The organism is Acinetobacter sp. YH12251 (assembly GCF_013417465.1).
GTDB lineage: Bacteria > Pseudomonadota > Gammaproteobacteria > Pseudomonadales > Moraxellaceae > Acinetobacter > Acinetobacter amyesii.
This window is the reverse complement of record NZ_VPDZ01000011.1, coordinates 115343-169994: the sequence shown is the minus strand read 5'-3', so window position 1 is coordinate 169994 and position 54652 is coordinate 115343. Positions and strand designations below refer to the sequence as shown.

Here is a 54652-nt window from a genome sequence, read left to right as displayed (position 1 = left end):
TATAATCAGCGAAGAATTCAAAAAGGCTTGGATTTTAAGACACCAAATCAAATGGCAGAAGACTTTTATCGGTTAGCTGCCTAGAATCTCCCAAGTGAAAGTCTCCTGCTAATTCAGCACACATCATTAGTATCTAAGGATTTTTTATATTTAATAATTGATTTCTCATCAATTTTTTCACTATGTTTTGAAATAAATCTAAGAAAATTTCTTAATTCCAGAAAGACAGCTCTGCTAGACTGTTGTCCCTTTAAATATATTTTTAAAGCCGTAGCTATTGCATGAATATTCTCTAAATTAGTTAAATCACTAATATCATAGGTCTTTTCTTCAACAGTAATTTCTAATTTAGGAAATTCTATAATAGATTCTTTTATCAATGGTTTTAGTACAATAAGTTCACGCTTTAGCTTAGTCATTCATATCTTCCAAATGAATACTGGCAGTATATATATCTAATGTTGAAGAATGACTATGCCTTGTAAGCGTCTTCGTAACTTCACGAGGGTCACGAATATGCTTGAGCTGGGAAATTTTTTTAAGCTTATCTGTAGCAAATCTATGTCTTAACCCATGTACCCATACGTATTGGTCTTGTGTTAGGTTGCCATTTTCCAAAGCTTGCAGCCATCTAGATCTAAGTTGATTAGAGAATGTTCGACGATGAAGTGCTTGACCTGTTGTAGAGGAAATAAATACCTGTTGTGGTGGAATATATGCCTTACGCTGTAGTCGTGCTTCATTCTTAAATTTTTTTATTAACTGATTCCGTTCAGATTCAATATAGTCCAACGTTTTTTTTAATAAAATTCCACTCACCGGAATCCGTGCTTTCTTTTTTCCCTTTGTTACACTCAATTCAATAAAGGAATTATTTTTCTCTATAATATTTTGTTCTAGAGTCTCCCTTGACGGTATCTGATCAACGCTTAACGCACATATTTCATGTGCCCGCAATCCACACCTACGTCCCCACTCAACCATCAAATTAAAGCGAATTTCTAAATCTTCAGACTTAAAGTATTCTTCACTTAATACCGTTTCAATCCATTCATCTCTTGGCGCAATTTTAGGTGATGCCCCTTGTTTGTTATAGTATTTAACCAAATTATGGGTGACACCATTTTTGGTCTGAAAAACTTTTATTTTAAATTTAGAAGTTACTCCTATTAGATTTTTACAATAATTATTATTTTCACACCAAAACAAGAAATCAATTACGCTAGATAATAATTGTGATACGTAACCTTCAGAGCCGGGATTCCGATTCGATATTTGATTTGCGTAAGCCTCTAACCAGTACTCATCTATATGATCAAACGAACACTCTTTATTTTCAAGTTCTAACTGAGAAATGAAGTCACATACATGCTTGGTATAGGTATGCAAAGTACCTTCGCTCCATAAAACTCTTTGAGATAGAAAATATTTAAGTGTGAGGCGATTTATAATGTGTTCATTATTTAAAATTAGGGGAAATTTTTTATGAGATTTTCCAGCAAAGATTACTTCATCAGCGTAATCAACATATGCCATATATCCACCTTAACTGTTTGAATGAACCATGTTTTCTTAACATAGCACTGAAACGAACATAAATGAATATACAGCATTCTTAGAGTAAAGTATTAGAGTAAACTATTAGTGAGCAATAATGACCTTATTTACACCACGCATCAGACGTATTCTTCCTATTTGTTTCTATTATTTACTTTATAAGAGTTATGGTTAAATGGCTACCTCTTTCCCTAACAAGTGCGTTAAATGTTGTCGCGCAGATTCATCCATCTGCTGCTTATCCACTTTTACATAAGCCACTTGCTGGTCAGACATCACCACAACTTCTTCAATACCACGAATTGCTAAAAGCTGAGAAGTCCATTCATCCGTTTCTTTATCTTCAGGCAAACTGAAAACCATAGACGATAAATAACGCGGCTGAGCCAACCCAAAACTAATGATCAACCATAAAATGGCTAGCCCTGTCAGGATGCCCCATCCCATTGCCGTATCATTTAGCAACAGAAGTTGCCCGCCAATCATACCACCAAAAAATGCCCCCAGAAACTGACTGCTGGCGTTCACCCCCATGGCAGTCGCTTTGGATTGAATTGGAGCCGCTTTCGATAACCATGACGGTAATAATGCCTCCATCACATTAAATGCAATAAAGAATAAACCTAAGCCTGTCAGCAAAATATATTTTGATTCGAAACCAAAAATTAAGATGCCCAATCCTAAAATAATGCCACCAATGGCGGTCAAGAAAATGCCGCGCATTTTGCGATATTTTTCCGCCAAAATAATACTTGGAAATGCAAAAAACAGGCTCACGACCAAAAGCGGCAAATACACCAGACCATGTGAATGTAATGGAATATTGGCAAAGTCAATCAACTGAGACGGCACATAGATAAACATCGCTGTGAGCAGTAAATGCAATGAAAAGACTGAAACATGTAAACGATTTAGATCAGGCATTTTCAGTACTTGCTTTAACTGCGTCAGATAACCTTGTTGAAAATTTTTATGATGACGCGTTACTTTCGGTACCAATAGCAACATCGCAATCGCGGCAAGTCCCATGATGGTGGTCACCCAAAATAAACCCGAGATGCCGACTAAACCTGTGAGCCAAGGCCCAAGGCTGAACGCGACCACAAAGGACAAACCGATACTCATCCCCATCATGGCCATGGCTTTAGTACGCTGTTCTTCACGTGTGACATCGGCTAACAAAGCCATCACTACGGCAGATACAGCACCACCACCGGCAATCGCACGCCCGATAATCACGCCATAGATACTATCGGACATTGCAGCAATTGCACCACCTAAAGCAAACAACAGCAGCCCAATTACCACCAACGGTTTACGACTATAACGGTCTGCAATTAGACTAAACGGGATCTGTAAAATCGCTTGGGTTAAACCATAAACACCCACCGCTAAACCAATAAGTGCTGGTGTTGCCCCTGCATATTGCTGACCTGCCACAGAGAAAACAGGAATAATCATGAACAGCCCCAGCATACGTAAGGCGAAAATACTACTCAAAGCAAAAGTTGAGCGTCGTTCAAGAGCATTCATCATAGCTGGTTAAAAATTCATTAATCTTGGAATGGGATTATAGGACATTCAGCTTAAAGCGAAGCAGGATTTTTATTGATTTTAAATATCCTGATGATTGGACAAATAAAAAGCGCAGCTGACGCTGCGCTTTTTGGGAGATTTTAGGCAAATTTAAATTAGCCTAAATTTTCTTGACGCTTTTTATATTGAATTGAGGCAATCACAGCCCAAACAATAAATGCCACACCAATTAGACCCGTTACCACTTCAGGAACATGCAGACCAGTGCCACTTGCCAACATAATGAAGGCCAAAGCACCAATCGCATAATGCGCACCATGTTCAAGGAAGATATAAGCATCTAAGGTGCCTTTATCTACTAAGTAAATGGTCATCGAACGCACGAACATAGCACCAATAGCAAGACCGAGCATAATGATTACGACATCAGAGGTAATCGCAAATGCACCAATCACACCATCAAAACTGAATGAGGCATCAAGTACTTCAAGGTAAAGGAAACCACCAAAACCTGCTTTGATCACGCCCGTCGGTACGCCATTTGCGTCATGTCCAACCGCATTACCGTTTTCATCAACTTCTGGTTCACCACCCAATAAATGACTCAGTACTTGGACACCGATATACACCACGATCCCCCAGATACCCGCCATCACTACCGCTAGACGAGAGGCTTCGGCCACGTTTGCTGCCATTACCAATAACGCAATTAGGGCAATAAACACGGACATCGCAGGAACGTTTGCAAGATTGGCCAAACGGCGCTCTAGCCAACGGAACCAATGGGTATCTTTCCCTTCATCTAAGAAGAAGTTCAGGAACACCAACAATAAGAAAGCACCACCAAAGGCCGCAATTTCTGCATGATGTGCCATCAATTTTGCAGAGTATTCAATTGGATTATTCAATGCCAATTGCACCACTTCCATAGCGCCCATGTCAGCCGTTACAGCAACAATGACGATTGGGAAAATCAAACGCATACCGAATACAGCAATCACGATCCCGACAGTTAAGAAAATCATTTTCCAGAAATGATCCCAACCACGGAGTACCGATGCATTCACTACAGCGTTATCAAATGACAATGATACTTCCATCACTGCCAAAATTGCAGTAATGGTCAGTGCTGTCAGCATGGCTTGCACGCCTGCATTTGGGCCATGATTCAGCCCCCAATATGCAGAAATAGCAAGACACACGATCGTAAAGACGATTGAGAAACCAAAATGTTTCATCATGATAGATCGACCTATTCATTCAATAAGATTTCAAAATGAGGGAATACCCAGTTTGAAGCTAAGTTTATGGCGCAATTATGCCGCTTTTCAGGATTGAAACCAAAAATTATTCGTTACATTTTGAATAAACACTCTAAGATGGAGGCTCTCAATTACATCGCATCATGGTGTAGACCCGTCTTTCATTTTTAACGACAGGAATGTTCAATGCGTTTTTCTGAAGAAGTTTGGCAACGTAATACCGCGTTATATCAGCAGATTCTCCATCTACCGTTTAATCAGGAATTGGCTCAGGGCAGTTTAAGCCGCGACGCCTTTTGCCACTATGTCATTCAGGATGCCCATTATTTATTGGCCTATGGTCGTGCACTTGCAGTGTGTGCAGCCAAGGCGTTTGATGCCGACGATGTGATTCAGTTTTCTGAAGCAGCAAAAATTGCCATCGTGGTGGAACGTAGTCTGCACAACGACTTTATGCAAGGTTTCAACATCAGCAAAGAACAGTTTGAAAATACTCCACTGACCCTTGCCTGCCATCATTACACTTCGTTTCTAACAGCGACAGCATGGTCAGAAAGTTACCCTGTAGTCCTTGCCTCACTCCTGCCTTGCTTTTGGATCTATGCTGAAGTCGGCAAAGCCATTGTCAGCCAATCTGTGCCTAATAACCCTTACCAAGCATGGATCGACACCTACTCAGGTGAAGACTTCAATATTGCTGTGCAAAACGTGATTCAAACTATTGATCGAGTGGCAGCCCGCTGTGATGCAGATACACGTGAAAAAATGCATGCGGCTTATACGAACGGCGCAAAATTAGAATGGATGTTCTGGGACAGTGCGTATCAACAGCGCACATGGCCCGTTGAATAAACCTGTGATTTAAGCTGTATAAAAATTTAAGGATCTAAAATTGCTTTTAGATCCTTTTTTAATATGGTTAGATTCGGTTTTTAGAATGACCTTGCACGATCATTTTAGGCATTAGCGTTTAAAACGATACCATCCGAGAAAAATCCCCATCGCGATAATCACCAAAAAAATCGCAAAACGTGCTTCACGCAATTCACTGCGCGCTGCTTTGCGTTCCTGCATTTCTTCTGAATGAAATTGTGATTTGATCATCGGATCAAGTTGAGCAATGGCCAATAAATCTTTGGGCTTTTCACCTTTGCCTAAAATCAAATACAGCCCTTTCACCTGCATTTCATTGAGTTTACCCAGTTCAATATTCAGTTGGGTGGCTTGTGCATTATAGTCAGGCACCCAATCTTCTACGCGGGCATATACATGGGCACGACTGGTATCAAAGAGTGATGCATCCAGCACTTTCTTGCCAGTTTGATCTTCCAGTTGTTCACTCAAATCGGAGAATTGGGACAGTACATAGTCTTTTTTCTGTGCCAACTGTACGCCGTCAAAAGCATACTCTTGTATTTTTTGTGCAGGATTATTTTTCAACAATAAACCTTGCGGAACGACTTTAAAGTCCAGAACAGTATTGTCAGGGACTTGGTTGGTTTGCAGTACCATATAGACCACAGACCATAGCTGTTCATTTTGCCCGACCGCAGGCACGCTCACGCTATAACGCTGCTCGGCTGCAGGGTCAATAAACTGTTCAAACGCGAGGATTTGACTGTCTTCAGCCCACAGGATTTGGCTTGAAAACATGAGGCTGATGATCACCCAAAATTGTTTTAACATTATTTGCTCTTATCATGATTATTTGCTGTTCTGTCAGAATTATAATTAATTATTCAAATACTTACATTTAAAATCACACATTTAACGATTGGAAATTCATCATAATTTTAGCCAAATCTATAGTTTTATAAATGATCTAGAACCCATAAAAAATTGATCTAAATCAGCATCGATATAGGCTTTTGATGCTTACTGAAAACTCTGCCATGCATAAATCAAAACAGCCGCAGCAAGCACCCAACTCAACGTTGCTACACTCAAACATGCCGTTAAACTCACACGTGTTGCGAGCAGGTACACCATCAATAAATAAATGAAATACGGGATGAGAGACCAGAGTCCAAACAGTGCAGTTTTTTGTAATGCGGCTGCACCCTGATCATTTGCCACGATCACATGGGCAATCAACGCAAAAGTCGGAAACAATGGAACCAAACCTGCAATATAAAACGCCTTACTTTTAGACAGTAAAGCAATTAATACCACAACAAAGGTACCCATTAAGCTTTTGAGAAATAAGGACAACATGGCATTCTATAGTTTCGAGAAAACTGCATTTTACGCCTTCTCTGCGATAGTCCTGAGATTTTCCAATGGATTGTTATGCGCATGACACAGGAGATTTAAACGATGAACTCAAAACAGTCACAGCGCTTTTATCTTTATGCACCTTTACACCACAGGCTAGATGTAAAGCGCGCCTTTTGTTGCTCAGCCATGTGCTTAAACTGTGCTTGAACTTTTAAATCTTCAGCACTCATCAAATGTTGATTGTTTTCAACAATTGCCAAAACCAAATCAAACTGTTGAGGAATTTTTTCGCAAGCCAGCTGCTTTTTTTCAGCTTCAATTTTGGCTTGACCTAATTTCGCAATATACAGATCAATTTTTTCACTTTCGGTATTCAGCGCCAAAGTTGCTTGTTCTAAGCTGTCATATTTTTGCGCTTTCGGTGTGTGGTTCGGGGTACATGCACTCAAAAACACACTACACATCAATAAACCCATCACACCTAATGTTGGATTGAGATGAAGTTGCCATTTCATGTTAAAAGTCCTAGATTGCTGATTTGCCGATGTTTCAGGGCATCGGCACAGACAGCTATATTTTGATTCGGCCATTTTTCTCACAAAGTCACGCATAAATCTAGGTTTAAATTACACTTGAACATTTTTCATGCGCTATCATATATAGGTTTTTCGATGAATATTTTAGGACCCCTTGCATGAGCCAAAGCCATATCCGTATTCGAGGCGCACGTACCCATAACTTAAAAAATGTGTCACTCGATATTCCACGCGACAAGTTTGTGGTCATTACGGGTCTTTCTGGTTCAGGGAAGTCCTCTTTGGCTTTTGATACCTTGTATGCTGAAGGTCAACGTCGCTATGTTGAGTCCTTATCTGCCTATGCACGCCAATTCCTTTCGCAAATGGAAAAGCCCGAAGTTGACTCGATTGAAGGCTTGAGTCCTGCGATTGCCATCGAACAAAAATCAACGAGCCACAACCCACGCTCAACAGTGGGAACGATCACCGAAATTTACGACTATTTACGTCTACTCTATGCCCGTGTCGGCACGCCGTATTGTCCTGAACATGACCTCCCGATGGTGGCTCAGACTGTGTCTGAAATGGTTGATACCGTCAAAGGTCTAGAAGAAGGCACAGCGCTTATGTTGCTTGCCCCTGTGGTGCGAGAGCGTAAGGGCGAATACACCAACTTATTTGAACAATTACAAGGTCAAGGTTTTGTCCGTGCGCGTGTCGACGGTGAAGTCATTGATATTGATACTCCGCCTGAACTCGACAAAAAGAAAAAGCACACCATCGAAGTCGTTGTTGACCGTTTTAAAGTTCGTGATGATCTTGGTAACCGGATTGCAGAAAGCTTTGAAACTGCACTACGTATGGGTGGCGATATTGCCATTTTGTCGTGGATGAAAGGCGAACAAGAAGATCGCGTATTTTCTGCGAAACACTCTTGCCCTGAATGTGAACGTGCCGTTGGTGAACTTGAACCACGGCTATTTTCCTTCAACAATCCATTCGGTGCATGCCCTGTTTGTGATGGTTTAGGCACACGCAGCCATTTTAGTGCTGACAAATTGATTCCCAATAATGAAGTTTCGATTAGTCAAGGGGCAATCCGTGGTTGGGACCGTCAACGTCCGTATTACTACAGCATGATCCAAAAAGTTGCCGATCATTTTGGTTATTCTCTAGACACACCGTGGAATGAACTCGATGCCGAGACCAAAAAGAAATTCCTTTATGGTACAGGCAAGGAAAAAGTTGACCTCAGCTATATTGATGAACGTGGTCGTTCGCACAAACGTGTGCAAGCCTTTGAAGGGATTCTACCTCACCTAGAGCGTCGCTATCGTGAAACGGAGTCGAACTATGTGCGTGAGGATTTAGCACAGTATTTATCCAATGCCGCATGTGATGCTTGCGGTGGCTCACGTCTCAATGAAATTTCACGTCATGTCCGAGTTAAAGATAAAACCATCGCGCAAATCACCAAGATGTCGATCGGTGATGCTGAAAGCTATTATCAAGACCTCAACTTAAGCGGTGCCAAAGGCGAAATTGCTGACAAGATTTTCAAAGAGATTCGTGAACGTCTGCACTTCCTAGTCTCTGTCGGTTTGAACTATTTAAGTTTATCGCGTTCTGCTGAAACACTGTCGGGTGGTGAAGCACAGCGTATCCGTCTGGCTTCTCAAATTGGTGCGGGCCTGATGGGCGTAATGTACGTGCTGGATGAACCCTCTATTGGTTTGCATCAGCGTGATAATGACCGCCTATTGGAAACCCTAGTACGTTTGCGTGACTTAGGTAATACCGTATTAGTTGTAGAACATGATGAAGATGCGATCCGTGCCGCCGACCATATTATTGATATTGGCCCCGGTGCAGGTGTGCATGGCGGTCATGTGATTGCCGAAGGGACGTATGATGAAATTTTGGCAAATCCAGATTCATTAACTGGTCAATATCTATCAGGAAAGCTCAGTATTGATGTGCCGAAAACACGCACACAACCGCCAAAACCTGAAGAGCAAATTAAGTTAATGGGCGCTGCGGGTCATAACCTGAAAAATGTCGATTTGACTATTCCTTTAGGTGTGATGACCTGTGTGACAGGTGTATCAGGTTCAGGTAAATCGACGCTGATTAACCGGACATTATTGCCGCTTGCAGCGACTCAATTGAATGGTGCAACCACATTAACGGCTGAGAAATTTGATTCGATTGATGGCTTACAATTCCTCGATAAAGTCGTTGATATTGACCAAAGCCCAATCGGTCGTACACCACGTTCAAACCCTGCAACATATACCGGTTTGTTCACACCTATTCGTGAACTGTTTGCGCAAACTCCTGAAGCCAAAGCACGTGGTTATGCGGCAGGTCGTTTCTCATTTAACGTGAAAGGTGGTCGCTGTGAAGCCTGCGAAGGTGACGGGATGATTAAGGTTGCAATGCACTTCTTACCTGATATGTATGTGCCTTGTGATGCCTGCCACGGCAAACGCTATAACCGCGAAACATTAGAAGTTGGCTATAAAGGTCGTAACATTTCAGATGTCTTAGAAATGACGGTTGAAGATGCGATGCATTTCTTTGATGCTATTCCTGTGATTCACCGTCGTTTGGAAACCTTGAACCAAGTTGGCTTGGGTTATATCCGTTTAGGTCAATCTGCAACCACGCTTTCGGGTGGTGAAGCTCAGCGTGTCAAATTGGCTCGTGAGTTGGCGAAGCGCGATACAGGCAAAACCTTGTATGTGCTTGATGAACCAACAACTGGTCTACACTTCCATGATATTGCCAAATTGCTCGACATCCTGCATGAACTACGTAATAAGGGCAATACCATTGTGGTGATTGAGCATAACTTGGATGTGATTAAAACTGCCGATTGGATTGTGGATTTAGGTCCTGAAGGTGGTGCGGGTGGCGGTATGATTATTGCTGAAGGTACACCAGAGCAAGTGGCTAAGAATAAAGTATCGCATACAGCGAAGTTTTTAAAGCCGATGTTGAAATAAGATTCACTTTCCTTTAAGTGCATGATAAAACGGTGATTCATTCACCGTTTTATATTTATATGACTTTATTAGAGATAATTGATACAGCCGTAAAAATTGGTTTGGGAGCACTGATAACTGGCGTAATTACCTACTTAAATCAAAAGGCAAATATTTCAGCATCAGTAGCAAAAGATAACCTTCTATATAATCGTAATTTATTGACCAATATTTCCAAAGATCTCGAGGAAATAAATCATCTCGTTTTAAAAATTTGGGCAATTTTTGAATTTGAAACAAAACAATCTCAACCAGCTCTTAATGAGATTTCAGACAGACTTAAACCTCTAAGACACGCACTTTTTAATGACTTTAATTTACTTAGCAAAAATGAAGGTTTACTTCTTTTACATGGATATATTGAACAACAAGAAAAGCTAAGAATTTATGGCGAATTACTCGGAAAATTTAACGCTTATACACTTTGTAAAAATGGAGCTATCAATGTTGAAACAACTGCTCAATATAGATTTGAAATTTTAGAAGCTAGAAAATCACTTTATACGAGCTTAAACAAGGCCATTTCTAAATAAATTCTTGTTCTTCACAACATTCAATCACATGACGGCGACATGGATGTCGCCTGTTTGACTGGGGCAGCACGGATGTGCCCTTAGTCAAACAAAAGCATTTTGCTTACTTTTGTGCTTTCAAAAGTAGGAATCTCCTACGCAATGGAAACTCAAACCCAATGCAAAGTAAGGACGTTTAGAAAACATATTTTTTGAAAATAACCTGAACTAAATTCATCCACAAAATTTGCACCATCCTTTTATACATTAACTGGAACTGTTCGAACGTACTTTCAGCCAAACAAAAGCATTTTGCTTACTTTTGTTCTTTTAAAGGTAGGTATCTCCTACGCAATGGAAACTCAAATCCAATGCTAAGCGAGGACGTTTAGAAAGCATATTTTATTGAAAATAACCTGAACTAAATCCATCCACAAAATTCGTACCATCATTTTATACATTCAACAGCAACCGTTCGGACTTACCTTCAACCAAACAAAAGCATTTTGCTTATTTTTGTGCTTTCAAAAGTATGAATCTCCTACGTAATGGAACTCACCCCCAATGCAAACTCAAAACTCAAAACTCAAAACTCAAAACTCAAAACTCAAAACTCAAAACTCAAAAAATTAACGTAAATAATGAAATACACCTAACTTATCCAACACATCCAACGTCAACTGCTTACGCTCCGCCACATCATCCCCTGCAGCCATCTGCAAATTCAAACTAAACGCCGTGATCTTGCCATGACCATCATCCACCCAACCGGTATACCAACCGACTTGAGGTTCCACATCCATACCCCAACCACTCTTGGCATATAACTTCGCATCCCCACGGCTTTCAATATAAAGCATGTCTTTGACTTGCTTTTGTACCGCGACATCAAACGGTAATTTCTCTGTCGCAAGCTGATACGCAAATTTGACTTCTTGTTCAGGCGTAATCTTTAACGGCCCAACCAACCAAAAATTATCCACCTGTTTGCCAATATTGGCATTGCCAAAACCGACCCGTTTGACTTCTTGTTGCATTAACGCCAAACCTATTCGCCTTGCCAGTTCCTGATATACAGGAACTGCAGATGCTTGCATGGCTTCACCCAAAGTCAGGTCTTTTTCCCATGAGGGGAAAGCACGTATTTCACCTTTCCATTTAAAAACTTCATTGGCTGTCGCCTTCTGATGCTGCAAACCAATTAAAGCATTTAACATTTTAAAGGTAGATGCAGGAATGTATTCAGTGTGGGCGCGCTGTAAGTCATTGCCATAATGACTTAAACGCTGACCATCAAATGTGACAAATACTGCCTGTGTTTGTGCTTGATTAAATAAAGACGGAATCTCACTCACCCGTGAATTTTCTAAATTGGCTTGAGTGGTTTGTTTTAAGTGTTGAGATGAATCCAACATGCCTTCATTAGCTGTACATGCAGTCAAACTCAAGACCGTCATCAACGATAGATATATTTTTTTCATTGCACTATTTTTATGGTGTTTAAAGTCCATAGTATAAGATGAAGTTCAAACCTGAATTGTTTACTTTTCAACAGTCTTCAATCTGTCGAAAACTCAGCATATCGACTATTTATTTTTAAACAAAACATCCTTATGATGACGCCTATCGTGGACTCAACAACGAATAATTTTTAACTTTTTAAAATATAAAAGCATACTAACAATGAATAAATTTATCTTAAGTTTCAGCCTCTTATTATGTCCAATATATAGCTTTGCCGATGGCTATCTAAACGAATACATGGTGCTGTTTGTCTCACAAGAAGACCCCGATCTTAGCCCATGGAAAGATAAGCCGCAGTGTAAAGCCCTCAGTACCCCGACTTCACACAAAGGGATCTATGAAAATCAATATGTCTATGCCAATGGCAATGCCCTAACCACCATCTTTCTGAGCAACAGCAAAATTAAAAATGGTGAATGTGAACATCTCATTCACTTTCCAGATGGTATTCAAGGCTCAGGCGTATTTGAAAGTTTCTTCCCCAACGGCAAATCCCGTAGCCGCATTGCCTATAAAAATGGGGAGTACGAAGGCAAACTCGAGTTTTGGTTTGCCAATGGGATAAAAGAGCAAGAAAGTAGCATCATCAATGGTGAATCTCAGGGGGATTACAAAATTTGGCATCCGAATGGGCAACTGGCTTTTTCTCAAAATTATAAAAATGGTATCGAGCATGGCCTGCGCCAACGCTGGTACAGTAATGGTAAACCGTGGACCTATGCCAATTTTCAAAACAATAAACTGATTGGCGAGCTGAAAATGTGGTTTGAAAACGGCAAACTAGAACGCCAAGGTTATTATCGTAATGGCGTTCGTCATAACAGTTATAAAATTTGGTATGATGATGGGCAACCTGAAGCGGTGCTTCAGTACGATTTAGGCAAAATTACCCAAGCCCAGTGTTGGAATGAAGATGGTAGTCAAATGAACCAACAAGCCTGCAATAAATTATATAAAGATGAAGATTAATTCATTTGTCTAGCTAACTTTATGAATCTGCCAAGCTACGTTTAGGCTGAAACACGATCACGCCCCGCAGCTTTGGCTTTAAACAATGCTTGGTCTGCGCGCTCTAATAAATCGATCCAGCTTTCGGCGCCAACAGCAACACCAATACTCACTGTCACAATGAGATCGGCTTCGTCCTCTGCCAAATTGAAATTCACATGCTGAATATCGTGCCGTATAGTTTCGGCAATGTGTTGGGCTTTGAGCATATTAATCCCCTCGATCAGGACTAAAAACTCATCTCCTCCATATCGCACCACCAAGTCGGATGAACGAATATGTTTTCGTAATTGATTGGCAACATGTTGAATCACCAAATCGCCGACAATATGCCCATAGCGATCATTCACCTGTTTAAAGTGATCAATATCAATCACGATCAGTGCTGTATGTAAAAAGCCTGAATTTTGGCTGTCGCGAAATTTAATATATTCATCTAAGGCAAAACGATTGGCGACATTGGTGAGTGAGTCAGTATTGGCAATATGTTTAAGCTGAAATTCAAAGGCATCACGCTGTTCCAGCATGTTTTCAATATGCTGAATGGCATCAAATAAACTGAGATAACCTACTTTGGCAGGTTCAATCACGCCTTGATCCATTCGGTGCCGAGCCAGTTTAAATAACTGATTACGAGCACGAATTAAAGGTTCAAACACCCATTTCTTGGCATAGAACATCGTTAATAATGCAGTCAGTAATGACACGAGCGAGACAAAAAGCGTGAAAATCAATTTATTTCGCGCTTCACGTTGTTCATCCGCAGCTACTTTGAGACTGTAATCTAAAATATAACTTTGCAATTCCACCACTGTGACAAATTTATTGACCATTGCATCAGTGAGCTGGGTGCCATCCATGTGATAACGCTGATGTTGAAGACTTTTTTGAGTCAAACCATCAATAATTGGCAAACCTTTATCTAAAAATTCCGTCCTTACCGCATGATGTAACTGTTTAAACTCGGGAGTTTTGTCATGTTCAGACTGCACGACATTGATCAATTCCCATAGATAGCGTGTTTGACGCTGGGTTTGTAAACTCCGCGCTAAATTTTGCTCTGGAATTTCCTGTTGAAATGATACCGCAGCCATAATATTTGATGCGACTCTTCCCGCCTGATCACGTAATTCTGCCAGTAATAAAATCAGCGTGTAATAATTCGATACACGGGTATCTTTACCATGTGAATGATTGACCAATTTCTGCATGGCAATATAGCTTTGATCCCAAGCTTGGAACATCGCCAAAATGGCATAATCCAATTTTTTAGCTTCACGCTGTTGTGTCGGCAGCGCAATATATTGATCGACCGTTTTGCGACCCTGCAACAAATATGGATATAAATTGGACTCTAACTGCTGGGCGATCGGTGCAAAGCCCGTTTCTTTTAAAACTTTCAGTGTATCTTGATATTGCCGATCAACGCCTTGACGATATTCAGCCAACTCAATAATTTTTTGCTCGCGCTGTTCACCTTGACTCGACATTGCACTGTTAGCTGGCGCACGTTCACGGGAAATTTGGTTGGTTAAATCTGCCACCATTTTCAGCATCTGAATTTCTTTCAGCGCTTCGGCACTTTTGAGGTAATGTTGATTGCTGCTCACAATCAATGGAACACTGATAAATACGATAGACAAGACGATTACTAGCATCGCAAGTTGCAAGCGCTTACTAATATGCTCTGTTCGTAATGTTTCCATCTATTTTATGCCCCACACTTGTTGCATACCCCAACCCACTTCTCAACTAAACGCGGGAATATTTAAATTAATGACCAATAATTTATTAATTTGTAAAGTGAACATTTATAGCTCTAAATTCTATATAAATGTGCTTAATCTGTCACATTTTTATCACTTTAGAACGAGATAATTTGCTAAAAAACAGCAGCATATTTCAAAACGAAATATTTTTTATTAACTTGTTTAAATAAATATTTACAATTGCAATAAATTGGTGCAGAATGCACCGTATTAGGGCACACTAGATTTCTTCCTCAGCAGAATATTTTAGTTTCCCGAAAATTTTGGCTAAAAAATCCTGATTTTCCTTGAAAATCAGGATTTTTTTTGTCTACATCATTTTAATTGAAAGATAAATAGAATTATTAACGCACCATAAAAGTGCATTTATTTCTACGAGATATTTGCTCTATATTTTATCTTTAATATAAAGTTGCATTTTTGAATAAAAAAAAGCCCAACCTTGGGGAAAGCTGGGCGAATAAAAAACAATAATGGAGAATCAGGGTCAAAGTCACACTTTTAAACCGTGTGACGACTCGATTGGCAAATTATGAATCAAATAAAACCTGATGTAAAGCCAAGTATTTCACTAGGATATTAAAAATATCACAAAGACACATATTTAAGTGACATATCCCTCAAACTTAAAACAAAAATGTCTATTTAATATACAAATAAGTGGTTTTAGCCCAACAATTCAGCAGTCAAAGTCCCGATTTATTACCTCAAATGCGTGAAAAGCGTTAGAATTTACCCACTACAATAAATGTTATTTTGAATTAAAATAACAATAATAATTGTTATTTTAGATTGAAAAGTTGTGTATTTTTTCAAGTGTATTTTTTTAATTAAGAATTTAATCAAACTTACTTAATTGTTCTCAATGATTTTTTTTCAGTGACTTATTAGTTAGAGTAAAAACTGAATTTCTTATTATGAAATAAAGATCTGAGTCAGAGACTGAATAATAACCTTTAGGATCATTGACTTAATATATTGTTACAATACAATGCTCAATGTTTAATCCATTTGTAACAACTGGTAGAAAATCATGAAAAAACTCGGTTTAGCCACTGCTTTATTATTAGCCATGACCGGTGCTCAAGCTTACCAATTTGAAGTTCAAGGCCAAGCAGAATACATCGACACAACTGCAAATGACAAAGATTTCATTGGTGGTGTTCAAGGTACTTACTACTTCAAAAATGTTGACTCTACAAAAGGTCCTTTAGCAGAAGCTGCATTCTTAAACCAAGCTTCTAACGTATCTGTTGCTTACAACTATGGTGAAGTTGGTTCAAAAGGTACTGACGTAATTGCTCATAACTTCGGTGCTAAAGCTGAAGCTTATGTTCCAACTAAAGTTGTTCCTGTATATGCAAGCGCGTCTTACAGCCACACTATCCTTGACAGCAAAAATGCAAACAACACTGATGACAACGGCGACCGTTATGCATTAGAAGTTGGTGCGCTTCCAACTCAAAACTTCTTAGTTGCTGTTGGTTACACTAGCGTTGCTGACCAAGCTGCTGTTGACGCGTTCAACGTTATGGGTAACGGTGTTGCTAAAGCTGTTGCTGAAGCTGCGACTATCGATCAAGACCAAGACGCTATCACTGCACGTGCTAAATATGTTGGCGCAATCGACGACACTAACATGGCAATTGGTTTCGAATCAGGCATCATCTACGGTGATGACACTGCTTACCAATTCAAAACTGATCTTTTCGTAACTCCTAAATTAAGCGTTGGTGCTTCTTACGCTGAATCTAGCTTTGCTGGTACTCCAGACTCAGCTTGGGGCGCGAACGTAAACTACTTCATCACTCCTGCTGTTGCAGTTGGTGCTAGCTATGTAAATGCTAATGCTGAAGAAGTTGCGCTTGACACTCAAACTGTTGGCGTAAACGCTAAATTCCGTTTCTAATTCATATTAGATATTGAATACCAAAAAGGACGCATTTGCGTCCTTTTTTTATCCTGCCATTATTTGTCTTTGGGCTCATGGCGTTCCGGTAAATGGGCAATATACTGCAAAGCAATTAAGCGTGAAACGATGAGAGCCAAATACATCACTCCACAAAACATTTGAAGCATAGCCAACACCCGTGCTGGCGCACTCACAGGCATGAGATCTGACAAGCCCGTTGCAGACTGCAAACTAAAACTTAAAAATAGTAAATCTAACCACGACTGCATACCCAGCTCTGCAGGATTTACAAAACTATCCGGATAAATCAGCTGACAAATACTATAGAGAAAAGCAAAACCCCATGCGATGAGGGTAAATACTGCCCCTGCTGCAAAAAGTTCATCTTTGGTTAAATAACGATCGGCAAACATATAGCGTAATAAGCCATAGGCTGCACTAAAATATGCGCATGCTTCAAAACCATGCGCAATAATTTGAATATTGGGATGATTTACACCGAGCATAATCAAAGTAGAAAACAATACGGCGCAGCCAACAAAACTCAGTCCTAGAATCGTAAACATTGGAGTTTGGCGAATCACTTTGGCAATGATCAATAGTACCGACACCCCAAGTACCCAAATTAGCGCACGAAAAGACAGACTTTCTCGGGTAATCGCGGTTAAAACCAAGATCAGAAACTGCACCAGTAACAGCCATGCTGAGGGTAAAAGTCTAAAGCTTTTCCAAAAATCTACAAAACCTTGCATTATTTTCAATCTCTATATTTTTTTCATGCGCTGAAATGATCGATCTGAAGCATCATCAACTGATTGATTTTAAATTAGCACGAAGTGAGTTTTTTTTATTGCAAAAATTTGTTGATCTTAATCTAAAAAAGCATCCATATGAGCACTGTTCTAGCTGGGTTTCTTATTACCAAAGAGGTTCAAAAAACCTACTGTAAGTTTCAGTTTTCAGGCACATATTCAAAGGAATCTCCTACGTGGTAGATTTCATTATGAAAAAACATCTCGTATTTGCACCCCTCTGTCTGCTCATGCTCTCTGCCTGTACACAAAACAGTCCGCTCCTCAAAGGCCATGAAAATTATGTGGGGACTTGGCAAAACAACCACAGTGAATTAGTGATCAAATCGTCGGGCGAAGTGACGTATTACCATCAAGAACATACTGAAAAAAGTATTGCCAACCAAACCTTCAGTGGTGCTGAACAGTCGCGAATAAAAGCCCATTTGAGCAGTTTTAGTGATCAGAGCTTTAGCATCGGTCAGGATAATTTCTCTCAACAATTCACCATTCAGCGCTCGCCTTATCAAGATGATCAAGGCCATTGGAAAATGTCGATCAATGGAGAAAATTATACACGCAAATAGGACAGAGATTTGTCCACAAACCACTGTTTCATATCATTCACTCAAATATAAAAAAAGCCCCTTATTAGGGGCTTTTTAGGCGATTCAGATTAGTGATCTGAAGCACCGGAGATACCAATACCAGTTTGTGAACGTACATACTGTGCATCGAATGCTTTACGCTCAGCTTGTGCTTGTGCTGAATTATCAGTCACAGAGAACAACCAGCAGCAGATGAATGCCAATGGCATTGCAAAGATAGCAGGACCATTGAATGGGTTAATTGGTGTTTCAGAGATTGCGAATGTATCTACCCAAACTGCTTTAGACAATACAATTAAAATCACGGCAGTTGCTAGACCAACCACACCACCAATCACCGCACCACGCGTCGTTAAACCTTTCCAGAACATCGACAATACAAGCACTGGGAAGTTTGCACATGCAGCTACAGAGAATGCAAGACCGACCATGAATGCAACGTTTTGTTTCTCGAACAAGATACCTAAAATCATTGCGAAGATCGCAAGACCTAAAGTCGCGATTTTAGACATACGAAGTTCAGATTCAGGTGTAGTTTGACCTTTCTTGAATACGTTTGCATACAAGTCATGTGAAATTGCTGAAGCACCAGACAACGTTAGACCTGCAACTACTGCAAGAATTGTTGCGAATGCTACCGCTGAAATGAAGCCCATGAACAAGTCACCGCCCAATGCATCAGACAAGTGAACCGCTGCCATGTTGTTACCACCAACAAGTTCTAACTTGCCAGTTACAGCCATTTTCGCTACATCAAGAAATTGTGGGTTGTTCGATACATAAAGGATCGCACCAAAACCGATGATGAAAGTTAATAGGTAGAAGTAACCAATAAAACCTGTAGCAACAACTACTGATTTACGTGCTTCTTTTGCATCTTTTACAGTAAAGAAACGCATCAAAATGTGTGGAAGACCTGCTGTACCGAACATCAATGCAAGACCTAGAGAGATCGCATCAATTGGGTTGGCTGCAAGTTTACCCGGCCCCATAATGTTTGCAGCTTCAGTTAAGGATACATCATGTACTTTAGAGAAAACTTGGATCGATTGAGTGAACATTTCAGAGAAGCTGAAGCCCACGCCTTTCATGACCATGAATGCCATGAAGCTTGCGCCAGAAAGTAGCATCACTGCTTTAATGATCTGTACCCAAGTTGTTGCCAACATACCACCGAAGATTACATAAGCCATCATCAGTAGACCAACGATCACAACCGCAATGTTGTAGTTCAAACCGAATAGTAGTTTAATCAACTGACCTGCACCCACCATCTGTGCAATCAGGTAGAACGCTACAACCACAAGCGAGCTTACTGCTGCAAGGGTACGGACAGGTTTCTCAGCCAGACGGAATGACACCACGTCAGATAAGTTGAACTTACCTAAGTTACGCAGACGCTCAGCCACCAAGAACAATACGATTGGCCAACCCACCATAAAGCCCAATGAATACAGCAAGCCGTCAAAGCCTGAACTGAATACCATTGCGGAAATACCGAGGAACGATGCTGCTGACATATAGTCACCGGCAATCGCTAAACCATTTTGGAAACCCGAAATACCACCACCCGCTGTATAGAAGTCAGCTGTGTTGGTGGTTTGTTTCGCTGCCCATTTGGTAATAAACAAAGTCAAGCCAACAAAAATTGCGAACATGATAATCGCATGCCAGTTGGTTGCTTGTTGCTGTGCTTCACCTAAATCTGGCCCAGCCATTGCCATGCTTGACATGAGCAGAGCAGGAGCCGCTAATACTATTGCTTTCAATGAATTCCATTTCATCTTAGTGCGGTCCTTTTTCTTGAGTAATTGCTTCTACTTCACGCATTGCTTCTGCGTTTAATGCATCCAACTTGTTGTTTGCAATATACGAATAAACACCACACAGTAAGAATGACAATACGATAATGCTTAGACCTAATGGCATACCAATCGTGGTCACACCACCACTCACGGATTGCATCAAGAACTCTTTGTTATAGCCCACAAGGAGCATAAAGCCGACATAGACCACCAACATGATGATCGTCAAAGTCCAGCTCAACTTACTTTTACGGCTGACCATTTCCTTAAATTTTGGATTCTGTAGAATTTGTTCTACCTGTCTCTCATCCATAATATTCTCCTTACGCCGAACCTTGGCGCGCAATTTTCTAATTCGAATTATTTCGAAGCTAAACTTACCAATGTTCCTTATCTCTTGTAATTTAGACTTTGGTCGTTAAATTTTGAGCAATAACCTCCCTAAGCCTATGGATGCGTTATCATTAAGCGAGAATTAATATGCTGCAGGCTTTATGAATAGTTGGCTTATCGTCGGGGTATTGGCCCTTTACATCGCATTACTCTTTGTATGTGCATTCTTTGGTGAAAAGCATGCCAGCAGGCTCAGTACTCGCGGCAGAATGCTTCTCTTTAGCCTAACTTTAGGGGTGTATTGTTCATCTTGGACATTTTATGGCGCAACAGGTGCCGCCGTTCGTGAGGGCATTATTTTCCTGCCAATTTATCTGGGACCGCTGCTATTTGTTGCGCTCGGCTATGATATTTGGCGACGTTTAGGGCGTGTCCGTCAGCATCATGCCATTTCATCGATTGCCGACTTTGTAGCAGCACGATATGGTAAAAGTGGCCCCTTAGCATCACTGGTCACGATCCTTGCCGTAATTGCCATTATTCCCTATTTAGCCTTGCAGCTACGTGCGATTGCCTTAAGTGCAACGGTCATTTTAGAACCGACCGCTGGTCTGACAGGTACCACCAATAGTGTGCTGTTTTTGACCGGTGTATTGGCGATTTTGGCCATGATGTTTGGGACACGACAGATTGCCAATACTGAACAGCACGGCGGCTTAATGTTGGCTGTGGCATTTGAGTCTTTCGTCAAGCTGTTTGCACTACTTGCAGTCGCATTTTTCTTTGTTTTTGAATCACCTGAAAACATGGCGCAAATCAGCCATGACATTAGCAGTACATTTAAAGATGTCCAGCTCAAAGGTGTGCCAGAAAGCTTTTGGATTCAAACATTATTGGCTGCTTTAGCGATTATTTGTCTACCACGTCAGTTCCATGTCGCGGTGGTTGAACTACGTGATGAAAAGCATATCCGTGGTGCTCGTCGTTGGTTTGCCATTTATCTGATTTTAACCATTATCGCGATCATCCCGATTGCCAGTTGGGCGCTGCATGCAGCACCTGCCTACTTGGCAATCCCCGATGTTGCTGTGCTCTCACTACCTTTGAGTTATAACCAAGACTGGTTGACCTTACTTGCCTTTCTCGGCGGGTTTTCAGCTTCGACAGGTATGCTGTTGGTGTCTTCAGTGGCCTTGTCGATTATGCTCAGTAATGACTTGATCATGCCTGCACTGTGGCGTACACGCTTATTGTCACGTCATGACAAACGCCTACCACTCGTACTGAAATTCACACGTCGTGTGTGTATTTTAGCGGTCATGTTATTGGGCTTCTTGTTCTTCCATTTCTTCAATGACATTGACCAATTATCAGTATTTGGCCTATTGGCCTTCAGTGCTGTGGCACAGTTTGCACCGGCGCTAATTGGTGGTTTGTATTGGCGTGGCGGAAGTAAGCAAGGTGTATATGCGGGTCTGTTGGTCGGTTTTGGCATGTGGGCTTATACCCTGTTATTACCAACCGTATTGCGTAGCTTACCTGAACAATTTAAAACATTTACCGAAAATCTTTTAAGTCAGGGTCCGCTAGGCTTGAGTTGGTTACGTCCTGAAGCACTGTTAGGGTTTGAATCTTTCGATCCACTTACCCATGGCGTAGTTTGGGCGCTCGGTTTAAATATCACCCTCTATATTTGGATTTCCCGCGTCTTCCGTCCAAGTGTTGCCGAGCAAATTCAGGCCGAAAGTTTCTTTTATTATGAAACCAAGCCGCTCCCTGCTCAAAGTACATCAAACGACATCAGCTATATTCACCACGATGTGGCGCGTCTAAAAGTAGGTGATTTGATTACCTTGGCAAAACGTATTACCGGTGAAGGCCCAACCATGCGTGCCTTCAACCAGTTCTGCGCACAAAACAATGTCGTTTTGAATGAAAATAGCAGCGCCAACGGCATGTGGTGGCGTTTTACCGAACAGTATCTTGCAGGCACCATCGGTGCGGCATCCGCCCGTACCTTACTCACCACAGCCATGGTTAATAATGGTTTAGCACTCGGTCAGGTCGCCAATATTCTTGACCAAGCCTCACAGTGGCAGCGCTTTAACCAAAACCTGATCATGACCATGATCGACCATATGACTCAAGGTGTGTCTGTGGTTGATGAAAATATGTGTTTGGTGGCATGGAACAATCAATACCTCAAACTGTTTGATTATCCAAAAGACATTGTCTATGTCGGTTGCCCAATTTCAGACTTGATTCGTTATAACGCTGAACGCGGCGAATGTGGTCCCGGTTCAGTCGAGGAACATGTGCGTAAACGCATGCATTGGATGCAAGTCGGCAGCGCACACGAATTTGAACGGATTCGTAAAGATGGCCGTGTAATTCAGATGCGTGGTAATCCGATCGAAGGCGGCGGTTTCGTGACGACCTTTGCCGATATTACCGCTTTCCGTGAAAATGAAGCCTTGCTTGAAGGCCGTGTGCAAGATCGTACCCAACAGTTGGCAGACGCCCTGTCTGAACAACAATTGGCACGTGAGCAAGCCGATAAAGCCAATATGTCGAAAAGCCGCTTTATTGCTGCTGCAAGCCATGACTTATTGCAACCGATGCATGCTGCGCGTCTGTTTAGTACCGCCCTCGAGCAAAGCGTACAAAATGATGATGATCGTAAAACGCTTCAGCAACTAGATCGTGCATTGCATGGTGCGGAAAGTATGCTCTCTGCCCTCTTGGACATTGCACGACTCGAAGGTGGAACCATTCAGCCGAAACGTCAGCCTTATCCACTACATGACTTACTCAGTGATCTTGAACTGCAATTTAAATCGATTGCAGCACAGCGTAATATCAAACTGACCGTACACGATGCTCAGTTCTGGATTGACACCGACCCACAGTGGATTCGTCGTATTATCCAAAACTTCGTTAGCAATGCCCTACGCTATACAGCGCGTGGTCGTGTTGTGGTGGGTGTGCTGCGTTCAGCACGTCCGGGGCATATTCGTATTGGCGTTTGGGATACAGGTCCTGGGATCGCGGAAGAACAGCGCATTAAGTTGTTCCAAGAGTTCGAACGCTGTGGACACACCTCTCCATGGGGCGAACAGGGTCTAGGTTTAGGTTTAGCCATCGTACAACGGATGACCAGCCTACTTGACTATCCTGTGCATGTGTTCTCAGAACTTGGTCATGGTTCGTGCTTTATGATTGAAGTGCCGGTGGTCGCTGCGCCAAAAGTGGTCGCTGCACCGACCCAAGCGGTTCCGCTGAAAACCAAAGCCTATAAGATTCTGTGCTTAGACAATGATGACACGATTTTGGAAGGTATGTCGACCTTACTGACCAAATGGGGCTATCAAGTCTTTAAGGCCACTGAACCTGAACAGGCCATGGAGTTGATTCAACAAGAGAATATTCAAGTTTGGTTGGTTGACCAACATTTGAATAACAACAAGATCGGTCTCGATTTTATTTTAGATAACCGTCAGGAAAATGTCCCTGTGGCGCTGATTACCGCAGATTCTGATCCTGAACTACCGCAACGTCTAAAAGAGTTAAACATCGTCTTACTGAAAAAACCGTTGAAACCGGCTTCACTCCGTTCATGGTTATCTGGTTTGAAGATTTCAAATCAGTAGCGCTGTTACAGGACATCGCTCTGTGAAAAGTAGCCCATTTCATTCACATGAAATGGGCTTTTGTTTACCTTACTTTTACTTAAACTTACCTAACTGGCAAAAAAATTTGTCTCAGCGGCAAGATCATTCAAAATAGCCCCGATATTTCGTCTATTTATTAGCCATAAATATCAAATTTTGATTGCCTATGGCAAAAGATATCGAATGCATGAGTGAACACTTGTACACTTAGTTACAATTAAAAATATATTTGATTTAAATCAGATTTTTACAAGCAAAAATAAAAACTAAAACTTTAGTCTTATATTTAGCTGCCGCCGTTCGTTTTAAAAATATTCATAAGAAGTTGATCAGTTTCAAGCCAATTCAAGAAGCGTCATAACTCAACACTTGAGAAGCTGATCTCCCCCGCATATTAGGAGTGATCTTGTGAATATTTCAGAAACAATGCCGCATGGTTTTGATCAAAATCTACAGTTTCATCGTCAGTATGGTGCCAATGCCATTTTGCCAGAGATCGACTGGCGTCAATTATTTAAGTTCAGCAAATTAAGTGATGTGCAAGTCGAAGCGTTGGAAACACTCTATCGCAGTGCCGTTCCTCTTGCGTTACAGGTATTTGACGAACTGAATTTTGATGTCTTTGCACCGAATGCTTACAAACCCCAAGGCCTTGGCTTATTCGATCGACTGGCAGAACAAGAAGATCTACTGCTGCAAAATTTAGAAGCAGAATCCAATAGCTTAGGTTTGGACACCCGTCATCAGATTTGGAGCATGCTACTGCGTGGTGGTGCGGTTTTGGTATTTAAAGCGTGGCTTGGTAAAGTCAAAACCGACCAAAACCAGCTGGATAAAACACAGTTTGATGAATTATCCGATTTACTGTTTATTAAAACAGCACCATTTGAATTGGCTCAACGTTTAAATGTCGATGCCAACTCCAAGCAAGACCATATCTTCCTGATGTATGACAATGATGTCTATCTGGACCGTTTTAACAGTTTAGAAACTGCAGCCCTATTTGTGGATTTGGGCGTTTATGACGCTGCCTTTTTGAGTTTACGTGATGACCGTGTCGCGGATTATCTCAAAGCGCGCGGCTATGTGACCGATGAACAAATTGATGAATTGCAATGTGCGCTCAACCCTTTGTACTGTACCGATCTGACGCCTAAGCAAGACTATATTGCTTAAGTTGAAGTGGTTTGTTTAAGTCATTGTTAAGTTGCATTGCTCTATTGCTTTTAAACCGCATGTAAAGACCTAACAGCATTTACACCGAAATGATTCAGCGCCAGCATTAGCGCTTAAACAGCATAAAAAAAGACCTCCATCGTGGAGGTCTTTTTTTTTGAAAAAATCCTTAAATTTTCTTTTCTTCAATATTCAATGCATTAATTGCCAAAACAGCTTGAGTTCGGTTTTGTACGCCCAACTTACGGAAAATCGCCGTCACATGTGCTTTGATGGTTGCTTCAGACACATCCAACTCATAGGCAATTTGCTTATTCAACAAACCTTCTGCCACCATCATTAACACGCGGAATTGTTGCGGTGTTAAAGACTGAATACGTTCTGCCAATGCCGTTTCATCTGCAGCACGTGGGTCAAAGTTCATATTGGCAGGTAAATTTGGTGGCAACCAAATCTCGCCTTCTAAGACTTGACGAATCGCTTCACCAATGTGACTTGGATGCGCAGATTTTGGAATATAACCCATCGCACCATGTGCAATTGCACGTTGGATAATCGACGCTTCTTCATGCGCAGAGACCACAATGATTGGAATCGATGGATATTGTGCGCGAATATGCACCAAGGCAGAAAAGCCTGAAGCACCCGGCAAGTTTAAATCCAATAACACAAGATCAGGCTCAGGGCCATTTTCAAGACGTTCATAGCATTCATTGACTGCTGCAGTCTCATGAATTTGCGCCTGAGGCAAACTATAACGAACCGCCTGAATTAAAGCATGACGAAACAGCGGGTGATCATCAACGATTAAAATATTCATAAGCAACGTGAGAGATCTTGTGCACAATGACCCTATTCTAACCACACATGCTATGTGAAGGATATGCAAGAACTTATTTTTTTGCATTTAAAATGTAGATTTTCACCTAAAATGCGTCTTTTTTTCGCATTTTCTATAAATCTTTAAATCTAATCATATTTTCATATAAATTTTATCAACACAGTAAAAATGCTTATATCTAAGCATTATATGTTGAAATATCAACAGTTTAAAATTTGAAATTTCACGAATCTTGTGGTTTTTCCAACATATCTAAAAATCAGATAACTTTTCTGATTTTCGTTATTTTACAGTGATCCACCCATCGGGATTAATAAAAGGCATTCCGAGAAACCACACTTTTAGGTTTAAAAAATGTCTCAAGTTAATCTACAAAAACCCCTGAATATTGTTGCTGTATCAGGTGGCCTAAACAATCCATCTAAAACCGAAGCTTTGGTACAAGCTATTGTTGATGAGCTCGGTGATGCGACTCCAATCAATGTGCATTTTATTAAGTTTAGCGAAATTGGCAATTTATTAGGTGGTGCGATTTACCGTAACCAATTGCCACAACGTGTACAAGATGACCTTGCTGCCGTTGAAGCTGCTGATGCACTGATTGTTGGAACGCCAGTTTACCGTGCTTCATTTACAGGTCTGTTTAAACACTTCTTTGACTTTGTCGAACAAACTGCATTGGTCGATGTTCCTGTCTTGCTTGCAGCTTCGGGTGGTTCTGAACGCCATGCCTTAGTGCTTGAACATCAACTGCGTCCATTGTTCAGTTTCTTTCAAGCGCAAACATTACCGATTGGGGTCTATGCAACAGATCGTGATTTCACCCCTGAATACACCATTCATAGTGAATTACTCCGTGACCGCATTACTTTAGCTGTAGCACGTGCGCTGCCGATTTTGGAATGGGCTCCAGCCAAAGGTCAGCGTGCTGAAGTGGTGAAAGCCAAGTCTCAACAAGCCAACCAAAACTTGGGCATTAATAAGCAAATCGAGCAAGAAGAAGTCCTTCCTTCTGCAGCCGTTCCAAGTTTGGATGCTGCTGAAGCTCGACTGCATAGTAAAAAGCCAAAAACGCAAGTGGCCTAAACACCACAGCATAACAATTCGATCCCGAGGGTTTGCAAAATGTCAGTACAAGAAAAAAACATTACATTTGCGTATTGGGTACCAAACGTCAGTGGTGGTTTGGTGGTCAGTAATATTGAACAGCGTACCGATTGGAGCTATGACTATAACGTGCGTTTGGCACAAGCTGCAGAAAAAAGTGGCTTTGATTATGCGCTGACTCAAATTCGTTTTACCGCAGGCTATAACGCGGAAAATCAACACGAATCAGTTAGCTTCAGTCATGGTATTTTGGCCAAAACTGAAAAGCTCAAAGTCATTGCAGCGATTTTACCCGGCCCTTGGAAACCGGCTCTGGCTGCGAAACAATTGTCGACCATCGATCATCTTACCAATGGCCGTATTGCGATTAATGTCGTGAGTGGCTGGTTCCGTGGTGAGTTTGATGCGATTGGTGAAGAATGGCCCGAGCATGATCAACGCTATGCGCGCTCTGAAGAGTTCATTCGTAACCTAAAAGGTGTTTGGACGCAGGATAACTTTAGTTTTGATGGTAAATACTATCAATTTAAAGACTACACTCTATCTCCGAAACCGGTGCAAAAACCGCATATTGAAATCTTCCAAGGTGGCAGTTCACGTGCAGCACGTGACATGGCATCACGTGTTTCCGATTGGTACTTCACCAACGGCAATACCCCTGCTGAGTTGAAAAAGCAGATCGATGATATTCGTGAAAAAGCCAAGGCCAATAACCATCAGGTCAAAATCGGGGTGAATGCCTTCATCATTGCCCGAGATACTGAGGAAGAAGCCCAAGCGGTGCTTCAAGCTATTATCGACAATGCCAATACTGAAGCGGTCAATGCCTTTGGCGATGCAACTCGTGAAGCAGGTGCATCCACAAAAGAAGGCGAAGGTAACTGGGCAAAATCTACTTTTGAAGATTTGGTTCAATATAACGACGGCTTTAAAACCAATCTGATTGGCACGCCACAACAAATTGCCGAACGCATTGTGGAACTCAAAAGTGTAGGTGTCGATTTGGTTCTCTCAGGTTTTCTCCACTTCATTGAAGAAGTGGAATACTTTGGCGAAAAAGTGTTGCCACTGGTTCGTGAACTGGAAGCTCAACAGCAGCAAGTTGTGCAGGCTAAATCAGCATAATTGTTGATGGAGTCACAGCTCATGTAATCAGCATAATAATCACAATCGGCTCACTTCACTTTCCTCCCCTAAGGCTCGGCTTAGGGGATTTTTTATCTCGAGTACCATTTAAAGACATGCTCTGATTCTAGAAAATGAGCTGACCTGTAGACAAAGAAAAAGCCCGACATCCTGTCGGGCTTTTTCTATATGGATACTTAAGCATGACTCCTGTCTTGCTTCACAGTCCTGATGGTGAACACTTTTTTATTGTTTTATGTTCCGGAACATCCTGTTCCTGTATGAGTTCATCTTAGGTAAAATTTAAAAGTGCGCCTAGCGTCAAAAACTTCGTTGCTTGTACGCTTAAGCTGACAGCATTGTGCGCAATCGGTTAAGTTAAACCATAGATATTATATGGTTTTTTTATAGAAATCGATTTTTTAGATAATTTCATTACCAATAGATACCCCCGTAATTCTGGTGATATTTCCAACAAAACGAGGCAATAAACATGCAACTTGTTTGGTTTCGACAAGATTTAAGACGACATGACCATAGCGCACTGTGGCAGGCGACACAGTCTGGTCCAACGATTGCCTTTATTGCGCTTTCTCCTGAACAATGGACAAGGCATGACGATGCCCCCATTAAAATCCATCGCTATCTTGCCCAACTGGAACTTTTGCGACAGCAATTGGCTGAACTAAATATTCCACTGATTATTCAGCATATTCCCCATTGGTCAGACATCGCCAATGAGCTATTAACCCTATGCACTCAGCTCAATATACACACTGTTCATGCACATATTGAACATGGTGTGAATGAGCTTAAACGAGATCGCGAAGTACAACAGTTATTAGAACAGCAGCACATCTCTGTTGAGCTGTACCATGACCGCACCCTGTTTCCTGTTGGCAGTATTCGCAATCAATCTGGACATCCTTATCAAGTTTTCGGTGCATTTAAGAAAAATTGCTACGAAAAATTAAGCATCAGTCTGCCTACTTGTTATCCCGCTATTGAAGCCCAAGCGGCTCTCGAACCGCATCCGCTGTGGCAAAATCAATTTGATTTACGTCCTTTTTATCCCACATCGCTGTTAGCTGCTCAAATCGAGCTTTGGCCGATTGGAGAAGATCACGCAATACAGTGCTTAGATGAATTTATTGAACAACATCTGCATCGTTATGCTGATGATCGGGACTTTCCTGCGCTCAATGGAACCAGTCGAATTGGCATGTATTTAAACTTGGGCATCTTGTCTATTCGCCAATGTCTGCAAGCCCTGTTTCGTGAACAAGGCGGCTATTTCCAGATCGACCACAGAGGACAACAAACTTGGCTCGATGAGCTGCTTTGGCGTGAATTTTACCAGCACATTTTATTTGACTACCCGCAAGTTTCTCAGCACCAGCCGTTTCAAACCAAAACCTTAAAAATAAAATGGCGCCATGCACCACAAGACTTTGCTGCGTGGCAATACGGCCAGACGGGCATTCCGATCGTCGATGCAGGGATGCGTCAACTACTGGCTACGGGTTGGATGCATAATCGGGTGCGGATGATTTGTGCCATGTTCCTTAGTAAGAACCTACTGATCGATTGGCGGTTGGGGGAGCAATGGTTTATGCAGCACCTTGTCGATGGCGACTTAGCGGCCAATAATGGCGGTTGGCAATGGTGCGCCTCGACGGGTACAGATGCTGTACCTTATTTTCGGATTTTTAACCCGATCAGCCAATCTCAGAAATTTGATCCGAACGGAGATTATCTACGTCAATGGCTACCTGAGCTGGCAGATTTGGATGCAAAGCAAATTCACCAACCCTTTGCCAAAAATCCTCAATTGGAATTGAACTACCCTCAGCCGATCGTTGACTTAAAACAGTCTCGCCTAGCGGCAATTGAAACATTCCGAGCATTGTAGGCCATTGCCAAAATCGAACTGCGACAGATCAAAATGCTGTACTGAAATGGTCACTCTAAGGCATAGCCGAGCGTTCGTTTTGTCCCTACAATACAGAAAACGCAAATCATTTTAGAGACGCTCCCATGTATACAGGCATCGTGCAAGGTTTAGAAAAAGTCTTAGAGATTCGTCAAGGTAATGGCTTCACAACCTTGGTGATTTCAAATCATCAGAATTTTTTTCATGATGTCTTTATCGGGGCAAGTGTAGCGATTAATGGCGTGTGTTTAACGGCCACACATATTGATTTGGCAGCCAACCAAGTACATTTTGATGTTTCTGAATTGACCAATCAACTCACCACGTTAAAAGCGCTCAAGGCCGGTGATGAGGTCAATGTCGAACGCTCAGCCAAAGTTGGAGCAGAAAATGGTGGTCACAATCTATATGGTCATATCGAAGGTACCGCCACGATCAAAAACTTAGAACATCGCGGGGATACCTTTCATCTCGATATTCACATTCCAGCAGGCAATATTAAATATTTCTTTCTCAAAGGTTTTATTGGGCTCAATGGTTGTAGTTTGACTGTGAACCGTGTTGATCGTGCCAATAGTGAAATTTCAATCGATCTTATTCCTGAAACACTGCGCCTCACTACATGGAAAGATGTCCAAGTCGGTGATGCCGTGAATTATGAGATTGATCAAACAACGCGAACCTTAGTTGATACCTTAGAAAATATTCATCAGCGTTAAATCGACTGACAGCACATTGCAAAAAAACCTCCAAAACGGAGGCTTTTTATTGGCTCATGTGCAATATACGTTTAAGAATAAAAACTTGGATCTGGCACTTTCGCTGTGAGCACCCATTCACCGACCTCCTGATATTTATAATCAATCGGATCGTGTAAGGTCTGGGTACGTACATTGCGCCAGAAGCGATCTAAATTTAGTTTGGCAGTTGTGGCACGTGCGCCCATCACTTGGAAAATATTTTGCGTAATGTACAGCGCACTATTGGTGGCCGCAATTTTGGCTGTTGCAATCGCAATAGAAACTTCTCCACGTTGTTCCGCCGTTAAAGCTTCACCAATCTCCCAAGCCCATTGCAAACGCTGAACCGCTTTATCTGCCAATAAACGTACACTTTCTAATTGCACATAAAACTCAGCAAAATGCTTTTGAATAAATGGGTCATTCACTGCATTTTCAGCTAAAGATTTTGACCATGCTTTTTGGTTTTGAACCGTCTGTTTTGCTGTTTCAAAAGCCCCTTCTGCCACCCCTAAAAACATATGCACAAAGATCAACTGTGCAATCAACGGACGTAAGCTTGAATACGGTGTACTCAAAGGCCCCGGGGTCAGTAGTAATTCATCTTTGGAAATTTTAACTTGTTCAAAATGGCTACTTCCACTGTCGGTTTGACGTTGTCCCATATTGTCCCAATCGCCGAGAAAACTGACGCCTTCACGTGCTGTAGGAATCACCCCGATCAATAATTTTCCATCTTCATTGAAGCCAGAACACAGCAAAATGTCTGAATCCATGGAACCCGAACAAAAACTTTTATCGCCATGAAACACATATTCATGTTCAGACAGTTGCGTCGCTGTAGTACGACGGTCTAAAGGGTTTAGGGTGTTGCCCCAAAATAAATGCTCACGTGCAGTCTGTTCAAACCACGGGCTATATTGCTCTGGCTGCGCGAACAACTGTACCGTTGCAATTAATAAATGATGGAAACCATAAACATGCGCCAATGAGCTATCCACTTGAGCAATGGTTTGAATGGTTTTAAAAATCGTCTGCCAATCTGCACCCTGTCCACCGTATTGCTGTCCAATGGACAATGCAAGTAAACCACTTTGACGAATCAAATCACGTTCAGCTTTGGGATTTCCCCCCTGCTTATCACGCTGAGCAGCCGTCGTGGCAAATTCTGCCGCCAGTTTTTGGGCAATATCGATCGGATCTTGAGTCAATGGAGTTGAAGCATTCATATGTCTGTCTGATTATTCTGTTACCGTTTTAGCTTAACAAAGTAGAGGCATTCAGCTTATCTCAATGCCTGCAGTCTATATCTGTAAAATCTATATCTCATGAAATCTAAGTCACCAAGATTCAGGCGACTTATAATTTGATCATTTTATACGTCGTATTTAGGATGGATAAAATGCATCATGAACGTCCCTTCATCCTAATCAACTTTTATAGGAGAAAGGACGTTCATTATTGCTTTAATAATCCTTCATATAAGCCATAGTGAACTTTCATCAGAAGGTGATCACTCACGCTCAAATTGTTCTTATGACTTCGGATAAACCGTAGCAATCAAATGTTCAACCACTTGAGGTTCTGCCAAGGTCGAGGTATCACCTAAAGAGTCCAATTCATTGGCCGCAATTTTTCTTAAAATACGGCGCATGATTTTACCAGAACGGGTTTTCGGTAAGGACGGCGCCCAATGCAATGCATCTGGCGTTGCCACTGGTCCAAGGACTTTGCGTACCCAAGCCACCAGTTCCTGACGTAACTCATCCGTCTCTGCTGTCCCTGCTTGTAAGGTCACAAAGGCGCAAATCCCTTGCCCTTTAATATCATGTGGCATACCCACCACAGCAGACTCTGCCACAGCATCATGTGCAACCAGCGCACTTTCAATTTCAGCCGTTCCTAATCGATGCCCTGAAACGTTCAAGACGTCATCCACACGACCCGTAATCCAATAATAGCCAGACTCGTCACGACGTGCGCCATCACCTGTAAAATACGTCCCCGGATAAGTGGAGAAATAGGCTTCAATAAAGCGCTCAGGATCCCCCCAAATGGTTCGCATTTGTCCCGGCCAAGAATCCTTAATCACCAAGTTACCTTCTACGGCGCCTTCAAGCTCATTGCCTTCAGCATCGACAATCGCAGGTTGTACACCAAAGAATGGACGCGTCGCTGAACCCGGTTTTAAATCGGTTGCTCCCGGCAATGGCGTAATCATGAAACCACCCGTCTCTGTTTGCCACCATGTATCCACCACTGGGCAGCGGCTTTCACCTACCACGGTGTAGTACCAATTCCATGCCTCTGGGTTAATCGGTTCACCCACCGAACCTAGTAAACGCAGACTACTGCGGTCACTTTCTCGGACAAAGGCATCCCCTTCTCGCATCATGGCGCGAATTGCAGTCGGTGCCGTATATAAAATAGTGACATTGTGCTTATCGACAATATGTCCCGTACGTGCCCAACTTGGATATTGCGGCACCCCTTCAAACATCACGGTCGTGGTGCCATTCGACAATGGCCCATACAACACATAAGAGTGTCCCGTAATCCAACCAACATCGGCAGTACACCAAAACACATCATCTTGTTTAAGGTCAAAAACTTCACGGAAGGTACAATTCACATAGGTTAAATAGCCGCCTGTGGTATGCAATACACCTTTCGGTTTTCCTGTCGAACCTGATGTATACAAAATAAATAGCGGGTCTTCGGCATTCATGGGTTCAGGTGGACAAATATCATTAACTGACATGATTTCCATGTGATACCACAAATCACGATCCGCTTTCATTTCGATCGGGTTACCTGTACGGTGCACCACAATGACATTTTGAACCGAAGATGTGCCTTCGATGTCGAGTGCAAGATCGACATTTTCTTTGAGTGGAATCGGCTTACCACCACGCATCCCACAATCCGCAGTAATCACGACTTTCGCCTGACTGTCATCGATACGACTTGCCAATGAGTCTGGTGAGAAACCGCCAAAAACCACGCAATGTACTGCACCAATTCGGGTACAGGCCAACATCGCAATTGCCGCTTCGGGCACCATTGGCATATACAACACCACACGGTCGCCTTTGCCCACGCCATGTTTTTTTAACACATTGGCAAAACGGCAAGTTTCATCATGCAGTTCTTCAAAAGAAATAATTTTATGCCGTGAAGGATGATCACCTTCCCAAATAATGGCCGGTTTATGTGGATGTTCTTTTAAATGTCGATCGAGACAGTTAGCACTGACATTCAATTCACCGTCAGCAAACCACTCGATCTTAAAATCATCTTGCTTAAAATTTGTATTTTTAACTTGGGTAAACGGTTTGATCCAATCGATCTTTTGCGCTTGCTCCGCCCAAAACTCATCTGGTTGTTCAATCGATTTTTGATAACGCTCAAAGTACTCCGACTCGTTGATGCGTGCGGTTTTTTTGAAACTTTCAGGTACTGGATAGATCTCTTTCATATTGTATTTTCCTTGATCTGATTCATCTCATCACGAGATGCCATGCCACATTTCTACTTTTATAATTCCTGCATCACAGCAGTATGACGATTAATTTTTAATCGCAGCAATCATGCTTTGGTCGTATTATTCTTTCCCATTTAAAGCACATCTATAAGCAAAATTTCAACAAAAACATGTTTTAATTCAGTATCTGACCAGTTCAATTAAACCTATACTGCAAAGGTAATTTTACTCAGCACTCCGCTTTTTCATTCTTTCATATACGTTGAGTTGATCCGATCATGAACACCAATGACTCTTCTTTCTTTTCCCGTCAGACGACCACTACATCGGATAATCCCCTGAAACCTGATGGACGTTTTGGTCGACTGAGCATGATTGGTTGGTATGGCTTTCTCAATATCATCAGCTTTTTTGCCATAATCGCTTTAAGCCTTGCCGTGGGTATTTTTAACATCAATACCATGGCGTTAAATGAGCAATTTGTTGGCATATTCACCGGGGTATCTGGCCTCGCCTATTTGGCAATTATTATTCTCTATATCTATTTCTATTGTGTCTTTGTCGTCCGTCGACTGCATGACCTCAATAAAGCCGGTTGGTTGCTACTGCTTTTATTTATCCCCGTGATCAATCTATTCTTTATCCTGTATTTATTATTGGCCTCAGGCACACCGACCGTAAATCAATACGGCGCGCCACGCCCTGCTGCCGTTTGGGAAAAAATTCTGGCATGGTTGATGATTTTAATCAGTGTCTTGTCGCTCTTGGCTACAGGTAGCATCACCTCGTATATGATGGGTAGCGGTGAAATTGAATCGCCGACAGAAATCATTCAACAAGGTACTGAATATTTCTAAGCCACTGACCGAATCTGAGCCTGTCTGAATTTTGATACATCTGTTCGCAAGCCTGTAAATGAGGGTTATTTTCGCCACTAATTTCAGGCAAAATAGCGAAAAACCGGAACATTTGGAAAACTCGTGGCTGAAAAAGAAAATGCCTTGAGTGATGTCACTCAAGGCACGACTCAACTTTTGCAAGAGGCAACAGAAAAAACGGCACAAACCGTGCTGGAACATACCTCTAAATATAATGACGCATACTCAACGATCGATAAATTTGTCGATGGATTTTGGGAACGCCTGCCATATATTTGTATCGCATTAATTGTTTTTACGATCTTCTATCTACTGTCTAAACTCTTTAGATTCTTTGTTCGTAAAGCGCTCACTGACCGTTCTTACTCAAAACAAAATCTAGTTTTGGTCCTGAACCGTGTGGGTAGCTCAGCCATTATGTTCTTCGGTTTCCTAATTGCAATGGTCATTGCGATCCCAGGTTTCACACCGGGTCAGCTCATGAGTGCATTAGGGATTGGTTCGGTCGCAATCGGTTTCGCGTTTAAAGATATTTTCCAGAACTTACTGTCAGGTATTTTGATTCTCCTCGGTGAACCGTTCAAAATCGGTGATGACATTATTGTGTCAGGCATGGAAGGTACGGTTGAAGATATTCAGATCCGTGCAACCTTCCTACGTTCTCCAGATGGTCGTCGTATCGTGATTCCAAACGCGACGGTTTACACCAGTGCGGTAACGGTGAATACCGCTTATCAACGTCGTCGTTGTGAATTTGTTGTTGGTATTGGTTATGAAGATGACATTCAGAAAGCTAAAAATATTGTTTTGGCTATTTTGGACAAAGACCCAACCATCTTGAGCCAACCTGCGTTTACCGTAAACGTAAATGCTTTGGCTGATTTCTCAGTCAATCTGAATGTCCGTTGGTGGGTAGATACCACAGAAACCACCACTGCGAACTCAATTAGTGAAGTGCAAGAACACGTTATCCAAGCATTTAATCAAAATGGTATTTCAATTCCGTACCCTGTACAGGAAGTGAAAGTTTACCGTGGTGATCAAGCTGAGACAGAAGCGTCAACAGCTAAATAATCGCCCTAAAACGTACGGAATCACAGTTTCTGTCCGGATAATTCGGTTGCCTAAGCTGACTGCTTGGCAACCGTTTTTTATGAGCAAATCGACCTCATAAGGGATAAATCCACCTTCAGGCCCAATAATGATCGTACATCCATGTTGAATCCCTGCAGGCATCACATCTTCGACATAAGGGTGCGCCACATAAGCCGGATAGGCCGAGGAGATCATGCTCGGCAAAACATCCTCCACAAAGGGTTTAAAGCGTTTATACAATTCAATTTTGGGCGCAATGGTGTCACCTGCCTGCTCCAAACCCAACGTCACATAGTGATCGAGCTGCTGTAAAAATGGTGTCTGCCAATAGCTTTTATCCACGCGATAACTGTGCAGCAGAATGATTTTTTCTACACCTAAAGTGACTGCATCCATGATCAGACGGCGCAACACTTTCGGACGAGGCATTGCCACAATTAAAGTCACCGGATGCTTTGCAGGTACTTCTTCTTCTTGTAAGGGTTTAAGTTGAATGCGCTCATCACTGATACTGACGATTTGGGTTAAATAGCGTTTTCCTTCCCGAATCCCGACTTTGAGTGTATCGCCCACCTGTATATTCACATGGTTTTTTAAATGCTCAATTTGACGTTTGGCGCTAATACTCCAAAGTTCAGATTCAGTTTGACGAGGATCAAGCAAGACGATGTTCATAAATAACCATATCAATTCACGCAAAGCATATGTCATTGAGGACAGGCGACATGGATGTCGCCTGTGCGCTGAGGTACAGGAAGTACCTTCAGCGTACAGAGGATTTTTGCTACTTTTAATCCTTTAAAAGTAGATTATGCCTACGAATAGGATGTTCAACGATCACCATAAAATAAGGCCGTGATAAAACTTGCTTAATAAAAATTAATGTATCGCAAAATTAAAACTTAAAGGTACTGATCAATCACCTGAATATGCTTTTGCAGCGACCCAGTATTCTTTTGCATAATCTGCTGCGCTGCAGCATTCAAACACTGAGCTTGAAGCTTATCTTCGATTAACTCAAACAACACCTGAGCAGCCTGTTCTGCATCTTGCACTACTCTCACGCCTTGAGCAGCAACGAACTCATCCACAATGGTCTGGAAATTAAAATAATTCTCACCCAAAACTGTCGGCACATTTAACGTAATGGGCTCTAAAATATTGTGCCCACCACCAGGTTCATTGAGCGATCCACCCACAAAACACGCCTGACTCAGTGCCAGCCAAAGCCATAATTCGCCCATACTATCCGCTAAATACACTTGCGTTTCAGGCTGAATCGTTTGCTTTAAACTGCGGCGCTGTGTGCGTAAATTTAGTTTCTGCGCTTCTACAAAAACCTCATCAAAGCGTTCAGGATGACGTGGTACAACTATACATAACAGCTCAGGCTGTTGTTGCAAAATCGGCTGCAGTGCCGCGAGCAGTTTTTGTTCTTCGGGTGCATGCGTACTGGCAATGGTGATGATTTTACGATCTTGCAAATCCCAATCTTGACGCAACTGCGCTGCTTGTTGCACAAAGCTATCGGGCGCATGAATATCAAACTTGATACTACCGACGACCTGACTGGTATGCGGGTTTGCACCCAACTCAATAAATCGCGCTAAAGTTGCCTGATCTTGCGCCAATAATTGTTTCAAACTCTTTAGCATCGGCTGCGTCAAACTCGGAACTTTGCCATAACCCTTCGCCGATTTTTCAGATAATCTGGCATTAATTAATAAACACGGAACGTTGGCCTGATCGGCTTCAATCATCAAATTTGGCCAGAGTTCAGTTTCGACCAGAGCCAACATTTTCGGTTGATATTTTTCGATAAAACGACGGACTAATTTTTTTTGATCTGCCGGCAAATACACGGCCTGAAATAGCGATTCATACGGTGCTTTTAAAAATAATTGTTTCGCACGCGCTTGTCCGGTTTTGGTGGTATTGGTAACTAAGACCGGATGACCTGCTTTGAGATAATGTTCAATCAGCGGCTGCGCAGCGTTAGTTTCTCCGACGGAAACCACATGAAACCAAATTGCATTACGGTTTTTAACTGGCTGAAATGGCCCAAAGCGCTCAAGACACTCTTGCTGATATAGTTGGAAATCTTCAGCACGTTTTTTGATGCGCCATTGATATAGCGGCTTAATCAGCGCCAAAGCTGCGTTATACCAAAAAGGAGTAGTCAAATTATTACGCTCAAAAACGGTTTGAATCGGCAGAATATATCAGAGCATTATCCACATGTTAATGGATAATGCGTATTCAAGTGTCGATTAATAGGTTGAACGACCTGAACCAAATTTATTTTTCATGCTTGGATAATCAATATAGCCTTCGGCAACATCTGTTCCAATCATATTTTCCAACTGCAATTCATTTAGTGCAGCATTCGCTAGCAAACGTTCAAACAAATCTGGATTGGCAATATAGGCTTTACCAAAAGACACCGCATCGGCTTTACCTGAGGCCAATAAATCTACAGCATCTTCACGGCTTAAACGCATATTGGCAATATATGGCACACCATTTGAGCGCTGTTTAAGATAATCACTAATACTGTCATCCGCCAGATATTCACGGGTAAAGAAAAATGCAATTTTCCTCTGCCCCAACTGCTCTAAAGCATAGCCAAAGGTTTCACGTGGATCATGATCGCCCATGTCGTGTTCATCACCACGCGGCGCAAGATGCACACCTACACGACCTGCCCCCCACACTTCAATCAGCGCATCCACCACTTCAAGCAATAAACGTGCGCGGTTTTCTACAGAACCACCATACTCATCTTCACGTAAATTGGTTTTGCTTTGTAGGAATTGATCGATCAAATAACCATTGGCCGCATGCAATTCCACACCATCAAATCCCGCTTCTTTGGCTTTGATCGCAGACTGTTTGTATTGTTCTACAATGCTTTTGATTTCTGCAATCTCTAATGGACGTGGCACGACATATTCGCGTTTTGGGCGAAGCAGACTAACATAACCCGCCTGTTGTACTGCACTGGCAGAAACTGGTGTATCACCATTCAAAAGATCGGGATGTGAGACACGTCCGACATGCCACAATTGCGCCACAATTAAACCTTGCTGTTCATGTACGGCTTGGGTCACCAATTTCCAGCCCTGAACTTGAGCATCGGTAAATAAACCCGGCGTCTGCAAATAGCCATTAGCTGCTTCTGAAATGACTGTTGCTTCTGAAATGATTAATCCAGCACTTGCACGCTGTGCATAATATTCAGCCATCATCGGCGTTGGAACACGGTCAATGGTTGCACGACTACGGGTTAGTGGCGCCATTACAACGCGATTTTTGAGGTGTAAATCACCCAAAATGAGAGGAGTATTAAGTTCAGCCATATATGTCTCGCCTGACACTTCAAATGCGAAAAATGATTTAAAGTGAGTTCTGCAGATAATCAATATATTGCTGAATGAGTTCTTCATTGCGTGAGAAATACGACCATTGACCATATTTCTCGGCTTGAATTAAGCCCGCCTGTTGTAACACAGACAAATGATTAGACATCGTAGACTGCGAAACATTACCGAGTTTTTCGATATTGCCAGCGCATACACCACGATTAAAGCCGCCACATTGTTCTTCTGACAAAAATTGTTCAGGTGTTTTTAACCATTCCAAGATTTGACGTCGAGTCGGATTGGCAAGTGCTTTAAAAATTAAATCAATATCCATAATTTAAACGGGTTTAATTAAATAAAAATTTGGACAACAAAGTTCTATTCAGCATCTTGAATACACTATATCGTATTTTTTCGATTTTTATATCGATTTTTTTAGATATATCGATCAAGAACAGATAGAACTTTGTTTTATATATAAATTTAAATTACAAACCTTGTTTGAGGCTGGCTTCAATAAACTTATCTAAATCGCCATCAAGCACTGCACCGGTGTTTGAACTTTCTACACTGGTACGTAAGTCTTTAATACGCGAGTCATCTAAAACGTATGAACGAATTTGACTGCCCCAACCGATATCTGACTTGGTATCTTCCAACGCTTGTGCCGCATCATTACGTTTTTGCATTTCAAGTTCGTACAATTTTGCACGTAACTGTTTCCATGCATGGTCACGGTTGGCGTGCTGTGAACGTTGGTTCTGACATGCCACCACAATCCCTGTTGGAGCGTGAGTTAAACGTACCGCAGAGTCTGTTTTGTTAATGTGCTGACCACCCGCACCAGATGCACGATAGGTATCAGTACGAACATCAGCAGGATTGATTTCAATTTCAATATTGTCATCAATTTCAGGCGATACAAAAACCGCTGAGAATGAAGTATGGCGACGATTACCCGAGTCAAAAGGTGACTTACGGACTAAACGGTGTACGCCAGATTCTGTACGTAACCAACCATATGCATACTCACCTTCTACACGGATGGTTGCAGACTTGATCCCTGCCACATCACCATCAGACTCTTCCATCACTTCTGCTTTAAAGCCATGACGTTCAATCCAACGTAGATACATACGCAGTAACATGGATGCCCAATCCTGTGCTTCAGTACCACCAGAACCTGCTTGGATTTCGACATAGCATGGGTTCGGGTCCATCGGATTACTGAACATACGACGGAATTCTAATTTCGCAAGTTCTGCTTCCGCTGAAGTTAACTCTGCTTGCACATCCGCAAGTAAGCTTTCTTCTTCTGCTTCAACCGCAAGATCCAACATCGCTTGGACATCTTCTAGCTGAGTTGAAAGCCCTTCGAGCACGTTAATGACGTTTTCGAGTTCACCTTTTTCTTTTGCCATTGCTTGTGCACGGCTTTGATCATTCCAAATTGCTGGGTCTTCCAGCTCACGTAGAACCTCTTCTAAACGCTCTTTTTTCAGATCGTAGTCAAAGATACCCCCGTAATGTTTGACCACGGTCGTTTAAGTCTTTTAGCTGTAATAGATACGGATTAATTTCCACGTGAATTACTCTCAATCAAAAAATTTGGCTTAAATAGCCGCCTATTATATCACAGAGAATTTGCACAGATTCAGCCAGATTGATCATCCAAATCATTGACTTCAATGCACATAATATGAACAATACGCTCGCGTTACTATTTATTACATTTTATTTACAACAATAATGTTTCGAGGGTTTTATGAAAAAGACATTACTTGCACTAGGGTTAGCTGTTATCACTTCATCAACTTTTGCTTATGATGGTCAAGTTGATGGCGGTTTTACTTATACAGATTGGGATAATGATATTATTGATACTGATAATACATTCAATCTTAAAGGTACTTTGTATTTTGACTCAGTACAAACTGGTAATGGTCCATTAAATGAAGCTGCTTTTCTAGGTCATAACAGCAATGCCTATCTTGGGTATTCATATAACACTATGGAAAGCAATGAAGTTTTTGGTTTCAAAGCTGAATCTGATATTCACCACTTAACCGCAGGTATTGAATATTTTGTCGATCAATTCTACCTCAATGGTGAAATTGGTTTTGGTCAACAAAATGCTAAAGCAACAGAATATGGTCAAACTCTTTATGATGACGACTACGATGTGACTACTTACCGCGCATTAGTGGGTTATTTACCTGTTTCTAACCTTTTACTTGCTGCAGGTATTGATGGCTATCAAGGTGACAATGATGAAGACGAAGACAACCGTTTTGCTGTTAAAGCAAAATATGTTGCTCCTCTTAATAATGGTCAATACATCAACCTAGAAGCAGATGGCGCTTTTGGTGATTTAGACTCTGTTACGATTGGCGCAGACTACTACTTCGATCAAGCATTTAGCGTAGGTGCATCTTACAATATCGAAGATGATGGTGATGAAGACACGGATTACTTCGCTATTCGTTCAAAATATTTCCTTAACCCGAACCTAGCAATCGGTGGTCAAGTTGGTTTTGGTGATGACGTTCAAGCGTTCAACATCAATGCAACTTTCCGTTTCTAATTTCGTTTGAATTAGAAGTTTGCTAAAAAAGCACCTCTATTTTGAGGTGCTTTTTTCTTTTCGATGTAATATTTACTTTAAAAAAAGTCCAGTTATTGACCAAATAACCCACAAATTCATATTATCTACACAGTTTTAATAAAACAAAACATTATAAATAAATACATACTTTTCAATATTTTAAAAAATTTTAATTACATAAAATTACCGAATTCACAGTTCCACAACTTTGCAGCGATTGACCATCTTTAAAATTTCTCTAGACTAAAACTTGTAACAAAAAATGTATTAAATTTAGCCAAACAATTTAGAGGGGTAGTTTCCATGAAAAAACTCGCAATTGCTTCAGCACTTCTTTCTGCACTTGCTATTACAGGTACAGCTCATGCTTATCAAGCAGAAGTGGGCGCTTCAGCTGGTTACATCGACCCAGATAATGGAAGCTCTGGCAGTGAATTTGGTGTAAACGGTACTTATTACTTCAACCCTGTTCAAACTCGTAACGCTCCTCTTGCAGAAGCTGCATTCTTAAACCGTGCAAGTAACGTAAATGCACATGCAACTTTCGCTGACCGTGGCGATGTTGACGACAATACTTATGGCGTTGGTATCGAATACTTCGTACCAAACTCAGATTTCTATGTATCTGGTGATGTAAGCCGTAATAATGTCGAAGTTGACACTCCATTTGGCACAGTAGACAACGATACAACCTACTACGGCGCTGAAGTCGGTTATCTTCCAGCACCAGGCTTCTTAGTTGCAGTTGGTGTGAAAGGTTGGGATAACGATGATGATGATGGTGTAGATCCAACTTTACGTGCTAAATACGTAACAACTTTAAGCAATGGTAAAGACATCAACCTTGAAGCGGGTGCAGCATTCGGTGATCTAGATGAATTCAATCTAGCAGCGGATTACTTCATCGACAAAACATTCAGTGTTGGTGCTGACTACTACAACAACGATGTCACTGATCGTAACGAAGTAGGGATCAATGCACGTAAATTCTTCAACCAACAAGTGAGCCTTGAAGGTCGTGTTGGTTTCGGTGAAGTTGGCAACAATGACTACAATTCATTTGGTGTAGCAGCGAAATACCGCTTCTAATCCATTGAAGTCAAAACCATAAAAAAACCGCTCTTCTGAGCGGTTTTTTTATTTGTCTGTAAAAATAGAATTTATTGAACCAAGTATAGAACTCTCAATTGAACACTGACATTTCCTCTAAATTCATTTTTATCGAGTTCGTAGACCAAGCGGATTTTATCTTGCATAGGATTAAATTCATATTTTTCTGCCGCATTAAATGCAATTGCGTCCACTATTAAGCCATTATCTAAAGCAAGTTTTAATTTCAGATGCACATCTTTCAACCAACGATAATCTAAGACTTTAAATAGACCTTCATAGACCGGTGCAGGAAATTTTTGTCCCCATGGACTTAAATTTTGCAGAAGATCCACGGTTTCGACATTAATGGCCGAATCAGGCAATTCACCATCTGTCCAAATAGTCGCCTGAAATAAATTTTCATCTTGCGCAGCGATGAGTGCTTCAAAAGCGGTTTTAAATTCAGAAAAATGCTGCTTTTGAATGGTTAGTCCTGCTGCGGCAGCATGTCCACCAAAATGACTCACTAAATGCGGATGTAATTCAGCAATACGCTCAATACTGTCTCGAATATGAATACCTTCGATAGAACGCGCAGAGCCTTTAATATGTACGCCATCCTCATCTGCGGCAAAGACGATTGCAGGTCTATGGAATTGTTCTTTCAAACGCCCTGCAACAATCCCAATCACCCCTTGATGCCAATGCTGTTCAAACATGATCAAGGCTGCAGGTAGATTATCCTGATCAAGCTGAATATGTTCTAACTCAGCCAGAGCTTCCTGTTTAATTTGCCCTTCGACTTGGCGTCTTTCAATATTGAGTTGATTCAACTGCTGCGCAATCGGATAAGCCGTACTTAAATCTGCCGCAATCAGACACTCAATCCCAATATCCATAGTCTCCATACGCCCAGCTGCATTGAGTCGTGGGCCGACCACAAAGCCCAAGTCCTGTGCTTTTAACTGTGCAGGATCACGACCGGCAATATCCAATAATGCACTGATCCCTGGACGACATAATCCTTGCTGTATCCGCTTCAAACCAGCATCGATCAAAATCCGATTATTCAGATCTAGACTTGCAACATCGGCATAAGTGCCTAAGGCCACTAAGTCCAAATATTGGCTGAGGTTGGCTGTGGATTTAGCATTTTTTTTGCGCATACTGGCCAAATTTGCCAACACATAAAATGCAACACCCACGCCAGCCAAGGCTTTGCTTGGAAATTCACATCCCAGCTGATTGGGATTTACCACCGCTTCTGCTTGTGGTGTTTCCTTTGTGGTCAGGTGATGGTCGGTAATGATCACCTGCATACCATGCGCCTGTGCCTGTGCTACACCAGCATGGCTCGAAATACCATTATCGACCGTAATCAGCAAATCTGGAGTAAAGCTCACGAAGGCCAAATCAGCAATGGCAGGTGTCAGACCATAACCATATTTGAAACGATCTGGAACCAGATATTCAACATCCGCGCCCATATCACGTAGTGCCAAGACCATCAATGCAGTACTGGTCGCACCGTCGGCATCATAATCACCAACAATGACGATTTTCTTTTGAGTATCAATTGCTTGATCGATTATTTCAATCGCTTGCTCTAAACCCTTTAAGTTTGGCGCATGTAAGTGCTTAAGCTTCAATTCCAGCTCTTGTGCGGAAGAAACCCCGCGACGTGCCAATAAATCAGCAATAAACGGGGCAACGCCCTGAATATCTTCAGGGCGCGTCAAATAGGGTCTTTGTTGAATTAAAAGTTTAGACATTTATGGCATCAGTCGCTGTAAAACCCATTGACCATCCTGTAGTTTATAACTCAAGCGGTCATGTAAACGATTCGGACGGCCTTGCCAAAATTCATAATAATCCGGAACTAAACGATAGCCGCCCCAAAACTCAGGTTTCTCCAAAACGTCTTTGCTTTCCACTTGATCATGCAAATTTTGGAAACGCTGTTGTAATTCTTCACGGCTGGCAATAACACCACTTTGTGGAGTGCTAATGTGCGCTGCGATTTGGCTGTCACGCGGTCGTTTATGGTAATAATCCGTCGATTCTTCGAGAGATATCTTTTCCACACGACCACTGACCCGAATTTGACGTTCCTGCTCTTGCCAATAAAACAATAATTCTGCATAAGGATTATCGAGCAGATCATTGCCTTTTTGACTGTCATAGTTGGTGTAGAAGTCATAACCTGCATGGGTCGCACCGCGCAACAAGACCGTCCGCACGTGCGGACGACCTTGGGCATTTGCCGTAGCTAAAGACATAGCATAGGGTTCATGCAATTGTGCTTCTAAGGCATGGTTAAACCATAATAAAAACTGCTCATGTGGATCACGGTTCACCTGATCTTCATGCAACTCACCTTTTTGATAAGTTAAACGCAGTTCACTTAAGTCCTTAATCACATCATTCATGCAATTTCCCCTCTTGATTTAAGCTGCATTGGCACGAACAGCATCAGCCAAATGATTTGCTAACGCTGTGACTTCTTCAAGGTCATTACCTTCAACCATGACTCGAATGACCGGCTCTGTGCCTGATTTACGAATCAAGATGCGACCACGTCCTTTAAGCTGAGCTTCAGCTTTTTCAAACTCGCTCACCAGTGCAGGTACAGCGTAGGGATCAAACATCGCAGCCAAGCGAACATTCACCAAGACATTTGGTAATAACTCAAACCCTTCCACCAATTCATGCAAAGCTTTACCTTGCTCAACCATCACTGTTAACACCTGAAGTGAAGCAATGATCGCATCACCTGTGGTGCTTTTGTCCAAAGTCAAGATATGACCTGATGGCTCACCGCCCGTTACCCAGCCCTTTTCTTCTAGGCCTTGTAAAACATAGCGGTCACCGACTTTGGCACGAAGCAACGGCACTTTGGCTTGATCTAAAGCAATTTCAAGCGCCATATTACTCATCACAGTACCCACGATACCCGCAGGCTTTTGACTCGCTTGAGTGGCTAAAATATAAAGAATATGGTCACCAGTAATTTGCTGACCGTTTTTATCGACCATAATCACGCGGTCAGCATCACCGTCAAAGGCAATCCCTAAATCCGCCTGATGTTCAACCACTGCTTTTTGTAAAAACTCAGGATGCGTCGAACCACAGTCTTTATTGATGTTTAAACCATCTGGTTCGTTAAACAGCGCAATCACTTTTGCACCCAGTTCACGATACACCGAAGGGCCGACGCTATAGGCTGCACCATTGGCACAGTCCACCACAATTTTTAAGCCTGTCAGGTCAAAATGGTACGGGAAGGTTGATTTACAAAACTCGATATAACGACCATTGGCATCTTTTACACGCACACTTTTACCTAAGTTTGCAGGGTCTTCGATCACCAAGTCATTTTCAAGTTCTTTGTTAATGGCTTCTTGAATTTCATCTGGCAATTTTTTACCTTCGCTCGAGAAGAACTTAATACCATTGTCAAAATACGGATTATGCGACGCCGAGATCACGATGCCTAAGCTGGCATGTAATGCACGGGTTAAATGGGCAATTGCGGGTGTAGGTAATGGACCCAACAAATGAACATAAACACCTGCTGCGTTTAAACCGGCTTGTAATGCTGACTCTAAAATATAGCCCGATAATCGGGTATCTTTACCTAGTACAACGATGGGCTTTGCTTTTTTACTGTATTGTTTTAATACTTTACCTGCGGCAAATCCTAGTTTTAATGCAAATTCAGGGGTAATAGGCAATTCACCGAATTTGCCACGAATGCCATCTGTACCAAAATAACTCATGTTGTACTCACTTCTTAATGGTGATCTTAATCATCACTTTTTACTGCAAATACTTTACACCAAAAACAAAAAGGCCGTCATATTAATGACGGCCTTTTCGGCTAAAAGCTACTAAATATCAACCAACACGGTAGTTTGGTGCTTCTTTAGTAATAGTCACGTCATGTACGTGAGATTCAGACATACCTGCCGCAGTAATTTTGACAAACTGTGCATTTTTACGTAAGTCATCGATCACCGCAGAACCGGTATAACCCATAGATGAACGTAAACCACCCATCATTTGATGAACGATGTTACCCATTGGGCCTTTGTAAGGTACGCGACCCTCAATACCTTCTGGTACAAGTTTTTCAGCGCCTGCTTTTGAGTCTTGGAAATAACGGTCAGCAGAACCTGTAGCACCTGCCATCGCACCCAATGAACCCATACCACGATACGCTTTGTAGTAACGACCTTGGAAGAATTCAACTTCGCCCGGTGCTTCTTCAGTACCCGCCATCAATGAACCTACCATGATGGTACTCGCGCCTGCACCAATCGCTTTTGCCATATCACCAGAGAAACGGATACCACCGTCTGCGATCAATGGAATTTGATCTTTTAGTGCATTGGCAACGCTGTCAATCGCAGAGATTTGCGGCATACCAATACCAGCCACAATACGTGTAGTACAGATTGAACCTGGGCCAATACCCACTTTCACTGCATCTGCGCCAGCATCTAATAATGCAAGTGCTGCATCACCAGTCGCGATGTTACCGCCAATCACTTGAACTTGTGGATAGTTGGCTTTTACCCAACGTACACGTTCAATTACACCTGCAGAGTGACCATGTGCTGTATCAACAACAATCGCATCAACACCCGCTTCCACCAATGCTTCTACACGGCTTGGTGTTTCTGCACCTGTACCAACTGCAGCACCAACGCGTAAACGACCTAAGTCATCTTTGCAACTGTTTGGATAGTTTTCAGCTTTACGGAAATCAGTAACCGTGATTAAACCTTTCAGTTCGTTGTTGTCATTTACAACAAGGACTTTTTCAATACGGTGTTTTTGAAGTAATGCTTGGATGTTTTCTTTTGATTCGTTTTCACGAACAGTCACCAAACGATCATGACCTGTCATGATGTTACTAACAGGTTGCTCAAGATTGGTTTCAAAACGAGTGTCACGACCAGTAACAATACCCACCACTTGACCGTCTTTCACCACTGGTACACCGCTGATGTTATTTGCTTGAGTTAAAGCAATCAGCTCACGTACAGTCGTTTCTGGTGTAACGGTAATTGGGTCTTTCACCATACCTGCTTCAAATTTTTTCACGCGGCGAACTTCTGCAGCTTGTGCAGCAATATCCATGTTTTTATGCAGGATACCGATACCACCGTTTTGCGCCATTGCAATCGCCATACGTGATTCAGTCACAGTATCCATCGCAGCAGAAACAAGTGGAATATTCAAATTGATGCCACGTGTGAAACGTGTCTTAAGAGAGACATCTTTTGGGAGAACAGTAGAATAGGCAGGGAGTAATAAGACATCATCAAAGGTTAGGGCTTCTTGAACGATGGTCAACATAACAGTCTCGCTGGTAATTTCCGTGAGCCATTATATACAAATTTCCGTTCAATTTTCATTTTAATTGCGGCAATTCTTTACGGAGTTTTCAATATTAACCATCGAATATGCTGTTTTCAGCAAGAATACTCTGGGGGTTGGTCAGCATCCAGTGCAATACAGGCAGAATCCGAAGATTCTACCTCTTAATTTCAATAAATTTATTCTGGAAATAAAGCCTTAACTGACTTGATCGAAATCTTCGTCATTTTCAGCGTCATGCAGTGGAATACTGATCAATGGAATCATTTGATGCGCGATGCGTGCTTTATTACATTGCTCATCGGCGATTTGAACTTCTTTACAAGATGAACTACGTGCCTCATACATGTTACAACTCACCTGTTTGCCTACTTCTCCACCCAAAGCAATACAACGTGGATTTGCCTGATTCGTACCCACCATACATGAATACACCGATGTCACAGGTTCCGTATAATGTTCAGGCATATTTAGCCCTTCTGCCCAATAAAAAGAAACGCGATAGTGAGCACAACATGCTCCACAGGTTAAACATGCATCCTGAGTCGGTATTTGAGACAACATTTTTATCTATTCTCGTCATCTAAAAGCTTATTTTATGGACGAAAAATATTAAAAAATGTTATCTGCAAACTCAATTATTTTTTGAAATTTTCAAGTCATTATACTGGGCAAGTAAAAACTGTCTCATCCATTAAATCGACACCACATTGTAAGGTTTCGATCCAATCTAAGAATTGGTTGATCTGTTCTTTACCAATAAATGGCGTCCCGTGCTGCGGTACGATCATTTCCACATCCATCGTCCGTACCATGTTGACCCACAGACGGATCACTTTGTTCGAACACATATAGCGCTGATGAAAGCCTTTCATTTTAGGAATATGAGCGGCAAAATTTTCTAAAGGTTTAGAGGCATCATCCACCATAGATGCGCCCATATCCCCTGAGAATAAAATTTTGGCAATCGGGTCATAAAATTGGAAGTTACCAACCGAATGTAGGAAGTGTGCAGGAACAGCCACCAAATGACTGTTACCTAATGCAATCACCTGACCATGATCTGGCAGTTCGATCAGACGATCCAACCAGTTGCCTTTCATTCGGTCACTCATAAATGCAGAGTTTAAATGCGGTAAGAAACGCGCCCACAGCTTAGATGCCACCACTTTGGCGTCGGTATAAACCAACCAACGCGGCATCGAGGTAATAATGTCTGGGTCCTGATGCGAGGCCATCACATAGTCAAGATTGGTCAAACGGGTATATTTATTCAGTTCCATAGTCAGTGGGACATAAGTCAAGTCACCACCTGGATCAAGCACCGCTGCACGCTCATTATCCAAAATCAGGAACTGGTTCGCCTGTACGCCCTCGCCTTTTACCAAACTGGTAAAGCTAATACATTTATGCTTTCCATCATCATAAAGTACCTGTGATGTTGTGCGTTCGAAAGCCATTCCCATTCCCCAAATTTTTTATCAAAAAATATATATTCTATAGGTGAATAACATATATTTATTTAGGGAAACTTACAATAAATATTCAGCCAATATTATCTGAAATATCAGTGAATTGGGTCTCATTTATTGGCAAATAATCCTGAGTTTTTAACTCAGGATTTCATGTATTTTTAATATGGTGAGATTAGTATTTAAAATAAATAGTGTTGTGCCAACGCAGCCAAACCAATCACCAAGAATACCAAGGCGCCAATTTTATGAATCAGTGAAATCGGTAGTTTTTCAGCTAGCTTGTTCCCAATAAATACCGCAGGCGCATTAACCAACATGATGCCTAATGTCGTCCCCAAAGTCACCCAGCCAATACTGTCAAAGCGTGCAGCCAGTGCAACAGTGGCAATTTGGGTTTTATCTCCAATCTCAGCCAAGAAGAACAACACGAAAGTGGCACCAAAAACCCCATATTTTTGCCATTTATTGATACTTTCAGATTCATCATCCAATTGATCGGGGATCAACATCCACACCGCCATGGCAATAAAGCCCAGAGAAACGATCCACAATAAAACGATTGGGCTTAAAACGGTGGTAATCCATTGACCCAGCACAGCAGAAACCCCGTGGTTCACCACAGTCGCGAGAAAAATTGCAATTAAGATCGGAACGGGTTTACGAAAACGTGCAGCAAGCAGTAAGGCAAGTAATTGTGTTTTATCACCCATTTCTGACAGGGCAACAACAGCAAGGGAAATGAAGAAAGCGGTTAACATGGTGCATTTCTCTGGCTAGCAATAACATATACCGATGACTTATCCCTCCTGCTAGCCAATGTGCAGAGTGATAAATCAAAGGTCTTGCCAACAAAAGAAAGCTACGAAGAGCTCATTTGGTTCTTTGCTATGATGACCATGCTCGTTTTAGAGCAAATATGTTGACCATCACCTTTTTACTTTGCGTAAAAAGCGGCTACTCCCCAATGAAGTAATGCTATTCTAGCGAGGAATGCATGTTTTCGCAATTTTAATTTTCGATGACTCAATTTGATATGCAAAACAATAATCAAAAATTTCAAGAATTTATTCAACACTATATGCATGTGCAGGATGTATTAATCATTGCAGGCGGCCCGTCTCAGCTCAGTTTTGACTTAACCACCATTCAGCCCTCAAAAAAGCTGCTGATCATTTGCTGTAATCAAAGTTTTCTTCAACTTCCTCAGGCTCAAATTGCCCATCATTCAGACTATGCATGGTGGTTACAGTATCAACCCATGCTCAAAGCCTGCTTTCAAGGTGACATCATTAGCGGATGTGGTTTAGGTCACAACCGGCCATATCCTGAACATGAAGTGATCAATCTCAAAACCGTGCGCATCGACACGCAAGCGGAGTTATTTCATTCACCGCACTTTGTTTATGGTAATAATTGCGGCCTTCAAGCCTATTCACTCGCACATCTCTTTCAACCACAGCGTATTTGGCTGATGGGCTATGATTTTCAGCACCAACAGGGCCAAACACATGCTTATCAGCATCAACATGTGCAAGAACTGGAGCATTATGAAAAGTTTTGGGGTTTATTTTTAAAAGACTTCCAACGCTTTGAACATTTACGACATAAGCTTTGGTCGACGGCGCACCCGCATCGTACGCTTCCACTTACCTACAACCTCAATGCAAACTCAGCATTAAAACTCTACCCCTCACCCCTCGAACTTCCTGACTGGCTTTGTCAGTCCACCACCACCACGCCATAAAAAAACCCTGCCAAAGCAGGGTTCATTTTGAAAACTTAAACAGGTCAGATTAGATCAATAAAGTTCGGATATCTTTGAGAAGCTTCGTCAGCTTATTGGCAAAACGTGCAGCATCCGCACCATTAATTACACGGTGATCGTATGACAATGACAGCGGCAGCATCAATCGTGGATCAAAGCCTTCACCATTCCACACAGGTTGCATGGTTGCAGGTGAAATACCTAAAATCGCCACCTGTGGCCAGTTGACCAACGGTGTAAATGCCGTGCCACCAATTGAACCCAGACTGGTAATGGTAAAGTTCGCACCTTGTAGATCTTTCGGCGACAATTTTTTGTCACGTGCTTTTTGACTCAGCTCACCCAACTCAATTGCAATCTGCTTAATGGATTTTTGATCTGGATTACGCAGTACAGGCACGGTCAAACCATCAGGCGTGGCAACGGCAATCCCCATATGGATTTCATTACGTAACAATACTGACTTGCCATCATCAGACAAATGACCTGCAAATTCACGCTCTTCTTTCAACAAATAAGCCACTGCTTTGATGATGAAAGCCATAATGGTTAAGCCAATACCTTCTTTCTTAAAGTTAGCTTTTAAATCATTACGCCAAGCTTCAAGATCAGTAATATCCGCTGCATCGAACTGCGTCACTTGCGGGATAAAGTTGTTTAAAGACAATTGCGGGATCGACACTTGTTGTAAACGCGTCAAAACTTTCTCTTCGACACCACCAAAAGCATCAAAACTTGGCAACTTCGGCAAACCTGAAACCTGTGCCACAACTTGAGCTGTAGGTGCAGCTTGCGGAGTGGTCAAACGGGTTTTCACATAAGCGAACAAATCTTCTTTCATTAAACGCTCATGCGGGCCAGATGCTTTGACTTCTGCCAAAACCACACCCAATTCACGTGCAAGCTTACGAACGGCCGGACCTGCATACACTTTGGCATTGGCAGCATTTTGCTCTTTGGTGAGCTTATCTGCGCCTTGTGGTTGCGGTACTGCTGCTTCAACTTTGCTTTCAGCTTTAGGTGCAACTGTCGCAGGCTGTGCTACAGCTGGTGCAGGTTTCGCTGCTGGCGCGGGTGCTGCAACAGCTTGACCTTCAGCTTCAATCGTCACTAAAGCGACGCCTTCAGAGACACTTTGCCCTAACTGAACATGAATCGCGGTGATTTTACCAGCTGTAGAGCTTGGCACTTCTACCGTTGCTTTGTCTGATTCCACCACGATGATGCTTTGGTCTTTTTCAACCACATCACCCACAGCGACTAAAATTTCAGCCACTGCTGCTTTATCAACACCTAAGTCAGGCACTGCAATTTCAACAGGTCCAGACGCTGTAGCCGTAGACGGCGCTGGTGTTGCTTCTGCAACAACAGGTGCAGCAACAGGCTGTGCAGTTTCTTGCACAGCAGCCGATTCAACCGCAGCAGATGAAGCCGCCGTTTTCACCGTTAAAATCACTACACCTTCTTTCACTACATCGCCAGCACTGATCGTGATCGATTCGACACGGCCTGATACAGTACTTGGGACTTCGACTGTCGCTTTATCTGATTCCACCACGATAATACTTTGATCAACATCAATCTCATCACCAACAGAGACCAAAATCTCACTTACCGTAGCTTTTTCTACGCCAATATCAGGGACTTGCACATCGACACTTTGCGACTGAGGAGCATTGGCTGCAACAGGTGCTGCTGCAGCTTGTTCTGCTTCCACAACCGGAGTTGGTTCTGCTGCTTGGTCTTCAGTTGCATTTTGTACTGGCTCAGCGGTAGCAGTACTTTGACCTTCTGCTTCCAACTCGATCAGCACAGCACCTTCAGCAACACTGTCACCTAGATTAACTGCAATGCTTTTCACCACGCCTGCCGAAGTGCTTGGCACTTCAACAGAGGCTTTGTCAGACTCTAACAACACAATGCTGTCATCAACGCTAATGGTGTCGCCGACTTTCACTAAAATCTCAGCGACCGTTGCTTTATCTACACCAATATCAGGAGTCGTAATTCGCATGATTAGTTCTCCTCTTTGTAGTCAGCCACAGCATGCAGTTCCGGCGTTTCCTGCGGAGCCCATGCCACTGGACGGTCAGTATCTAGTTCAAAGCTTGAGATGGCATCTTTGACTAAACGCGCATCAACTTCGCCTTCATCCGCGAGTTTTTTCAATGTTGCTACCACAATATGTGCGGCATCAACACCAAAATAGCTACGTAAGTTGCCACGTGTATCTGAACGACCATAACCATCTGTGCCTAATGCAACGAACGGACGATTGTCTGGAAGATAAGCACGGATTTGTTCGCTATAAGCACGCATGTGATCGGTTGCCGATACCACAATACCGTCTTTTTCACGAAGTAATTGAGAGATCCAAGCTTCTTTCGTATCTTCAGCCAATGGATGTAGGCGGTTGTATTCTTCACACGCCATACCATCACGAGCTAATTCGTTAAAGCTAGTGACGCTCCACACATTTGAATGAATTTGATATTCATCACGAAGGATTTTCGCTGCTT

At 42.1% G+C, this 54652-nt stretch carries 46 protein-coding genes and 1 riboswitch (1 of these 47 only partly in view); of the genes, 17 read left to right on the top strand and 29 right to left on the bottom strand.

Features of this window, described 5'->3' with window-relative positions:
• Window positions 1-113: 113 nt before the first annotated feature.
• The 4 genes from FTV27_RS11690 to FTV27_RS11675 all read right to left on the bottom strand — a co-directional run bounded on the left by FTV27_RS11690 (window position 114) and on the right by FTV27_RS11675 (window position 4334).
• The gene (locus tag FTV27_RS11690; RefSeq protein ID WP_180078628.1) at window positions 114-419 is read right to left on the bottom strand and encodes a hypothetical protein; all 306 of its coding nucleotides are present in this window, start codon (window positions 417-419) and stop codon (window positions 114-116) included.
• Window positions 412-1536 (bottom strand): site-specific integrase, encoded by a 1125-nt coding sequence (locus FTV27_RS11685; RefSeq protein WP_180078626.1) that lies wholly within the window; start codon window positions 1534-1536, stop codon window positions 412-414. The genes FTV27_RS11690 and FTV27_RS11685 overlap by 8 nt, the downstream gene beginning before the upstream one ends.
• Window positions 1537-1728: 192 nt before the next feature.
• A complete protein-coding gene (locus tag FTV27_RS11680; RefSeq protein ID WP_111884498.1) occupies window positions 1729-3093 on the bottom strand; it encodes an MFS transporter in 1365 nt (454 codons plus the stop codon).
• 155 nt (window positions 3094-3248) lie between these two features.
• Window positions 3249-4334, bottom strand: a complete 1086-nt coding sequence (locus FTV27_RS11675) for a DUF475 domain-containing protein (protein WP_180035454.1) — start codon at window positions 4332-4334, stop codon at window positions 3249-3251.
• A gap of 207 nt (window positions 4335-4541) precedes the next feature.
• Between FTV27_RS11675 and tenA the strand changes: the two genes are divergently transcribed.
• Complete coding sequence (gene tenA, locus FTV27_RS11670; RefSeq protein ID WP_180078625.1) at window positions 4542-5207, top strand: thiaminase II; 666 nt, start codon at window positions 4542-4544, stop codon at window positions 5205-5207.
• Window positions 5208-5318: 111 nt separating this feature from the next.
• On the opposite strand, the gene FTV27_RS11665 is transcribed toward tenA, so the two are convergent.
• The 3 genes from FTV27_RS11665 to FTV27_RS11655 all read right to left on the bottom strand — a co-directional run bounded on the left by FTV27_RS11665 (window position 5319) and on the right by FTV27_RS11655 (window position 7087).
• Complete coding sequence (locus FTV27_RS11665; RefSeq protein WP_180078623.1) at window positions 5319-6041, bottom strand: hypothetical protein; 723 nt, start codon at window positions 6039-6041, stop codon at window positions 5319-5321.
• 189 nt (window positions 6042-6230) lie between these two features.
• Window positions 6231-6569: a GlpM family protein gene (locus FTV27_RS11660; RefSeq protein ID WP_180078622.1), complete on the bottom strand. Its 339-nt coding sequence runs from the start codon at window positions 6567-6569 to the stop codon at window positions 6231-6233.
• Between the two features lie 134 nt (window positions 6570-6703).
• Window positions 6704-7087 carry a hypothetical protein gene (locus tag FTV27_RS11655; RefSeq protein WP_180078620.1) on the bottom strand — a complete coding sequence of 128 codons (384 nt, stop codon included), beginning with the start codon at window positions 7085-7087 and terminating at the stop codon, window positions 6704-6706.
• A gap of 179 nt (window positions 7088-7266) precedes the next feature.
• Between FTV27_RS11655 and uvrA the strand changes: the two genes are divergently transcribed.
• Entirely contained in the window at window positions 7267-10098 is a 2832-nt protein-coding gene (gene uvrA, locus FTV27_RS11650; protein ID WP_180078618.1) for an excinuclease ABC subunit UvrA, read from the top strand.
• Between the two features lie 59 nt (window positions 10099-10157).
• The gene (locus FTV27_RS11645; RefSeq protein ID WP_180078616.1) at window positions 10158-10670 is read left to right on the top strand and encodes a hypothetical protein; all 513 of its coding nucleotides are present in this window, start codon (window positions 10158-10160) and stop codon (window positions 10668-10670) included.
• Window positions 10671-11278: 608 nt separating this feature from the next.
• Here the strand turns inward: FTV27_RS11645 and blaOXA are convergent.
• Entirely contained in the window at window positions 11279-12130 is an 852-nt protein-coding gene (gene blaOXA / locus FTV27_RS11640) for a class D beta-lactamase (RefSeq protein ID WP_373687152.1), read from the bottom strand.
• A gap of 202 nt (window positions 12131-12332) precedes the next feature.
• Between blaOXA and FTV27_RS11635 the strand changes: the two genes are divergently transcribed.
• Window positions 12333-13142 carry a toxin-antitoxin system YwqK family antitoxin gene (locus FTV27_RS11635; RefSeq protein ID WP_180078613.1) on the top strand — a complete coding sequence of 270 codons (810 nt, stop codon included), beginning with the start codon at window positions 12333-12335 and terminating at the stop codon, window positions 13140-13142.
• A 41-nt stretch (window positions 13143-13183) separates the two neighbouring features.
• On the opposite strand, the gene FTV27_RS11630 is transcribed toward FTV27_RS11635, so the two are convergent.
• A complete protein-coding gene (locus FTV27_RS11630) occupies window positions 13184-14887 on the bottom strand; it encodes a GGDEF domain-containing protein (protein WP_180078611.1) in 1704 nt (567 codons plus the stop codon).
• A gap of 1096 nt (window positions 14888-15983) precedes the next feature.
• On the opposite strand from FTV27_RS11630, the gene omp33-36 reads away from it, so the two are divergent.
• Window positions 15984-16859, top strand: a complete 876-nt coding sequence (gene omp33-36 / locus FTV27_RS11625; protein ID WP_180078609.1) for a porin Omp33-36 — start codon at window positions 15984-15986, stop codon at window positions 16857-16859.
• Window positions 16860-16918: 59 nt separating this feature from the next.
• Here omp33-36 and FTV27_RS11620 read toward each other — a convergent pair whose 3' ends face one another.
• Window positions 16919-17614, bottom strand: coding sequence for an ion channel (locus FTV27_RS11620; RefSeq protein WP_180078607.1), 696 nt, complete (start codon window positions 17612-17614; stop codon window positions 16919-16921).
• Window positions 17615-17865: 251 nt separating this feature from the next.
• Between FTV27_RS11620 and FTV27_RS11615 the strand changes: the two genes are divergently transcribed.
• Entirely contained in the window at window positions 17866-18240 is a 375-nt protein-coding gene (locus FTV27_RS11615; protein WP_180078605.1) for a hypothetical protein, read from the top strand.
• An 89-nt stretch (window positions 18241-18329) separates the two neighbouring features.
• Here FTV27_RS11615 and FTV27_RS11610 read toward each other — a convergent pair whose 3' ends face one another.
• Window positions 18330-20045, bottom strand: a complete 1716-nt coding sequence (locus tag FTV27_RS11610) for a cation acetate symporter (protein WP_180078603.1) — start codon at window positions 20043-20045, stop codon at window positions 18330-18332.
• 1 nt (window position 20046) lies between these two features.
• Window positions 20047-20379 carry a DUF485 domain-containing protein gene (locus FTV27_RS11605; protein ID WP_078193192.1) on the bottom strand — a complete coding sequence of 111 codons (333 nt, stop codon included), beginning with the start codon at window positions 20377-20379 and terminating at the stop codon, window positions 20047-20049.
• A gap of 181 nt (window positions 20380-20560) precedes the next feature.
• Between FTV27_RS11605 and FTV27_RS11600 the strand changes: the two genes are divergently transcribed.
• On the top strand, window positions 20561-24049 hold the full coding sequence (locus FTV27_RS11600; protein ID WP_180078601.1) for a PAS domain-containing hybrid sensor histidine kinase/response regulator: 3489 nt from the start codon (window positions 20561-20563) through the stop codon (window positions 24047-24049).
• Between the two features lie 429 nt (window positions 24050-24478).
• Complete coding sequence (locus FTV27_RS11595) at window positions 24479-25246, top strand: hypothetical protein (RefSeq protein WP_180078599.1); 768 nt, start codon at window positions 24479-24481, stop codon at window positions 25244-25246.
• Between the two features lie 169 nt (window positions 25247-25415).
• On the opposite strand, the gene FTV27_RS11590 is transcribed toward FTV27_RS11595, so the two are convergent.
• Window positions 25416-26066 carry a response regulator transcription factor gene (locus FTV27_RS11590; protein ID WP_078190543.1) on the bottom strand — a complete coding sequence of 217 codons (651 nt, stop codon included), beginning with the start codon at window positions 26064-26066 and terminating at the stop codon, window positions 25416-25418.
• 375 nt (window positions 26067-26441) lie between these two features.
• Here FTV27_RS11590 and msuE point away from each other — a divergent pair, with 375 nt between their 5' ends.
• The 4 genes from msuE (at window position 26442) to FTV27_RS11570 (ending at window position 30971) form a co-directional block, all read left to right on the top strand.
• Window positions 26442-27173, top strand: a complete 732-nt coding sequence (gene msuE, locus FTV27_RS11585) for an FMN reductase (protein ID WP_078190544.1) — start codon at window positions 26442-26444, stop codon at window positions 27171-27173.
• Between the two features lie 39 nt (window positions 27174-27212).
• Window positions 27213-28319, top strand: coding sequence for a dimethylsulfone monooxygenase SfnG (gene sfnG / locus FTV27_RS11580; protein ID WP_180078597.1), 1107 nt, complete (start codon window positions 27213-27215; stop codon window positions 28317-28319).
• Between the two features lie 493 nt (window positions 28320-28812).
• A complete protein-coding gene (locus FTV27_RS11575; RefSeq protein ID WP_180078595.1) occupies window positions 28813-30231 on the top strand; it encodes a deoxyribodipyrimidine photo-lyase in 1419 nt (472 codons plus the stop codon).
• A gap of 125 nt (window positions 30232-30356) precedes the next feature.
• The gene (locus tag FTV27_RS11570) at window positions 30357-30971 is read left to right on the top strand and encodes a riboflavin synthase subunit alpha (RefSeq protein ID WP_180078593.1); all 615 of its coding nucleotides are present in this window, start codon (window positions 30357-30359) and stop codon (window positions 30969-30971) included.
• Window positions 30972-31042: 71 nt separating this feature from the next.
• Here FTV27_RS11570 and FTV27_RS11565 read toward each other — a convergent pair whose 3' ends face one another.
• Together FTV27_RS11565 and acs are read right to left on the bottom strand one after the other, a co-directional pair.
• Window positions 31043-32221 (bottom strand): acyl-CoA dehydrogenase family protein, encoded by a 1179-nt coding sequence (locus FTV27_RS11565; protein WP_180078591.1) that lies wholly within the window; start codon window positions 32219-32221, stop codon window positions 31043-31045.
• 305 nt (window positions 32222-32526) lie between these two features.
• Window positions 32527-34470 (bottom strand): acetate--CoA ligase, encoded by a 1944-nt coding sequence (acs, locus tag FTV27_RS11560; RefSeq protein WP_180078589.1) that lies wholly within the window; start codon window positions 34468-34470, stop codon window positions 32527-32529.
• Window positions 34471-34754: 284 nt separating this feature from the next.
• Between acs and FTV27_RS11555 the strand changes: the two genes are divergently transcribed.
• Window positions 34755-35333 (top strand): DUF805 domain-containing protein, encoded by a 579-nt coding sequence (locus FTV27_RS11555; RefSeq protein WP_078193199.1) that lies wholly within the window; start codon window positions 34755-34757, stop codon window positions 35331-35333.
• 123 nt (window positions 35334-35456) lie between these two features.
• Window positions 35457-36428, top strand: a complete 972-nt coding sequence (locus FTV27_RS11550) for a mechanosensitive ion channel family protein (protein WP_078193200.1) — start codon at window positions 35457-35459, stop codon at window positions 36426-36428.
• Here FTV27_RS11550 and FTV27_RS11545 read toward each other — a convergent pair.
• The 5 genes from FTV27_RS11545 to prfB all read right to left on the bottom strand — a co-directional run bounded on the left by FTV27_RS11545 (window position 36414) and on the right by prfB (window position 41395).
• Window positions 36414-37124 (bottom strand): 16S rRNA (uracil(1498)-N(3))-methyltransferase, encoded by a 711-nt coding sequence (locus FTV27_RS11545; RefSeq protein WP_180024610.1) that lies wholly within the window; start codon window positions 37122-37124, stop codon window positions 36414-36416. The two genes, FTV27_RS11550 and FTV27_RS11545, sit on opposite strands and share 15 nt — an antisense overlap.
• Window positions 37125-37351: 227 nt before the next feature.
• The gene (locus tag FTV27_RS11540) at window positions 37352-38632 is read right to left on the bottom strand and encodes a 3-deoxy-D-manno-octulosonic acid transferase (protein ID WP_180078587.1); all 1281 of its coding nucleotides are present in this window, start codon (window positions 38630-38632) and stop codon (window positions 37352-37354) included.
• Window positions 38633-38719: 87 nt separating this feature from the next.
• Window positions 38720-39808, bottom strand: coding sequence for an alkene reductase (locus tag FTV27_RS11535; RefSeq protein WP_111884475.1), 1089 nt, complete (start codon window positions 39806-39808; stop codon window positions 38720-38722).
• 37 nt (window positions 39809-39845) lie between these two features.
• The gene (locus tag FTV27_RS11530) at window positions 39846-40145 is read right to left on the bottom strand and encodes a helix-turn-helix transcriptional regulator (protein WP_078190555.1); all 300 of its coding nucleotides are present in this window, start codon (window positions 40143-40145) and stop codon (window positions 39846-39848) included.
• Between the two features lie 154 nt (window positions 40146-40299).
• A protein-coding gene (gene prfB / locus FTV27_RS11525) for a peptide chain release factor 2 (protein ID WP_180078585.1) occupies window positions 40300-41395 on the bottom strand; the annotation gives its coding sequence in 2 pieces (ribosomal slippage) (window positions 40300-41322 and window positions 41324-41395; 1095 coding nt in all).
• 181 nt (window positions 41396-41576) lie between these two features.
• On the opposite strand from prfB, the gene FTV27_RS11520 reads away from it, so the two are divergent.
• Entirely contained in the window at window positions 41577-42395 is an 819-nt protein-coding gene (locus tag FTV27_RS11520; RefSeq protein ID WP_180078583.1) for a putative porin, read from the top strand.
• Between the two features lie 324 nt (window positions 42396-42719).
• Window positions 42720-43505 (top strand): putative porin, encoded by a 786-nt coding sequence (locus tag FTV27_RS11515; protein WP_180024614.1) that lies wholly within the window; start codon window positions 42720-42722, stop codon window positions 43503-43505.
• A gap of 71 nt (window positions 43506-43576) precedes the next feature.
• On the opposite strand, the gene recJ is transcribed toward FTV27_RS11515, so the two are convergent.
• The 7 genes from recJ to FTV27_RS11480 all read right to left on the bottom strand — a co-directional run bounded on the left by recJ (window position 43577) and on the right by FTV27_RS11480 (window position 51126).
• Entirely contained in the window at window positions 43577-45280 is a 1704-nt protein-coding gene (gene recJ / locus FTV27_RS11510) for a single-stranded-DNA-specific exonuclease RecJ (RefSeq protein ID WP_180078581.1), read from the bottom strand.
• Entirely contained in the window at window positions 45281-45937 is a 657-nt protein-coding gene (gene pdxH / locus FTV27_RS11505; RefSeq protein ID WP_180035432.1) for a pyridoxamine 5'-phosphate oxidase, read from the bottom strand.
• 18 nt (window positions 45938-45955) lie between these two features.
• The gene (gene glmM / locus FTV27_RS11500) at window positions 45956-47287 is read right to left on the bottom strand and encodes a phosphoglucosamine mutase (protein WP_111884469.1); all 1332 of its coding nucleotides are present in this window, start codon (window positions 47285-47287) and stop codon (window positions 45956-45958) included.
• Window positions 47288-47405: 118 nt separating this feature from the next.
• Complete coding sequence (gene guaB / locus FTV27_RS11495) at window positions 47406-48872, bottom strand: IMP dehydrogenase (RefSeq protein ID WP_078190562.1); 1467 nt, start codon at window positions 48870-48872, stop codon at window positions 47406-47408.
• A gap of 219 nt (window positions 48873-49091) precedes the next feature.
• Window positions 49092-49457 (bottom strand): YkgJ family cysteine cluster protein, encoded by a 366-nt coding sequence (locus FTV27_RS11490; protein WP_078193208.1) that lies wholly within the window; start codon window positions 49455-49457, stop codon window positions 49092-49094.
• A gap of 98 nt (window positions 49458-49555) precedes the next feature.
• Window positions 49556-50353, bottom strand: a complete 798-nt coding sequence (locus FTV27_RS11485) for an MBL fold metallo-hydrolase (RefSeq protein ID WP_111884468.1) — start codon at window positions 50351-50353, stop codon at window positions 49556-49558.
• 194 nt (window positions 50354-50547) lie between these two features.
• Window positions 50548-51126, bottom strand: coding sequence for a TMEM165/GDT1 family protein (locus FTV27_RS11480; RefSeq protein ID WP_078193209.1), 579 nt, complete (start codon window positions 51124-51126; stop codon window positions 50548-50550).
• Between the two features lie 74 nt (window positions 51127-51200).
• Window positions 51201-51343: riboswitch (yybP-ykoY riboswitch) on the bottom strand.
• Between the two features lie 58 nt (window positions 51344-51401).
• On the opposite strand from FTV27_RS11480, the gene FTV27_RS11475 reads away from it, so the two are divergent.
• Complete coding sequence (locus FTV27_RS11475) at window positions 51402-52112, top strand: methyltransferase type 11 (protein WP_180078579.1); 711 nt, start codon at window positions 51402-51404, stop codon at window positions 52110-52112.
• 49 nt (window positions 52113-52161) lie between these two features.
• Here FTV27_RS11475 and FTV27_RS11470 read toward each other — a convergent pair whose 3' ends face one another.
• Together FTV27_RS11470 and aceE are read right to left on the bottom strand one after the other, a co-directional pair.
• A complete protein-coding gene (locus FTV27_RS11470) occupies window positions 52162-54147 on the bottom strand; it encodes a 2-oxo acid dehydrogenase subunit E2 (protein WP_180078577.1) in 1986 nt (661 codons plus the stop codon).
• A gap of 2 nt (window positions 54148-54149) precedes the next feature.
• Window positions 54150-54652 carry the end of a pyruvate dehydrogenase (acetyl-transferring), homodimeric type gene (gene aceE, locus FTV27_RS11465; protein ID WP_180078575.1) on the bottom strand. Its footprint extends 2200 nt past the window's final position, so 503 of the gene's 2703 nt are visible here — the last part of the coding sequence; its start codon lies beyond the right edge, outside the window; the stop codon is at window positions 54150-54152.

Bases quoted from the DNA above. Each gene is read 5' to 3' on its own strand.
- FTV27_RS11690 (WP_180078628.1), bottom strand. From the start codon at position 419: ATGACTAAGCTAAAGCGTGAACTTATTGTACTAAAACCATTGATAAAA.
- FTV27_RS11685 (WP_180078626.1), bottom strand. From the start codon at position 1,536: ATGGCATATGTTGATTACGCTGATGAAGTAATCTTTGCTGGAAAATCT.
- FTV27_RS11680 (WP_111884498.1), bottom strand. From the start codon at position 3,093: ATGATGAATGCTCTTGAACGACGCTCAACTTTTGCTTTGAGTAGTATT.
- FTV27_RS11675 (WP_180035454.1), bottom strand. From the start codon at position 4,334: ATGATGAAACATTTTGGTTTCTCAATCGTCTTTACGATCGTGTGTCTT.
- tenA (WP_180078625.1), top strand. From the start codon at position 4,542: ATGCGTTTTTCTGAAGAAGTTTGGCAACGTAATACCGCGTTATATCAG.
- FTV27_RS11665 (WP_180078623.1), bottom strand. From the start codon at position 6,041: ATGTTAAAACAATTTTGGGTGATCATCAGCCTCATGTTTTCAAGCCAA.
- FTV27_RS11660 (WP_180078622.1), bottom strand. From the start codon at position 6,569: ATGTTGTCCTTATTTCTCAAAAGCTTAATGGGTACCTTTGTTGTGGTA.
- FTV27_RS11655 (WP_180078620.1), bottom strand. From the start codon at position 7,087: ATGAAATGGCAACTTCATCTCAATCCAACATTAGGTGTGATGGGTTTA.
- uvrA (WP_180078618.1), top strand. From the start codon at position 7,267: ATGAGCCAAAGCCATATCCGTATTCGAGGCGCACGTACCCATAACTTA.
- FTV27_RS11645 (WP_180078616.1), top strand. From the start codon at position 10,158: ATGACTTTATTAGAGATAATTGATACAGCCGTAAAAATTGGTTTGGGA.
- blaOXA (WP_373687152.1), bottom strand. From the start codon at position 12,130: ATGAAAAAAATATATCTATCGTTGATGACGGTCTTGAGTTTGACTGCA.
- FTV27_RS11635 (WP_180078613.1), top strand. From the start codon at position 12,333: ATGAATAAATTTATCTTAAGTTTCAGCCTCTTATTATGTCCAATATAT.
- FTV27_RS11630 (WP_180078611.1), bottom strand. From the start codon at position 14,887: ATGGAAACATTACGAACAGAGCATATTAGTAAGCGCTTGCAACTTGCG.
- omp33-36 (WP_180078609.1), top strand. From the start codon at position 15,984: ATGAAAAAACTCGGTTTAGCCACTGCTTTATTATTAGCCATGACCGGT.
- FTV27_RS11620 (WP_180078607.1), bottom strand. From the start codon at position 17,614: ATGCAAGGTTTTGTAGATTTTTGGAAAAGCTTTAGACTTTTACCCTCA.
- FTV27_RS11615 (WP_180078605.1), top strand. From the start codon at position 17,866: ATGAAAAAACATCTCGTATTTGCACCCCTCTGTCTGCTCATGCTCTCT.
- FTV27_RS11610 (WP_180078603.1), bottom strand. From the start codon at position 20,045: ATGAAATGGAATTCATTGAAAGCAATAGTATTAGCGGCTCCTGCTCTG.
- FTV27_RS11605 (WP_078193192.1), bottom strand. From the start codon at position 20,379: ATGGATGAGAGACAGGTAGAACAAATTCTACAGAATCCAAAATTTAAG.
- FTV27_RS11600 (WP_180078601.1), top strand. From the start codon at position 20,561: ATGAATAGTTGGCTTATCGTCGGGGTATTGGCCCTTTACATCGCATTA.
- FTV27_RS11590 (WP_078190543.1), bottom strand. From the start codon at position 26,066: ATGAATATTTTAATCGTTGATGATCACCCGCTGTTTCGTCATGCTTTA.
- msuE (WP_078190544.1), top strand. From the start codon at position 26,442: ATGTCTCAAGTTAATCTACAAAAACCCCTGAATATTGTTGCTGTATCA.
- sfnG (WP_180078597.1), top strand. From the start codon at position 27,213: ATGTCAGTACAAGAAAAAAACATTACATTTGCGTATTGGGTACCAAAC.
- FTV27_RS11575 (WP_180078595.1), top strand. From the start codon at position 28,813: ATGCAACTTGTTTGGTTTCGACAAGATTTAAGACGACATGACCATAGC.
- FTV27_RS11570 (WP_180078593.1), top strand. From the start codon at position 30,357: ATGTATACAGGCATCGTGCAAGGTTTAGAAAAAGTCTTAGAGATTCGT.
- FTV27_RS11565 (WP_180078591.1), bottom strand. From the start codon at position 32,221: ATGAATGCTTCAACTCCATTGACTCAAGATCCGATCGATATTGCCCAA.
- acs (WP_180078589.1), bottom strand. From the start codon at position 34,470: ATGAAAGAGATCTATCCAGTACCTGAAAGTTTCAAAAAAACCGCACGC.
- FTV27_RS11555 (WP_078193199.1), top strand. From the start codon at position 34,755: ATGAACACCAATGACTCTTCTTTCTTTTCCCGTCAGACGACCACTACA.
- FTV27_RS11545 (WP_180024610.1), bottom strand. From the start codon at position 37,124: ATGAACATCGTCTTGCTTGATCCTCGTCAAACTGAATCTGAACTTTGG.
- FTV27_RS11535 (WP_111884475.1), bottom strand. From the start codon at position 39,808: ATGGCTGAACTTAATACTCCTCTCATTTTGGGTGATTTACACCTCAAA.
- FTV27_RS11530 (WP_078190555.1), bottom strand. From the start codon at position 40,145: ATGGATATTGATTTAATTTTTAAAGCACTTGCCAATCCGACTCGACGT.
- FTV27_RS11520 (WP_180078583.1), top strand. From the start codon at position 41,577: ATGAAAAAGACATTACTTGCACTAGGGTTAGCTGTTATCACTTCATCA.
- FTV27_RS11515 (WP_180024614.1), top strand. From the start codon at position 42,720: ATGAAAAAACTCGCAATTGCTTCAGCACTTCTTTCTGCACTTGCTATT.
- recJ (WP_180078581.1), bottom strand. From the start codon at position 45,280: ATGTCTAAACTTTTAATTCAACAAAGACCCTATTTGACGCGCCCTGAA.
- pdxH (WP_180035432.1), bottom strand. From the start codon at position 45,937: ATGAATGATGTGATTAAGGACTTAAGTGAACTGCGTTTAACTTATCAA.
- glmM (WP_111884469.1), bottom strand. From the start codon at position 47,287: ATGAGTTATTTTGGTACAGATGGCATTCGTGGCAAATTCGGTGAATTG.
- guaB (WP_078190562.1), bottom strand. From the start codon at position 48,872: ATGTTGACCATCGTTCAAGAAGCCCTAACCTTTGATGATGTCTTATTA.
- FTV27_RS11490 (WP_078193208.1), bottom strand. From the start codon at position 49,457: ATGTTGTCTCAAATACCGACTCAGGATGCATGTTTAACCTGTGGAGCA.
- FTV27_RS11485 (WP_111884468.1), bottom strand. From the start codon at position 50,353: ATGGCTTTCGAACGCACAACATCACAGGTACTTTATGATGATGGAAAG.
- FTV27_RS11480 (WP_078193209.1), bottom strand. From the start codon at position 51,126: ATGTTAACCGCTTTCTTCATTTCCCTTGCTGTTGTTGCCCTGTCAGAA.
- FTV27_RS11475 (WP_180078579.1), top strand. From the start codon at position 51,402: ATGCAAAACAATAATCAAAAATTTCAAGAATTTATTCAACACTATATG.
- FTV27_RS11470 (WP_180078577.1), bottom strand. From the start codon at position 54,147: ATGCGAATTACGACTCCTGATATTGGTGTAGATAAAGCAACGGTCGCT.